This is a genomic window from Ruegeria sp. H8 (genome assembly GCF_056532905.1).
Window position 1 is genome coordinate 565603 of sequence record NZ_JBQFNY010000001.1, and the last position, 54876, is coordinate 620478.

Annotated in this window: 64 protein-coding genes (2 of these 64 cut by a window edge); 46 read left to right on the plus strand and 18 right to left on the minus strand. The window is 58.0% G+C overall.

What is annotated here, in order from left to right:
• Positions 1-617, plus strand: the 3' portion of a protein-coding gene (locus ACR0A2_RS02715; RefSeq protein WP_480833968.1) for a TRAP transporter permease. Its footprint begins 1993 nt before the window's first position; only the last 617 of its 2610 coding nucleotides appear in the window; its start codon lies off the left edge, out of view; its stop codon occupies positions 615-617.
• Entirely contained in the window at positions 614-1045 is a 432-nt protein-coding gene (locus ACR0A2_RS02720) for a universal stress protein (protein ID WP_152458067.1), read from the plus strand. Before ACR0A2_RS02715 ends, ACR0A2_RS02720 begins: the two co-directional genes overlap by 4 nt.
• A gap of 78 nt (positions 1046-1123) precedes the next feature.
• Here ACR0A2_RS02720 and ACR0A2_RS02725 read toward each other — a convergent pair whose 3' ends face one another.
• Genes ACR0A2_RS02725 through ACR0A2_RS02735 form a run of 3 tightly spaced genes read right to left on the minus strand, consistent with a single transcriptional unit; the run spans position 1124 to position 5212 of the window.
• Positions 1124-2164: a lipocalin-like domain-containing protein gene (locus ACR0A2_RS02725; protein WP_480833969.1), complete on the minus strand. Its 1041-nt coding sequence runs from the start codon at positions 2162-2164 to the stop codon at positions 1124-1126.
• Entirely contained in the window at positions 2154-4568 is a 2415-nt protein-coding gene (locus ACR0A2_RS02730; RefSeq protein ID WP_480833970.1) for an ABC transporter permease, read from the minus strand. Before ACR0A2_RS02730 ends, ACR0A2_RS02725 begins: the two co-directional genes overlap by 11 nt.
• The gene (locus ACR0A2_RS02735) at positions 4565-5212 is read right to left on the minus strand and encodes an ABC transporter ATP-binding protein (RefSeq protein ID WP_171639451.1); all 648 of its coding nucleotides are present in this window, start codon (positions 5210-5212) and stop codon (positions 4565-4567) included. Before ACR0A2_RS02735 ends, ACR0A2_RS02730 begins: the two co-directional genes overlap by 4 nt.
• A gap of 164 nt (positions 5213-5376) precedes the next feature.
• Between ACR0A2_RS02735 and ACR0A2_RS02740 the strand changes: the two genes are divergently transcribed.
• Positions 5377-5820, plus strand: coding sequence for an ion channel (locus ACR0A2_RS02740; RefSeq protein ID WP_480833971.1), 444 nt, complete (start codon positions 5377-5379; stop codon positions 5818-5820).
• Here ACR0A2_RS02740 and cls read toward each other — a convergent pair.
• From cls to ACR0A2_RS02755, 3 genes are all read right to left on the minus strand, one after another.
• Entirely contained in the window at positions 5817-7229 is a 1413-nt protein-coding gene (cls, locus tag ACR0A2_RS02745; protein ID WP_480833972.1) for a cardiolipin synthase, read from the minus strand. The genes ACR0A2_RS02740 and cls overlap by 4 nt on opposite strands.
• 23 nt (positions 7230-7252) lie before the next feature.
• Positions 7253-8227, minus strand: a complete 975-nt coding sequence (locus ACR0A2_RS02750) for an HAD family hydrolase (RefSeq protein WP_480833973.1) — start codon at positions 8225-8227, stop codon at positions 7253-7255.
• Positions 8228-8301: 74 nt separating this feature from the next.
• Complete coding sequence (locus tag ACR0A2_RS02755; protein ID WP_254441632.1) at positions 8302-9912, minus strand: arylsulfatase; 1611 nt, start codon at positions 9910-9912, stop codon at positions 8302-8304.
• 198 nt (positions 9913-10110) lie between these two features.
• On the opposite strand from ACR0A2_RS02755, the gene ACR0A2_RS02760 reads away from it, so the two are divergent.
• Complete coding sequence (locus tag ACR0A2_RS02760; protein ID WP_171204803.1) at positions 10111-10791, plus strand: Crp/Fnr family transcriptional regulator; 681 nt, start codon at positions 10111-10113, stop codon at positions 10789-10791.
• Positions 10792-10794: 3 nt separating this feature from the next.
• Here ACR0A2_RS02760 and ACR0A2_RS02765 read toward each other — a convergent pair whose 3' ends face one another.
• The 8 genes from ACR0A2_RS02765 to ACR0A2_RS02800 form a co-directional block, all read right to left on the minus strand.
• The gene (locus ACR0A2_RS02765) at positions 10795-12024 is read right to left on the minus strand and encodes a hypothetical protein (RefSeq protein ID WP_480833974.1); all 1230 of its coding nucleotides are present in this window, start codon (positions 12022-12024) and stop codon (positions 10795-10797) included.
• The gene (locus ACR0A2_RS02770; RefSeq protein WP_480833975.1) at positions 12021-13517 is read right to left on the minus strand and encodes a VWA domain-containing protein; all 1497 of its coding nucleotides are present in this window, start codon (positions 13515-13517) and stop codon (positions 12021-12023) included. Before ACR0A2_RS02770 ends, ACR0A2_RS02765 begins: the two co-directional genes overlap by 4 nt.
• Before the next feature lie 2 nt (positions 13518-13519).
• Complete coding sequence (locus ACR0A2_RS02775; protein ID WP_171231595.1) at positions 13520-14503, minus strand: VWA domain-containing protein; 984 nt, start codon at positions 14501-14503, stop codon at positions 13520-13522.
• Positions 14503-14976 (minus strand): DUF4381 domain-containing protein, encoded by a 474-nt coding sequence (locus tag ACR0A2_RS02780; RefSeq protein WP_480833976.1) that lies wholly within the window; start codon positions 14974-14976, stop codon positions 14503-14505. The genes ACR0A2_RS02775 and ACR0A2_RS02780 overlap by 1 nt, the downstream gene beginning before the upstream one ends.
• Entirely contained in the window at positions 14973-15920 is a 948-nt protein-coding gene (locus ACR0A2_RS02785) for a DUF58 domain-containing protein (protein WP_480833977.1), read from the minus strand. Before ACR0A2_RS02785 ends, ACR0A2_RS02780 begins: the two co-directional genes overlap by 4 nt.
• 17 nt (positions 15921-15937) lie before the next feature.
• Complete coding sequence (locus tag ACR0A2_RS02790; RefSeq protein ID WP_480833978.1) at positions 15938-16915, minus strand: AAA family ATPase; 978 nt, start codon at positions 16913-16915, stop codon at positions 15938-15940.
• A gap of 116 nt (positions 16916-17031) precedes the next feature.
• Positions 17032-18144, minus strand: coding sequence for an acetoin utilization protein AcuC (locus tag ACR0A2_RS02795; protein WP_480833979.1), 1113 nt, complete (start codon positions 18142-18144; stop codon positions 17032-17034).
• 3 nt (positions 18145-18147) lie between these two features.
• A complete protein-coding gene (locus tag ACR0A2_RS02800; protein ID WP_480833980.1) occupies positions 18148-19296 on the minus strand; it encodes an AI-2E family transporter in 1149 nt (382 codons plus the stop codon).
• Between the two features lie 107 nt (positions 19297-19403).
• On the opposite strand from ACR0A2_RS02800, the gene ACR0A2_RS02805 reads away from it, so the two are divergent.
• The 3 genes from ACR0A2_RS02805 (at position 19404) to ACR0A2_RS02815 (ending at position 22447) form a co-directional block, all read left to right on the plus strand.
• Complete coding sequence (locus ACR0A2_RS02805) at positions 19404-20270, plus strand: YihY/virulence factor BrkB family protein (RefSeq protein WP_480833981.1); 867 nt, start codon at positions 19404-19406, stop codon at positions 20268-20270.
• Positions 20267-22168 carry a cytochrome c3 family protein gene (locus tag ACR0A2_RS02810; RefSeq protein ID WP_480833982.1) on the plus strand — a complete coding sequence of 634 codons (1902 nt, stop codon included), beginning with the start codon at positions 20267-20269 and terminating at the stop codon, positions 22166-22168. Before ACR0A2_RS02805 ends, ACR0A2_RS02810 begins: the two co-directional genes overlap by 4 nt.
• 87 nt (positions 22169-22255) lie before the next feature.
• Complete coding sequence (locus ACR0A2_RS02815) at positions 22256-22447, plus strand: hypothetical protein (RefSeq protein ID WP_171168034.1); 192 nt, start codon at positions 22256-22258, stop codon at positions 22445-22447.
• Here the strand turns inward: ACR0A2_RS02815 and ACR0A2_RS02820 are convergent.
• Positions 22444-23166, minus strand: coding sequence for an RlmE family RNA methyltransferase (locus ACR0A2_RS02820; RefSeq protein WP_171328326.1), 723 nt, complete (start codon positions 23164-23166; stop codon positions 22444-22446). The two genes, ACR0A2_RS02815 and ACR0A2_RS02820, sit on opposite strands and share 4 nt — an antisense overlap.
• Entirely contained in the window at positions 23166-24278 is a 1113-nt protein-coding gene (locus ACR0A2_RS02825; protein WP_171115826.1) for a Ppx/GppA phosphatase family protein, read from the minus strand. Before ACR0A2_RS02825 ends, ACR0A2_RS02820 begins: the two co-directional genes overlap by 1 nt.
• A gap of 180 nt (positions 24279-24458) precedes the next feature.
• On the opposite strand from ACR0A2_RS02825, the gene ACR0A2_RS02830 reads away from it, so the two are divergent.
• The 28 genes from ACR0A2_RS02830 to ACR0A2_RS02965 all read left to right on the plus strand — a co-directional run bounded on the left by ACR0A2_RS02830 (position 24459) and on the right by ACR0A2_RS02965 (position 43302).
• Entirely contained in the window at positions 24459-26345 is a 1887-nt protein-coding gene (locus tag ACR0A2_RS02830) for a PhoX family protein (RefSeq protein WP_480833983.1), read from the plus strand.
• 248 nt (positions 26346-26593) lie between these two features.
• Positions 26594-26890 (plus strand): virulence factor, encoded by a 297-nt coding sequence (locus ACR0A2_RS02835; RefSeq protein WP_117868895.1) that lies wholly within the window; start codon positions 26594-26596, stop codon positions 26888-26890.
• Positions 26891-26915: 25 nt separating this feature from the next.
• The gene (locus ACR0A2_RS02840; RefSeq protein ID WP_171639464.1) at positions 26916-27842 is read left to right on the plus strand and encodes a methylenetetrahydrofolate reductase; all 927 of its coding nucleotides are present in this window, start codon (positions 26916-26918) and stop codon (positions 27840-27842) included.
• 9 nt (positions 27843-27851) lie between these two features.
• Complete coding sequence (locus ACR0A2_RS02845) at positions 27852-28913, plus strand: methyltetrahydrofolate cobalamin methyltransferase (protein WP_480833985.1); 1062 nt, start codon at positions 27852-27854, stop codon at positions 28911-28913.
• 126 nt (positions 28914-29039) lie between these two features.
• On the plus strand, positions 29040-29867 hold the full coding sequence (locus ACR0A2_RS02850) for a polyphosphate kinase 2 family protein (RefSeq protein ID WP_152458042.1): 828 nt from the start codon (positions 29040-29042) through the stop codon (positions 29865-29867).
• Positions 29868-30130: 263 nt separating this feature from the next.
• Positions 30131-31183, plus strand: coding sequence for a tyrosine-type recombinase/integrase (locus ACR0A2_RS02855; protein ID WP_480833986.1), 1053 nt, complete (start codon positions 30131-30133; stop codon positions 31181-31183).
• The gene (locus tag ACR0A2_RS02860) at positions 31180-31578 is read left to right on the plus strand and encodes a hypothetical protein (RefSeq protein WP_480833987.1); all 399 of its coding nucleotides are present in this window, start codon (positions 31180-31182) and stop codon (positions 31576-31578) included. The genes ACR0A2_RS02855 and ACR0A2_RS02860 overlap by 4 nt, the downstream gene beginning before the upstream one ends.
• An 83-nt stretch (positions 31579-31661) precedes the next feature.
• Positions 31662-31967, plus strand: a complete 306-nt coding sequence (locus ACR0A2_RS02865; RefSeq protein WP_480833988.1) for a hypothetical protein — start codon at positions 31662-31664, stop codon at positions 31965-31967.
• An 86-nt stretch (positions 31968-32053) separates the two neighbouring features.
• Positions 32054-32344, plus strand: a complete 291-nt coding sequence (locus tag ACR0A2_RS02870) for a hypothetical protein (RefSeq protein WP_480833990.1) — start codon at positions 32054-32056, stop codon at positions 32342-32344.
• Positions 32345-32428: 84 nt separating this feature from the next.
• Positions 32429-32695, plus strand: a complete 267-nt coding sequence (locus tag ACR0A2_RS02875) for a hypothetical protein (RefSeq protein WP_480833991.1) — start codon at positions 32429-32431, stop codon at positions 32693-32695.
• Positions 32692-32916: a hypothetical protein gene (locus ACR0A2_RS02880; protein ID WP_480833993.1), complete on the plus strand. Its 225-nt coding sequence runs from the start codon at positions 32692-32694 to the stop codon at positions 32914-32916. Before ACR0A2_RS02875 ends, ACR0A2_RS02880 begins: the two co-directional genes overlap by 4 nt.
• Positions 32917-32953: 37 nt before the next feature.
• The gene (locus ACR0A2_RS02885; protein WP_480833994.1) at positions 32954-36040 is read left to right on the plus strand and encodes a PriCT-2 domain-containing protein; all 3087 of its coding nucleotides are present in this window, start codon (positions 32954-32956) and stop codon (positions 36038-36040) included.
• 636 nt (positions 36041-36676) lie between these two features.
• A complete protein-coding gene (locus ACR0A2_RS02890) occupies positions 36677-37171 on the plus strand; it encodes a hypothetical protein (RefSeq protein ID WP_480833995.1) in 495 nt (164 codons plus the stop codon).
• On the plus strand, positions 37158-37487 hold the full coding sequence (locus ACR0A2_RS02895; RefSeq protein ID WP_480833996.1) for a hypothetical protein: 330 nt from the start codon (positions 37158-37160) through the stop codon (positions 37485-37487). The genes ACR0A2_RS02890 and ACR0A2_RS02895 overlap by 14 nt, the downstream gene beginning before the upstream one ends.
• Before the next feature lie 32 nt (positions 37488-37519).
• Complete coding sequence (locus ACR0A2_RS02900) at positions 37520-37768, plus strand: hypothetical protein (protein WP_480833997.1); 249 nt, start codon at positions 37520-37522, stop codon at positions 37766-37768.
• Complete coding sequence (locus tag ACR0A2_RS02905) at positions 37755-38030, plus strand: hypothetical protein (protein WP_480833998.1); 276 nt, start codon at positions 37755-37757, stop codon at positions 38028-38030. Before ACR0A2_RS02900 ends, ACR0A2_RS02905 begins: the two co-directional genes overlap by 14 nt.
• A 189-nt stretch (positions 38031-38219) precedes the next feature.
• Positions 38220-38783 (plus strand): hypothetical protein, encoded by a 564-nt coding sequence (locus ACR0A2_RS02910; RefSeq protein WP_480833999.1) that lies wholly within the window; start codon positions 38220-38222, stop codon positions 38781-38783.
• Positions 38780-39184, plus strand: a complete 405-nt coding sequence (locus tag ACR0A2_RS02915) for a hypothetical protein (protein ID WP_480834000.1) — start codon at positions 38780-38782, stop codon at positions 39182-39184. Before ACR0A2_RS02910 ends, ACR0A2_RS02915 begins: the two co-directional genes overlap by 4 nt.
• Positions 39181-39420, plus strand: a complete 240-nt coding sequence (locus ACR0A2_RS02920; protein WP_480834001.1) for a hypothetical protein — start codon at positions 39181-39183, stop codon at positions 39418-39420. The genes ACR0A2_RS02915 and ACR0A2_RS02920 overlap by 4 nt, the downstream gene beginning before the upstream one ends.
• 1 nt (position 39421) lies before the next feature.
• Entirely contained in the window at positions 39422-40825 is a 1404-nt protein-coding gene (locus tag ACR0A2_RS02925) for a phage major capsid protein (RefSeq protein WP_480834002.1), read from the plus strand.
• Positions 40822-41058, plus strand: coding sequence for a hypothetical protein (locus ACR0A2_RS02930; RefSeq protein ID WP_480834003.1), 237 nt, complete (start codon positions 40822-40824; stop codon positions 41056-41058). Before ACR0A2_RS02925 ends, ACR0A2_RS02930 begins: the two co-directional genes overlap by 4 nt.
• A gap of 108 nt (positions 41059-41166) precedes the next feature.
• Entirely contained in the window at positions 41167-41349 is a 183-nt protein-coding gene (locus ACR0A2_RS02935) for a hypothetical protein (RefSeq protein WP_480834004.1), read from the plus strand.
• Positions 41346-41564: a hypothetical protein gene (locus ACR0A2_RS02940; RefSeq protein WP_480834005.1), complete on the plus strand. Its 219-nt coding sequence runs from the start codon at positions 41346-41348 to the stop codon at positions 41562-41564. The genes ACR0A2_RS02935 and ACR0A2_RS02940 overlap by 4 nt, the downstream gene beginning before the upstream one ends.
• Positions 41565-41580: 16 nt before the next feature.
• Positions 41581-41751, plus strand: coding sequence for a hypothetical protein (locus ACR0A2_RS02945; RefSeq protein WP_480834006.1), 171 nt, complete (start codon positions 41581-41583; stop codon positions 41749-41751).
• A complete protein-coding gene (locus tag ACR0A2_RS02950) occupies positions 41748-41984 on the plus strand; it encodes a hypothetical protein (RefSeq protein ID WP_480834007.1) in 237 nt (78 codons plus the stop codon). Before ACR0A2_RS02945 ends, ACR0A2_RS02950 begins: the two co-directional genes overlap by 4 nt.
• Before the next feature lie 217 nt (positions 41985-42201).
• Positions 42202-42861, plus strand: coding sequence for a hypothetical protein (locus ACR0A2_RS02955; protein WP_480834008.1), 660 nt, complete (start codon positions 42202-42204; stop codon positions 42859-42861).
• Entirely contained in the window at positions 42858-43145 is a 288-nt protein-coding gene (locus ACR0A2_RS02960; RefSeq protein ID WP_480834009.1) for a hypothetical protein, read from the plus strand. Before ACR0A2_RS02955 ends, ACR0A2_RS02960 begins: the two co-directional genes overlap by 4 nt.
• Positions 43135-43302, plus strand: coding sequence for a hypothetical protein (locus ACR0A2_RS02965; RefSeq protein WP_480834010.1), 168 nt, complete (start codon positions 43135-43137; stop codon positions 43300-43302). Before ACR0A2_RS02960 ends, ACR0A2_RS02965 begins: the two co-directional genes overlap by 11 nt.
• 272 nt (positions 43303-43574) lie before the next feature.
• Here ACR0A2_RS02965 and ACR0A2_RS02970 read toward each other — a convergent pair whose 3' ends face one another.
• The gene (locus tag ACR0A2_RS02970) at positions 43575-44597 is read right to left on the minus strand and encodes a LacI family DNA-binding transcriptional regulator (RefSeq protein WP_171231604.1); all 1023 of its coding nucleotides are present in this window, start codon (positions 44595-44597) and stop codon (positions 43575-43577) included.
• A gap of 134 nt (positions 44598-44731) precedes the next feature.
• On the opposite strand from ACR0A2_RS02970, the gene ACR0A2_RS02975 reads away from it, so the two are divergent.
• The 11 genes from ACR0A2_RS02975 (at position 44732) to ACR0A2_RS03025 (ending at position 53748) form a co-directional block, all read left to right on the plus strand.
• Complete coding sequence (locus ACR0A2_RS02975; RefSeq protein ID WP_171115836.1) at positions 44732-44917, plus strand: hypothetical protein; 186 nt, start codon at positions 44732-44734, stop codon at positions 44915-44917.
• Positions 44918-44940: 23 nt separating this feature from the next.
• Positions 44941-46086 (plus strand): TRAP transporter substrate-binding protein, encoded by a 1146-nt coding sequence (locus ACR0A2_RS02980; protein WP_171632341.1) that lies wholly within the window; start codon positions 44941-44943, stop codon positions 46084-46086.
• 111 nt (positions 46087-46197) lie between these two features.
• Positions 46198-46710 carry a TRAP transporter small permease gene (locus ACR0A2_RS02985; protein ID WP_171115839.1) on the plus strand — a complete coding sequence of 171 codons (513 nt, stop codon included), beginning with the start codon at positions 46198-46200 and terminating at the stop codon, positions 46708-46710.
• Between the two features lie 11 nt (positions 46711-46721).
• A complete protein-coding gene (locus ACR0A2_RS02990) occupies positions 46722-48050 on the plus strand; it encodes a TRAP transporter large permease (protein ID WP_152458037.1) in 1329 nt (442 codons plus the stop codon).
• A 12-nt stretch (positions 48051-48062) separates the two neighbouring features.
• Positions 48063-49370, plus strand: coding sequence for a histidinol dehydrogenase (gene hisD, locus ACR0A2_RS02995; protein WP_480834011.1), 1308 nt, complete (start codon positions 48063-48065; stop codon positions 49368-49370).
• Positions 49363-50124: an SDR family NAD(P)-dependent oxidoreductase gene (locus tag ACR0A2_RS03000; protein WP_480834012.1), complete on the plus strand. Its 762-nt coding sequence runs from the start codon at positions 49363-49365 to the stop codon at positions 50122-50124. Before hisD ends, ACR0A2_RS03000 begins: the two co-directional genes overlap by 8 nt.
• A complete protein-coding gene (locus tag ACR0A2_RS03005; RefSeq protein WP_480834013.1) occupies positions 50121-51101 on the plus strand; it encodes an alcohol dehydrogenase catalytic domain-containing protein in 981 nt (326 codons plus the stop codon). Before ACR0A2_RS03000 ends, ACR0A2_RS03005 begins: the two co-directional genes overlap by 4 nt.
• A 23-nt stretch (positions 51102-51124) precedes the next feature.
• Entirely contained in the window at positions 51125-51535 is a 411-nt protein-coding gene (locus ACR0A2_RS03010) for a universal stress protein (RefSeq protein ID WP_480834014.1), read from the plus strand.
• 49 nt (positions 51536-51584) lie between these two features.
• Positions 51585-52091 (plus strand): sulfopyruvate decarboxylase subunit alpha, encoded by a 507-nt coding sequence (gene comD / locus ACR0A2_RS03015; protein WP_152458032.1) that lies wholly within the window; start codon positions 51585-51587, stop codon positions 52089-52091.
• Complete coding sequence (comE, locus tag ACR0A2_RS03020; protein WP_171228302.1) at positions 52088-52642, plus strand: sulfopyruvate decarboxylase subunit beta; 555 nt, start codon at positions 52088-52090, stop codon at positions 52640-52642. The genes comD and comE overlap by 4 nt, the downstream gene beginning before the upstream one ends.
• Positions 52642-53748: an alpha-hydroxy acid oxidase gene (locus ACR0A2_RS03025; protein ID WP_480834015.1), complete on the plus strand. Its 1107-nt coding sequence runs from the start codon at positions 52642-52644 to the stop codon at positions 53746-53748. Before comE ends, ACR0A2_RS03025 begins: the two co-directional genes overlap by 1 nt.
• Before the next feature lie 52 nt (positions 53749-53800).
• Here ACR0A2_RS03025 and ACR0A2_RS03030 read toward each other — a convergent pair whose 3' ends face one another.
• On the minus strand, positions 53801-54876 hold the 3' portion of the coding sequence (locus tag ACR0A2_RS03030) for an ASKHA domain-containing protein (RefSeq protein ID WP_480834464.1). It continues 970 nt past the right edge of the window; the window shows 1076 of its 2046 coding nt (coding positions 971-2046); its start codon lies beyond the right edge, outside the window; the stop codon is at positions 53801-53803.

Here is a 54876-nt window from a genome sequence, read left to right on the forward strand (position 1 = left end):
CCGATCTTCTGCTGATCGATGTGACATGGGTCGAAGGGATCATAGTGGCGGTTTTCGCGACGATAGCGATCCTTGTCTTCACGGCAGGCACCATGGGGTATTTCCTGACCCACAGCCGGATCTATGAAAGTATCGCGCTGATCGCCGTGGCCTTCGCCCTGTTCAGGCCGGATTTCTTCATGGATCGCATCGCGCCTCCATACACTTCGGTCGAGCCTGCGGCGTTTGTCGAAACCATTGGCCAGACTCCACCGGGGACCGAGGTTCGCATGGTGATCAGCGGGCCGGATTTTGATACCGGCAAGATGGTTGACACCACGATTGTGGTGCCAGTCGGATCCGAAGAGGGCGGTGAAGCGCGCGTCGATGCCATGGGGCTGCTGTTGCTGGAAGAGGATGGCCTTGTCAAACTTGACGAGCCGATGTTTGGATCACCGGTTGCCGAAGATCTGGCCAACTTTGACTATTACGGTGACGAGGCTGTGCGTCTGAGCTCGGTCAGCCTGCCGTCCAGCCAGCCTCCGAAGCAACTGGTCTATATCCCGGCGCTGATCCTGCTGGGTCTGATCGCTTTCCTGCAACGCGGCCGTGCCGCCAGACAAGAGGTGCTCGTATGACACGTTCCGTTCTGTGTGCCGTTGATATCAGCAATGGCGAGATTGATGCACCGGTGCTGCAAAAAGCAGCCGCGCTGGCGGATATGGAAGGGGCGCAACTTGACGTGGTGACAGTGCTGCCCGATTTCGGGGAAAGCTGGGTGTCGGGGTTTTTCGAATCCGATTTTCACGACAAGGCGTTGGAGGAAGCGCAGGCCAAACTGACGGCGCTTTGCGTATCGGCCCTGGGGGCCGAGCGCAACGAAACCATCCGCCATGTGGTTGCGACAGGCACAGCCTATCAGGAGATCTTGAAGACGGCCGAAAATGCCGGCTCTGATTTGATCGTAATCGGAGCCCACAAGCCGGATTTCAAGGATTACCTGCTGGGCCCGAATGCGGCACGCGTGGTGCGACATTCCAACGTCTCGGTTTACGTGGTGCGCTGACGCGAAAAGCAGATGCCGTGCACAGTGGCGCCGGAGCCCCGACGGTCGCCTGCCGCCGTTCGGGCTCCCGCAGCCAGGTCAGTAGCCCGTCATCTCGAGATACCCGACGCCCTCGTGGCTGCCGGTAACCGTGACCGGACCTTCCCAATATTCAAAACGTGTCCCCATCCAGGCGTCCGGTGTCAGGGCGGAAACCTTGACGTCGATGCCTCGGTCCGCAAGCACGACGCGCCATTGCGTCGGGACGTCGCGACCTGCCACCTGATCGGTCGCAAGCGGCTCGAGTCTGACGGATCCGTCGGGGATGGCATCGGTGCTGCCGTCTGAATTGATCCATGTGGCCGAAGTGAAATCGCGGCGACCTCCGCGCAGGCGAAAGGCCATCAGCTTGTCCCCGTCCTCGAAGCTGAGCGAGAACCAATCCCAGCCGGTTTGATCCTCGGCCAGGGGTTGCGAAGACCATTCCCGGTCCAGCCAGCCCTGACCGGTGACGCGCATATCGCCATCCGGCAGGTGCAGTACGCCTTCGACTGAATAGAAGGGTTGCGAATAGTAATAGCTGGCTTGTCCGTCGGCAGATTTGACGGAATAGCCCGCTTGGCCATGAAACACCAACGGGCCTTGTGCGCTCAGCGCAAGATCGTACCCGAAATCAGCCCCGTTTGCGGTCAGGGTCAGGGTGTCCATATCCGGTCCGGCCATGCGCCATTCGTCGATCCAGGCCTCGAACGGTTGCACCGCAACACCTGCCTGCCCAATCCCCCCACGCGACAGGCGTTCGGCAAAATAGTGGGTGTCAGGCGTGGTGACAGCCGCATGGCCCATCCAGATCTGCGGGCTTTGCCATCCATCTGTTTCAAACGGTTTCAGGGCCGACCGGAAAAGGGTCCATTGGATGCCATAGTCACGCCCGTCCTCGCCTTTGAGGTTGGCCGTCAGATACCACCATTCGATCCGATAAGCGGGATGAGGTCCGTGGTCTTTGGGAAAGTCGAATTCAAAGCCCGCCTGCGGAACCTCGAATCCTTCCGCCGACCCTCCAAGACCTGCATAGCCCTGCGCCCAAAGAGGCGATGGGTACAAAAACACGAGAACGGCCAAAAGGGCATTAACGTTCATTGGCGAACACCTTCAGCAAATCGGCAGGGGGCAGACGCAACATGCGCAGCGCGGGCAGGGCCGCTGCAACCAGGGCGGCCAGCAGGGTCAACAGGAACAGCCACAACCAATCCCAGGGAAACACGAACATCGGCAACCGCCAGCCAAAGGCTTGCACATTGATCACTGCCAACAGAACCCAGGCGAGGATCAGACCAAGCGGCAACGCCAGACACGCGGTCAGAGCCGCGAGCAGCACGCTGCGCAAAAGCTCCAGCCGCGCCAGTTGCGCCCGGTTCAGTCCCAGCGCCCATACCGGAGCAATCTGAGGCAGGCGCTGGGTCCACAGGGTCAGCAGGCTGGTGAGTATGGCAAATCCCGCTACGCCGAGGGTCAGAACATTGAGCGCCGATGTCACGACAAAGGTCTTTTCGAAGATTGCCAATGATTGCGCCTTCATGGCGGCCTGCTGGACCACGGCCTGACGCGGAAGGGCAAACCGCTCGCGCAAGGCTTGCGCCATTTCAGTCGCCTGCTCGGGGTTCAAACGGATGCCAAACCGTCGAGTTTCGGCCCCTGGCGCGATCCGGTCAAGTTGGCTCATCGACACAATGGCTTGTCCGGTTGGGTTTCCATAATCCGAATAAACCCCGGCGATGGTCAGCGTATGATTCTGGGCCAATGTCAGTGTATCTCCGGGCCAGAGGTTCGCGCGCCGTGCCAGTTGTTCGTTGATCAGAACCGCGTCTCCGGCCATGACGTCGTCCCATACGGTCGAGTTTGCCGATATCAACGGCCAGTGCTGTCGATAGACCGGATCATCAATGACCCCGTACAGAAACAGGGGGCCCGTCTCGTGCGACAGTTCAATGTTGCGAATTGGAAGGATGGCGTCGACCTGTGGCCGCAGCCAATCCGTGATCTCGCGCCCCTGTTCTTCGTCACGGACGGTCAGATAGAGCTCTGAAGTCAGGCGCTGGTCGAGCCAGCCGACAAAGGTCAGCCGGAAACTTGAAACCATTGTGCCCACACCGATATTTGCCGCAAGCGCAAGCAACAGGGCCATCAGGGCAAGCGACAGCCCGGGCAATTGTGCACGCATGTCGGCCCAGACCCACTGCGCGACGGCGCCACGGGATCTGTTGCCAAAGACGGAAAGCGCAAAGGTCAGAAGCGCCGGCAACAAAAGCGCTGCACCCGTCAGCAATCCGGCTAACAGCACGAAACCGGCAACCAGACCACCGATGCCGAGATAGGTGATGACACCGCCGGCGATCAGGGCCAAGCCGAGCAAACCTGTCACAAGGCGTGTGCCAGCATTGCCCTGCCAGGCTTGCACACCGGGCCCCGCCAGCAGGGGCATACGAGACAATCGCCACAGCGCATGGCCACTGGCAAACAAGGTGCCGCAGACAGCCATCGCCATCCCGGCAAACACCCAATGGGGGTGCAATGTCAGCTGTCCGGTCACGGGCGCACCATACAGGCCGCGAAGGGTTGCTGCGACATCGGGCAACAACGCTCCGGCCAGAAAGAACCCAAGAAGCAGACCCAAGGTTCCACCGATCAGGGCCAGCCCCGTCAGTTCGGTCAGGATCAGGAAGACCAGCCGCCGCATCGAAACGCCCAGTGCACGCAGGGTGCGGATCATGCCTCGGCGTTGGGCAAAAGCCAGCCCGACGGTGCCGTTCACGATGAACAGGCCAACGGCAAAGGACAACAGGCCAAAAGCCGACAGGTTCAGGTGAAAACTGTCAGTCAGCCGAGCAGTATCGACTTGCGAGGATGGGCTGGCGCGCTCCAGTTCGGGCGCGACTTCGGCCAAAGGTGGCCGATCACGCGGCTGATCCGGCAACACAATGAGGCGCGAGATGAAACCGGTTTGGTTCAGCAGGGCTTCGGCTGTGCCGATATCCGTCAGAATAACGTCCGGTGGCAACGCCGCGGTGATTGAAAACGGCGGAAGGTTGTTCTGGTCGTGCAACAGCGGCTCCAGCTCTGCCGCGACCAGAAGCCGCCCCGGAGCGGTCAGCATGTCCGCCGGCTCAGTCGGCGCGGTGCTTTGGTCGGTTTCGCTTATGGCGGGCAGGGCCGGGTAGGCGACCATGTCCACACCTATCAGGCGCAATGTGCGGCCCTGAATACGATAGGGGCCCTCCAGGACGGCCGCCACCTGCCAGCCAGCACGACGCAGATCGACGTAACGAGAAACCGGGATCAGACCGGAAGGATCGCGCAGCTCGTCGAACTGCCCAAGGGCAAGCTGCGCGTTGGCCCGGGCATAGCTGGCGCGCGCTTCGGCATTGATGGCCTGAACCGCGGACCAGAGACCGGTGGCCAACGCGATGCCTGTCAAAAGCGTCGCCAGTTGCAACCAGTGCACCCGCCAGTGGGACATCAAAGCCTGAATGACGGCGCGTGTCATTGGATACGACCACCGCAGAGCTGGACGGTTCGATCCAAGCGGGCTGCAATCTGTTGGGAATGCGTGACCAACAGAAGGGCTGCGCCGGTATCAGCCACCAAGGCCAACATCAGATCCAGAACCCTTGCGCTGGCGGTTTCATCCAGATTGCCCGTGGGCTCATCCGCCAGCAGCAGTTTCGGACGCGCTGCCATGGCACGACCAATCGCCACCCGCTGCTGTTGCCCGCCGGACAGGTTTTCGGGATATCTGTCCAAAAGATCGGACAGGCCCAAGCGTTCGGTCAGATGCGCGGTCCAATCGGCATCCTCGGCGGCGGCAAGGCGGGCGTGAAAGGAAAGGTTCTGCGCAACGGTCAGCGAAGGGATCAGATTGAACTGCTGAAACACCAACGAAAGCTGACTGCGCCGCAATTCGGCCCTCCCGGCATCGTCCAGATTGGACAGAGGCGTTCGGTTCAAGATGATTTCACCGCTGTCGAAACAGTCAAGCGCTGCGGCAAGGTTCAGCAGAGTGCTTTTGCCACTGCCGCTTTCGCCGGTCAGGGCCAGTGTCTGCCCTTCATCCAATGTCAGCGACACGTCGCGCAGAACCGGGCGCCCGCCGGGATAGGTTTTCTGAACACGGTCGATGGTCAACAGCATGATCTGGCCTTTTTTCTTCCAAGGATGTGCGATGGAATTCCAAACTGTCCAGTGCGGACCCGCACTCGGTTCCATTCGCCGCAGGCGTTCCTCACGATCGCCGGGGTTGTGCCCTGCACCTCAAAGGGCCATTCTGCCCGGACGGTAAACTGTCGTAAATCGGGATGAAAAACATGACGTTGCTGCATCAGATCGTTTGGGGCAGTACATTTCTGGCGCTCTGCTTCTTGGTCGAGATTCTCTTGCTGACCTGGTGTACCGTCACGATCATCAAGTGGGATGAAAAATGGTCCGCCAAGGGGGTGTTCTTTGGAACGGCAGCACCAATCGCGGTATCTTTGGCCTTTATCGTCGCCACGCACACGATTCAGGTCTGGATTTGGGCCATCGTCTGGGTGTTGCTTGAGGTTTTGCCGGATTGGAACTCGGCCATCTATTTCTCATTGGTGACGTTCACGACCCTGGGATATGGCGATATCGTTTTGGGCGAAGGGTTGCGCATCTTTGGGTCTTTTGCTGCGGTTGCTGGTCTTCTGGCCTTTGGTCTGTCGACCGCTTATCTGGTGGCGATGATGACGCGCGTCTTTCAAGAGAAGTTCTTTACCTAGAGGATAGGCGCAAACAACCGCGCCAATGGGGCGCCGAACCGGATATGCGCGGGTTGCTGGGCCAGACTGCGCGTCAATTCATAGCTTGCCTCGAAATCCGCGCGTAGCATGCGATCGACAGCCAGGGCTGCGCGGGCATCGAAGAACAGGGCCATCGCCTCGAAGTTCAGCCGGAAGGACCGGTTGTCCAGATTGGTCGTGCCGACCGCAGCCAGCGTGTCGTCAACCACGAAAACCTTCTGGTGCATGAAACCGTCCGTGTATCGAAACACGCGCACGCCGCAATCGCGGATTTCGTCGAAATAGGCAAAAGCAGCCAGCCACGGCAGCCGATGATCAATCATATCCGGGACAAGGATGCGCACGTCAACACCGCGCATCGCTGCATGTTGCAGGGCGGTCATGACGTCGATGTCGGGCACAAAATAGGGCGAGGCAATCCACAGTCTTTCTTTCGCCTCGGCGATGGCCGAAAAGAACATCATGGCGCCGGTTTCGGTTTCGTCTCCGGGTCCGGTGGCCACCAACAGGGCATTCATGTCTTGCTCGGCCTCGCTGCCTGCCCAGTCGAGGTCGTCAATCAGGTCTTCATCGCGCGCCCAGTGCCAGTCTTCGGTAAAGATGAGTTGCAACTGCCGGACGATGTGGCCGGTCATCTTGATATGCGTGTCGCGCCAATGGCCGAAATGCGGGTCTTCGCCCAGATATTCAACACCCACGTTGTGACCGCCGATAAAGCCTGTTTCACCGTCGATGATGACGGTTTTGCGATGGTTCCGGTAATTCAGCTGAAACCTGAAATTCGGCCCGCGTTGCTCACGCGGGTCGGCCACGTCAATTCCAGCGTCGCGCATTGTGTCCAGATAGGTGTTTGCCAATCCATAGCTGCCGACGGCATCGGTCATGAAACGGACATGGACCCCGCGTTTCGCAGCTTCTATCAGCTTGGTCTGAAGCTGTCGGCCCAACGCATCGTCTCTGACGATATAGAATTGGATCAGGATATAGTTCCTGGCCTCGTCTATCGCCTGAAAAATGGCGTCAAACGTTGCCTGACCGTCGATCAGAAGCTGAGCGCCATTGCCACTGGATACCGGAAGATGAGCCAGAAATTCGAATGGTCGTGGATTGACCGACATCGTGGATGGGTCAGGTCTGGAGTAGTCAGCAAAGGTCTTGATGCCTTCGACGACCCGTTCGCTTTGTTGGCGCGAGATGCGGTAGCCGCGAAACCTGTGATGCCCCAGAAACAGGTACATCGGAACCGCAAAGATTGGCGCCGATACCAAAAAGACCACCCAGCCAACGGCTCCTTGCGGTGTGCGCGCGGTTTGCGCCGCGCGCACCGAAAACACAACTGCAGTTGCGTACAACGCAAAAACGAAGATGGATACAAGCAATGTCCACATGGGCGTTAAGTCTTTCGGGTCGTTCAGTTTCCTCCAGTGTAGACCCGCGACCAGTCTTTCGCCATATCGACGATGATCCAGCCTTTGTCCGGCCCCTGATCCAGACCGTCAACCAACCGCCCAATCGGACTTTCCCGATCATAGGCCCATTCACGTTCGGCATCCGTATGGTGGATCAGAACACCCAGCCGTGGTCCGCTACCCGAGGTTGTCCAATCCAGCATGGCGAAATCGCCGTCCGAGTTTCCTCCGGCCAGAATGGGGCGTTTGCCGATCGTGCGTTCGATGTTGATGGGTTTGCCTTCCTTGTCGTCGATGAAGGCAATCCCGGGGGCCTTGATGACAGTCGGAACGCCATCGACATCTTCGAATGTCGAGTTTCCATATGTGCCCAGAACCTGTTCCGGCGGAATGCCATAGGCCTGTTCCGCGAAGACCCGCATGAAGTGAATGCCGCCGCCCGAGACAATATAGGTCTTGAACCCTTCGTCCCGAAGATAGCGCAACAGCTCGACCATGGGCTGATAGGTCATCTGGTCATAGGGCAATCCGATGTCCGGGTGTCGGGCCTCGGCCAGCCATTCCGCGACTTGGGCCTGAAACGCCTCGACAGTCGTTCCGGAATGTGACGCGTTGACAACTTCGATCAACGCATCGTGGCCCCCTTGAAGAACCGTCGCAAGATCACCTTCGGCAGCGGCTTTCAAAGCGGGTGTGGACAGGATCGAAGGATCTTGTTCAGCCAGTTCAGAAAGCCGATCCATGGCAAAGATAAACTGAAAATAAACCGGCTGTTCGGCCCAGAGTGTGCCGTCATTGTCAAATACCGCGATCCGATCTGAAGCCGTCACATAGTCAGGTCCTTCCGCGTCGGTAACACTGGACACGAATTCAAGGATCGCCTCTTTTGCCGCTGTGGCGTTCCAACTGGGCAGCGGATCAGCGAGCAGGGATACGGGAACACAGGTCAGAAAGGCACCTAAAAGAACGTGTTTCATGAAGATCTCGATAACTGTTGTGTTTAAAAAAGGCCGCCCTGCGCAGGGCGGCCTACAGCGTGGCGTCGCCGGACCTAGTTGTTGGTCGGCGTTGTCAGCTTCTCCATGACCTGATCCAGGTTGAAGCTGGCTGCTTTCTGTCGTGGCGGGAACTCCTGGAACGTACTGAGGAAATTGCCAACGTATTGCTGGGCGGGCACAAGGAAATAGGCCCGGTCCAACAGCCAATCGTAATAGGTGTTGGACGTGCGGTACGCGCGTTCATACGGATCGCGGCGCAGGTTAACGATCAGCGGGATGCGCAGTTCGGTCCATGGCTCGATCCAGGCACGCAACGTGGCCCAGGCTTTCTGCTCGAGGAAGATGAGCTTCCAGTCTTCGAAGCGCAGCGCCGTGAGGTCACCATCATCCGAGAAATAGAAGATTTCTTTCCGGGGGCTTGCCGCAGTCTCACCAGTCAGCAGCGGCAGAATATTGTAGCCATCAAGGTGCACCTTATAGTCGCGACCCATGCCCGATGAGCTGTAGCCGGTCTTCAGTTTTTCCTTGATGTCCGGATCGCCGGCCACAGCGAGGTAAGTGGGCAGCCAGTCCATGTGATGCACGATCTCGTTGGTGACTGATCCGGCCTCGATCTTGCCCGGCCAGCGTACCATTGACGGAACACGCCAACCACCTTCCCAGTTGGTATTCTTCTCGCCCCAGAACGGCGTCGCAGCTGCATCCGGCCAGGTGTTCATGTGCGGACCATTGTCAGTGGAATAGTGCACGATCGTGTTGTCAGCGATGCCAAGCTCGTCCAGCAGATCCAGCAGCTGACCTACATGCATGTCGTGTTCGATCATACCGGCGGTGTATTCATCAGCGACCCGCCCCGACAACTCATTGGCCTTGGCGCGCATCTCGTCTTTGACGTGGGTGCGGAAGTGCATGCGGGTACCGTTCCACCAGACATAGAAGGGCTGACCTTGCTCGTGCGCCCGCTTGATGAAGTCGATGGCCGCGGCCACGGTTTCGTCATCTACCGTTTCCATGCGCTTGCGGGTCAAGGGTCCGGTGTCTTCGATCGTGCCATCCGCTTTGGACTTGATGACGCCGCGCGGGCCATAGGCCTCGCGGAAGGTGCGCCCATCCGCCAGAACGCGATCACCCGGATAGTCTTCGTTTTCCGGCTCTTCTTCGGCATTCAGGTGGTAAAGATTGCCAAAAAACTCATCAAAACCGTGGTTTGTCGGAAGATGTTCGTCTTTGTCACCAAGGTGGTTTTTGCCGAATTGACCGGTCACATAGCCGTGGTCTTTAAGAAGCCCCGGGATAGTTGGGTCTTCAACCTGCATTCCAAGATCTGCCCCAGGCAGGCCGACTTTGGAAAGACCGGTGCGGAACACGGATTGCCCCATGATGTATGACGAACGGCCGGCGGTACAGGATTGTTCACCGTAGTAATCGGTAAAGATCATGCCTTCTTTGGCAACCCTGTCGATATTGGGTGTTTGATATCCCATGAGACCCATTGTATAGGCCGAGATGTTGGATTGACCGATATCGTCGCCCCATATCACAAGAATATTGGGCTTTTGATCTTGCGCCCAGGCGGGCACGGCAAGGGCGACAGTTACGGTCGCCACCGCGAACCGGCGCAGTGTTCTACGCCAATTATCTGCAATCATTCGTGGAGAAGACATGAAGTGCTCCTGATCAGTCGAGCCTTAATGACCCGGAAAATTGAAATTTAATTGAAGCCGCTAGCTTATAACTTGAAGCTGCAAGCAAGTTCTTGATTGCCCGAATAAAAACAATTTCTTGTTCGGGCAGTGAACACAGCTATTTTACGCGATGAAACGTATCGAAAACTTATCATATGATCACTTTGAAAGATACAAATGTTTGATTCTGATGACGATATGCGGATTCTGGCCAAGACCGACTGGTTTGGCACGCGCGATTCAAAGTTTCAGAGCGATCTTATGACGTGCGCAATTCAAAGAACCTTCGATTCCGGAGAAACCTTGTACCACCACGGTGACCGCGCCAACGGTATTCATGCGGTGCTCGCAGGCGCACTTCAGATCACGGCACCTGCCGATGATGGACAGGAATTCGTATTGCATCAGGATGGATCAGGATTCTGGATCGGGGATCTTGCGCTGTTTGCCGAAGCCAAACGCTTGGTCAGCGTCGTGGCAACGCAAAAGACCCGCACCTTGTATTTTCCCGGCTCGCGGGTGGAACGCCTGGTTCAGAAGAACCCGGAATACATCCGTGATTTCTATGCGTTGACGCATGAAAACATGAAGACTGCTCTGCGCATCATGGCCAATCTTGCGGTTACGGGGTCTGAAAAGCGCCTTGTGCTGCGTCTGCTGCATCTTGACGAAGGCGCCTTGAGTTCGGACGGATGGATTGTTGTGTCTCAGGAAGAACTTGCTGAAATGGTTGCGGTATCTCAGCCGACCTTGCATCGACATCTGCATCATCTGGCGGATCTGGGCCTTGTGGAATTGGGGTATGGCCGGCTGCGGTTGATCGACCGGCGCAAGCTGATCAGCAACTGTCAAAGTTGAAGTCTAAGGGTTGAGCGGGGGTAAAGAACCGCTCTTTCGTTCTGTTGCGCTTTTCAGTGCGCCTAGGTGTTGCATGGTCGCTTCCCAGTTTTCCTGGCCGTTGCCAGCCGTCGCTGAATACCGCGCCGCACCGATATTCATTAGGCTCTTCTCAAGATCCAAAGAACGCTCTGGATGCGCGCTTCGCGATTTCCAAAGATCCAATGCCTGATAAACCGCGGGCAAATCCCGTGATATTAAAGCGGATCGCAAGGCATCGACGGCATACTTCTCCGATGCCAGATATCTGCGGCGCCGTTCCGTTTTCCAGGTTGCATAGCGCGGGCGCAGAAATCTTCCCAATGTCCACAATGCGAATACAACAATGACAAGGTAAAGAACTGATTTGATGATGGTTTGCGCGTCAGGCGGCTGTCGCCTGGGTGGTGCCAGAGTCAGCTTGGTCGAGGGAAGTGATGCCGTTTCGATCTGACCGGTGTCCAGATTGAACCAGTCGATGGAAACGGCCGACAACTGTGTTTCGCCACCATCTTGGGCGATGTACACGGTTTCTTCGACCCGCTGCCCGGACAAGATGCCCCGGTCTTCTGTTTCCGAAAAGCGGGGCTCCTTGGGATAGGCGCGAAGCAATTGGCTTTGATCCTGCGGCGTCAGCGCCGGGATTGTCAGGGCCGTGGTGCCAGAGATCTGCGCGCTTATCTCGCGCGTGATGGAATCGCCGGCCTGCATATCGGTCGGACCGTCCAGCTTCTGATCAAGAGAGAAACCACTTGCGATGATCAGCGGGTCAAGACCTTGAGCGCCCTCTGGGATCTCTGCGCTCAACTGTATGGAAGGCAGCGCCACCGAAACCTGAACCGGGTCATTGGACTGCGGATCGGCAAATGTCACGACAACCTCTTGCGCATCATACGCAACAGGCCCTGTTGCCAGCGGATACAGGCGATAACTGCGCTGTACGCCGGACCACGTTTCTCCGTCCACCGTTTCGCTTATCGGGCCAGAAGCCCTCTCAGGCAGGCGAACAAGGATATTTTGTTGCTCCAATGATGGGAATACGGGCGGCTGCGGCATGAAGGTCGGAACCAGAACCTTGATGCGGACGATGGCGGGCTGGCCGACGATAACGGCCTCGTTCGGGACGTCCACTGATACCCTAGGTTGATAGGCTGAGTTTTCCTGTGCGGACACGGATAACGGCAACAACAGGATGAAGACAGCTAGGTATCTCATTCTGTTTGCTCCTGAATTTCCAAAAGGAAACGGTTTCTCAGAAAATCCTGCGTGTCGGTGTCGATCATACTGATCCACTGGTCGGCGGACAGTGACTGTGGCCCGTCCTTGGGGGCTTGAACCGTGGAGTCACTGCCACGTGCTGCATCGTTGTCAAACACCGTATCATCTGCACCGATGCCAGCCTCTTCCCCTGTGTCAGACTGTTCACGCGTCGTTTCGACATAGTCCAGGATGGCCTTGGACAGGTCGAGATTATGCTGGGCTTCGGGCCAGTCGGGGCGACGTTCCAAGGCGGTCTCGAACGCCGATATGGCTGGGCGATACTCGCGGTTTCTTATGCGGGCCATACCTTCGGCAAACGCAGCTTCCGGCGTGCCCAGTGTGGAAAACACGGACGACGCCTTTTCGTATTGACCATCCCTGAGATAGGCATATCCCCTGTGATATGGGTCTTCGAACATCTCGGCCGCGTCGCCAAATCGTTTTTGGTTCATCGCGATCTGGCCTTGTTGGTCGGGGGTGAAAAACCAGTCTCGCCATCCTTCTGCCCGCGCGCCGGATGAAGGCAACGCAATCAAAACCAGAACCGCCCAACGAATTACCCAGCCCTTGCGGAACCACAGCAGAGACAACACCGCAGCAGGCCAGGCCAGGATCCAGCCCTTGTCCTGCCAGTCCAGACGATCATCGTCATCCAGGGCGGCAGTATAGGCCGATTGAATGCGGCGCATCAGTTGATTGATGTCCCGGTCGTCGTCCGAAAACGCGACCACTGAGGCGTTTGGGATGTTGTCCAGCTGCGCGATACGACCACTATCCGGCAGCATGGTGAGAAAGAAAATATCAGAAGAAGAGGAGCTTAGCCCCATTACCTGAGATGGATCAAGGTCGTCCAATACAAACAGAATCGCCCCCGGGCTGTCGCTGTCGTCCAGAATGGACTGAGCCAACGCAAGCGCATCGGCTGCCGCATCGCCATCCTTCGGCATCACCGCAGGCGTCAACCCCTCAAGCAACGGACGAAGTATGTTCGCGTCTTCGGTCAAAGGCGCAACTCGGTGCGGCGTTCCTGCATAGGCGATCAAAGCGGTTCGTGCGCCGGCACGTTCGGTGATCAGGTCGGAAATCTTGAACCGTGCCCGATCCAGCCGCGATGGCGCAAGATCCGAGCTTTCCATACTGTCGGTGACTTTGAGAGCGATCACCAACGGGGCCGTGTCTGCGATCAACGGGTTGGGCGCGCGCGACCATGTCGGACCCGAGGCCGCCAATGTGACAAGCGCCGTAATGATCAGCGCAACATCAATGGGCTGGATGCGCCTGTTTTCTTCCTTGCCCATCAGCAAGGCCTCTGCAAGGTGCGGGGCGATCCCTGATGGCAGTTTGGTGTCTGCCATCGGTCTGGGTCTGATCCGCCACCACAACACAAGGATGGGGATGAGAAGCAGCAGGTAATAGCCTCGGATAAAATGGAAATCAGCCAGATCCATTGTCAGACGGCCCCCTGGTGTCGCTGTGAGAAATGGAACCAGGTCATGCTGACCATAATGACGATCAACGCGATGAGTAACGGAATATGGGCAAGACTTTGCTTGGGGCGATAGCTTTGCGTTTCCACCATTCTGGGGTTCAGTGAGTCAATGCGTGCGTAGGTCTGTTCAAGGGCCGTTGCATCGTCGGCAAAGAAATATTCTCCGCCCGTGCGATCGGCTATGTCCTTCAGTGCCTGAAGATCGACACGGTCTTCGCCCGTGGCATTCGGGTCTCCGACACCAATCGTATACACAACCACGTTCTTTTCCGCAGCAATGGCCGAGGCATTGACGGGTGTCATGCGACTGGACGTATCGGCGCCATCGCTGAGAACAATCATCATGCGCTGGTCAACCTCGCTGGATTCAAAAGTTCGAATGCCAAGCCCGATCGCATCGCCCAAAGCCGTGTTCGGACCCGCCATGCCAACTTGAGTTTGGTCCAGGAACCCGTTCAAACTGTTCAGATCTTCCGTGAAGGGCGCTTGAATGAACGCGCGTGTTCCAAAGATGATCAGCGCCATCCTGTCACCATCTCTTTCAGAGATGAACTGCTTGAGAACCTCTTTGACCGCCTCCAACCGTTGCATCGGGGCACCGGATCCGGTCTGGAAGTCGCGCTGATCCATCGAGCCAGAGATATCCAGCGCCAAAACCACATCGCGGGCAGATTTTTCCATCACCACAGGGTCGCCCAGACGTTCCGGACGCGCCAGCGCCAGAACCAGAAGTATCCAGATCAAGGCGGCGCTGGCTGTTTGCAGCCGGGCCCGGGTTCGGATCATTGACCCGGATTGCGGCTCGACGCCCGCCGCCTGGGCCACGCGGCGAAAAAACGGAATGCGAATGGACACGGTTGTTTCCCGCCGGGGCGGAGCAATGGCGTACACCAGCAGCGGCAGCGGCAAAAGCAGAAACACCCAGGGCGCAGAGAAGGAAAACATCATGTTCCCCGATTCCGTTTATGGGACTTGACCCAATGCCGAGCAAGCTGGGTCAAGGCGCGGTTTGGCGGCAGGTCCTTGTACGGCGCGTCGATCAGTGTTTGCCCAACCTCTGATAAAAAAGATTTTTCATCAGAGGTTTGTGAAAGGAAATTCAACCAGTCATCCCCGTGGATACCTGCAACCTGCTTGCGCGGATATGCGACCAACGCGGTGCGGCGAAGGATTTCGGCAACTTTTGCCGATGTGATATCCGGGTCTGCCAGCTCGGCCAGCGCATGGCGGCAATACGCGCTTGCCCGCCTTCGCCGGACGAAAAGAACACTGACCAGTACGGCAAGGCCAAGCAGTATGACGGCCAGCGCCAACCACCCCCATGTCTGCGGAAACATCGAAACAGGCGTGGGTTCCGGTGCCGGCTCGAGCATATTCAGCAGATCAACCAGAGATTTCCCTGTCGTGTCGATGCTCATTTCTGCCCCCTGCGATGTCCGAACAGATACAGTAACTGATCCAGGGCAGGTTCCGCGGTCGTCAATGGAACAACCGGAAAACCGTATCGACGGGACCATGTGTGCAGGTGGTCCAACCTGTCTTCCATGGATTTGCGAATTTTGCCGGACAATTCGGGGTCGGCGCTGTCGATTTCGATCTGGTCGCGCCCGTCCGAGACCGTGAGTTTCAGATCGGGCGCCAGCCCCTTGGCTGTCTTGTCAGCAATATTGAACACGATCATATCGTTTGAGACCGCAATACGGCGCAGCAGGGATTCCGATCTTTCGTCAAGCCCGTCGCAGTCGGAAAACAGGCAAACCAGCCCGTTGGTTTGGAGCATACGCGCGGCTTCCGACAACATGTCATTCAAAGTCACGGTTGGTTGCGGGTTCAAGGCAGCATGCAAGGCCGAATTGGCAGCCCCGATGGAAGACAGAAACCGCATGAGCGCCGCCGCGCGGCGCTGCGGCCTGTGTTCAGCAACGCTTGTGTCGTTGAATACCAGACCACCGACACGATCGCCCTGACCAAGAACGCGATGCGCGGTGATTGCGGCAGCTTCGGCTGCGATGACCGATTTCATGTAGACTTCGGTTCCGAAAAACATCGAAACGCGCTGATCGACCAGCAACAGGGCAGGGCGGTCTCGTTCCTCGGTATAGACCCTAACATGGGGCTCACCGGTTCGTGCCGTGACTTTCCAGTCAATTGTTCGGATGTCGTCGCCCGGTTGGTAGTTACGCAATTCCTCGAAATTCAGGCCGCGTCCGCGCAGGCGTGATGCGTGTCTGCCATTCAGGATCGAGCGGGCAGGCTGACGTGGTAAAAAGCTCAGGGCACGGGAATGCAGTTCCAGACGCAACAGGTGATCCGCATTGACGTGAATGCGGGGATCATCGGGATATGCTGAGGATCGCTGCACCCGGCCAACCCGAACCGTCAGGGCAGCGCGACGAGACGCAGGATTTCCGCGATCACGTCATCTGCCGTTTTGGCGTTCCCCTGCGCCTCGAAGCTCAGCGTGATGCGGTGCCGGAACACGTCATGTGCAATGGCTCGAATATCCGCAGGGTCCACATAGTCACGCTGGTTCATCCACGCATGCGCCCGACCGCATTTGTCCAGTGCCAATGAGGCACGCGGGCTGGCACCGATTTCGATCCAGCTGGCCAGTTCTTCGCTGAGCGCCGCAGGCGTCCGGGTCGCCTGAACCAGATCGGCCATATAGCGATCCATTGCATCCGAAACATGGATCTGCCCGATTTCCGAACGCGCTGCAAAAACGGCATCCTGCGGGATTGTCGGTGGTTGCTCGCTTGACGCGCCTTTCCCGGCGGCGATCTCTTCGCCCCGCACCAGCCGGATCACTTCAACCTCGTCCTCGACCGGCGGATAGGTGATCTGAACATGCATCAGGAACCGGTCCATCTGCGCTTCGGGCAGGGGATAGGTGCCTTCTTGTTCAATGGGGTTCTGGGTTGCCATCACGATGAACAGCGGTTCCATCTTGTGGGTGGTACCGGAAACCGTGACCTGCCGTTCTTCCATCGCTTCCAGCAAAGCGGCCTGCACCTTGGCCGGTGCCCTGTTGATTTCGTCAGCGAGGACGATATTGGCAAAGATCGGCCCGGGTTCGAACCGAAAGGTGCCGCCTTCGTCAGTTTGTTGAAACACCTCGGTTCCCGTCACGTCTGAAGGCAGCAGGTCAGGTGTAAACTGGATCCTGCTGAAGTCTGCATCCAAATTGCGCGCCATCGCCTTGACGGCACGTGTTTTGGCCAATCCGGGCAGACCTTCGATCAGAAGGTTTCCGTTGGCCAGCATCCCGATCAGCAGTCGGTCGATGACCTCGGTTTGCCCGATGATGGACTGGCCCATGCGGGTTTTGAGATCAAGTATCTGATTAAGTGCATTCATGGGTGGTGGTCCAATCGGTGCCAAGCTGGAAGAAACGAATTGATAACGGAACAGGGGGTAAGCCGGTCAGGAATATCCCGAAATATCGAAATACTAACAGGCTTTGGCGGACCGATCTACCGTGAATGCCTGGCGGTGAGGTGGCGCAAATCGTTCCTCAGTTCCTGTCGTATGGGCCCGGTGTTGGGCGCGTCTCGCAAACTGTCCAGCCAGTGGCGGTGAGGCGCCTGTCCTGCGGCCCTGCTCCAGGTCAGATCCCGCAGGATTTTCTGTGCACCGTCGTCAAGTGTGTCAGGAATTTCGAAATCGTTCAGCGTGGCCCAGACGCCGCTCCACAAGCGCCCTACGGACCAGGGATTGTATCCGCCGCCACCCAGAACCAGAAAGCGAGGCGAAAGAGGCTTCAGCGCCGCCACCGTTCGCCAATGCGCGTTGTTGGACAGGGTCAAACGCGAAAGCGGGTCTTCGGCCACGGCGTCGGCCCCGCATTGCAGGACAATGGCTTGTGGTTTGAACGCCTCGGTCGCTGGCAGGATCAATTGATCCAGAATGGCGGCGAATTCGTCGTCGTTCAGATTCCTTGGAACAGGCAGGTTGAAGGCCGCGCCACCGGCGTCTTCCTCAAGTTGGCCAGTGAAAGGCCATCGCCGCGCTTCATGGACCGAGATCATCCGAACTCTGTCCGACCCGTGAAATGCAAGTTCAACCCCATCGCAATGATGGGCGTCGATGTCGACATAGACCACGCGATCCAAGCCAGTGTTCAAAAGGGTCTGTATCGCCAGAACCGGATCGTTCAGATAGCAAAACCCGTTAGCCCGGTCCGCAAGGCCGTGATGCGTACCGCCCGCAGGGTTGAAAACGATCCCTCCATCCCGGATCAGTTCGGCGGCCAGCATGGAACCACCTGCGGCGGTTGCCGGCCGGCGATACATCTCGGCAAAGACCGGGTTCGACAGCGTCCCCAAACCGTATCTTTTCCGTGTTTCGTCCGTGACATGCTGGTCCGCTTCCGCCTTTTGCAGGGCGGCGATATAGTCCGGCGTATGAAACGTCTCCAGTACTCCGGGTTTTGCGCAGGGGCTGACGCGGTAGTTCTCGGAGGTCAACCATCCCAGTTCGCGACACAGATCGATGACAGTTGAAACCCGCGGGATGGCCAGCGGGTGCTTTGAACCGTAGGTCGAGTTGCGGTAGATATCCGATCCGATGAACAGGGGGCGCTTCATGGCCTAGCTTGCTGTGACCCGACTGTTATCCTCGCCCAACCTGCCATCCAGAGACATCAGTATAGCGACCGGCCGAAGTGCAGGGATGTGGCTGAAAACGATCAGGATGCATACGGTCAGAGGCACACTCAGAAACGCTCCGATCAGGCCCCAGACCGTTGTCCAGAAGGTCAGGGCCAGAATGACAAGAAAGGTCGACATGTTCAGGGATCGGCCAAGCATGGCCGGATCAAGGAAATTGCCGATCAGGAATTGGATCGTTCCACATCCCAGCACGATCACCAGGAAGGGAAGGATCGTTTCGAATTGAACAAGCGCGATCATGGCCGGAAAAAACACCGCTATGATCGAACCGATCGAGGGGATGAAGTTCAGGGCAAAGGTCAATACGGCCCAGGTTTCCGCGTATTCCAGACCAAGCGAGCGGAAAACCGTATAGCTGATCGTTGCCGTTATCAGGCTGATCAGGGTTTTGACGCCGACATAGCGCTGCAAGCTGACCGAAATCGCATCGAGCATGGTGGAAAACTCTGCTGCGGCGACAGGATTTCCGGCGGCCAGTTGGATCTTTTTCCGAAAGGCAAGCCGTTCGGCCATCAGAAAGGCGACATAAAGGCTGATCAGGAAGAACTGGTTCAACAATGAAGTGGCGCTGCCCAGCAACACGCGTGCGACATAGGACATGTCGATACTGACCAGATTGTCACGAATGAAGGTGGTCACGTCGTTGCCGACCAGCCCCGTTACACGCTCGACCGCACCGTCAAACTGGTTTTCATAGGTGCTGATGGATCGTGCAAACTGCGTCGCCTGACTACCCAGCACGTACATAATCATGAACAAACCCGCCAGAACGACGGTCACACCGGCAATATTGGCCATCCAGACCGGAGCGCGGGTCAGGGCTACGACGCGATCGCTTAGCGCGATGATCAGAACATTGACCAGCAGCGCCATGGCAAGCGGGATCAGGAAGTTCGCACCGGCATAGAGACCCAGTACGATCAGGGTCGCGATGATGCATGTATCCCGGACAACGGACAATCGAAGCTTGGGTCTAACCGTGATGTCTTTTTGATCCGGGGTCATTCGGTATCCTGTGTCCGGCACAAGCAGTGCCCATTTCCCATCCTGCGTGACCCAATCCTGCACGCGAGGTCTTGTTTATGCAATGCGTTCAGGCGTTTGTTGACCCTCATTCTACAAATAGATTTTCACGACGGGTTCTGTGTTCTATTTCGGCAGGTTAGGGTTGCAGCATGTCCACTGCCGCGAATCCCCTGTTTGGCCGACCTGTTCAGGCACTTTGGCTGTCGATCCGCCGGTTCAGCAGAAAGAACGGTTTCGTCATGAGCAGCCACGTGGCCATGTCGCTGATGATGGCGCTGTTTCCCTTTGTGCTGTTCACCGTGGCGCTGGCAGGGGCGTTATCTCAAGGCTATGTCACCGATGAGTTAATTGACCTGATTTTCGGAGCGTGGCCCAAGGACGTCGCAGATCCGATCGTGGCCGAACTGCGGGCCGTTCTGGCAGGATCCGGCTCGGGTGTCATCACCTTGGGCGGGCTTCTGGCGATTTACTTTGCCTCCAACGGCGTGGCTGCCGTACGTGCAGCCATGAACCAGGCCTACCATGACGAAGACAGTTGGCCGTTCTGGAAAACCCGGCTGCTTTGTCTGGTGTTGGTCATTCTGGGCGGGTCGGCCATTCTGATCATTGCCGCGGTCGAGGTGGTTTTGCCGGTCTATACAAAACTGGTGGCTGAACACACGGAAGTAGCCGTGGCCAACTGGTTTTCCGTGGATCGCCTGCGCTGGACGTTCACCGTGGCGGTTCCTGCGGGCACCGTTCTTCTGGCGCATCTTGTGCTGCCGACTCGCAGGCACAGCCTGATGCAAATTTTGCCTGGCGTCTTGTTGACTTTGGTCTTGTGGGCGGCTGGTGGGTGGGCGTTTTCAATTTATATCAGCCAGTTCGCCACCTACAGCGCTACCTATGCTGGATTGGCGGGGGCCATGGCGGCATTGATTTTCCTGTATCTCTATTCGGCGATCCTGATCTTGGGCGCCGAATACAACGGTGCATTGATTGATCTGCAAAAAGCCGCCCAAGGAGATACGGCATGAGATTTGCCCTAATACTGGCCTGCCTTGCAATTGCTGGTGAAGTTCAGGCGCAGACGGCAGAGTATGTGGGTTCAGACCAGTGTACCGACTGTCATCAGCAAGAAGCCGAAGCCTGGGCCGCGTCACACCATGCGCTGGCCTGGACAGACCCCGCTGACGGCGCTGTTGTGGCGGATTTCAACGGTACCCGGTTCGATCATGACGGCATGTCCGTCCAATTCAAAAATGAGGCGGGTAGGTTCACCGCCCGCGTAACGGAAAAAGACGGTGCAACGACGGAATATGACGTACATTCCGTCGTTGGAATCGAACCCTTGCAGCAATACCTTTTCGAGACCGAACCGGGCCGTTTGCAAAGTTTCGACGTGGTTTGGGACACCGAGCAAAAGCGCTGGTATCACCTGTACCCTGATCAGGACCTGCCGCCTGATGACGGGTTGCATTGGACCGGTCCTTACAAGAATTGGAACGCGCGCTGCGCCGAATGTCATGCCACGGGTTTTGAGAAGAACTACGACCCTCAAACCAGAAGCTACACGTCACAACAGGTCGAAATCGGGGTCGGGTGCGAGGCCTGCCATGGGCCGGGGTCCGCACATATCGACTGGGTCCGGGAAAAGGGTTCTTCAGATGGCCTCGCCAATGCCGGCTTTCTGTTGAGTTGGGGCAAGGGGCGGACCGAAGAAGAAATACAGCAATGCGCCGGATGTCATTCCCGGCGCGAGGCGCATGGCAACGGAAACCCGGTTCCGGGAACCCCGTATCATGATGCCTATAATCTGGCCGTGCTGCGCCCCGGGTCCTATCATCCCGACGGGCAAATTCTGGATGAGGTCTACGTCTACGGCTCGTTCCTGCAATCCCGGATGTACGCACAGGGCGTCGGATGCATGAACTGCCACGAACCGCACAGCGCAGAATTGAAAGCCGCAGGAAACGGGGTTTGCACACAGTGCCATTCGCCTGCCGGAAATCCGGAATTCGCGACCCTTGCCGCAAAGGACTATGACACGCCTGCGCATCACAATCACCCGGAAGACAGCGAAGGCGCCCAGTGCAAAAGCTGCCACATGATCGAGCGGACCTACATGGGTGTCGACGGCCGACGCGATCACAGCTTTCGCATACCGCGACCGGATCTTGGGCTGGGCGTTGATGCTTGCACCGACTGCCATCAAGACCAGGATCAGGCCTGGGCCGCAAGCCAGATAGAGGGCTGGTTTCCTGGATCGCCAAATCGACGCCCGCATTATGGGACAGTTTTCAAGGCTGCGGCCGAAGGGCAGATCGACACGCCCGAAGGTTTGCTTGCCGTCGCAATGGATGCGTCGCAGCCCGGGATCGTCAGAGCGACCGCCGCTTATCTGTTGCAACCGTTTGGGTCGCCAGAGATCGCCGCCGACACAGCGCCGCTTTTGCAGGACGTTGACCCGCTGATACGAGCAAATGCAGCGGTGCTGCAACGTCAGGCCAGCCCGGCAGATCAGGTGCGCAGGCTCGAGCCGTTGCTGTCTGATCCTCTGCGAAACGTGCGCATCGCCGCCGCCAAAGAGTTCCTGGGCATACCGCCGCAGGGCTTGACGGCCGAGCAGCGGGCCAAGCTTGGGCAGGGCATGTCGGAATGGCAGCAGGTCATTTCGAACAGGTTGGACGCCCCGGAAACCCATCTTGTTCTGGGGGGTATGGCATTGACGCTTCGCAACGCGCAGGCGGCGGAACAGGCGTTCAGAGAGGTCGTGACGCTGGACCCGCAAAGGGCAGAGGCATGGCCGATGCTGGTTCAATTGGCGCAGATCAATCGTGGCCCGGAAGCTGCGCGCATAGTGTTGCAAGAGGCGCTGGACAGGCTGCCGGATGATCCGAACCTGCTGCAATTGTCGCAACAGTTTGGGCGCTGACCCGGCACATCCGTGCCCGAATTCTTTCATCTTGACGGCAGAATTCCTTGTTAAATCCAAGAACAGGGTACTGATCCGAGGTGAGCCATGTCCAGAGAAGCAACAATGCGGAAGATGCCGGGTTCAAGCTCGGTTTCACTAGCCCAGCGCATCGAAGACCTGCGTAACCGGGAACCATCATACGTGACGCACGGAGATACGCTGATGTTGCAGGGAATGGCTGCCACGTCCTTGCGTGAACAGCGTCTGAGCGGAAATCTTATCCGGCTGGATGATTAAGAGCCGCCTCGAAACCCGGTTGCGACAACGAATTTTTCTGAACTGTCCGAGCGTGACGCCGGCGGTTTGACATGCGCGACTTTCTGAAACTTCTGTTTCAACAGCTTTTGCAGGTCGCCCTCTGCACCACCGGCCAGAACTTTGGCGACAAAGGTGCCGCCTTCCTCCAGAACGTCGAAGGCGAAGTGGGCGGCGGTTTCGCACAGTGCCATGATGCGCAGGTGATCGGTCTGCTTGTGCCCCGAGGATGCCGCCGCCATATCCGACATCACGACGTCTGCCTTGCCGCCCAGCCAGTCTTTGACCTTCTGATCGGCGTCATCTTCCATGAAGTCCAGAACGTGGATTTCGGCTCCGGCAATTGGTTCGACCTCTTGCAGGTCGATGCCCAGCACGGTTCCGATCCGTTTGCCTGACTTTTCGCCCAGCGCGTTCACGCGTTTGACCGCCACCTGACACCAGCCGCCGGGCGCACAGCCCAGATCCACAACCCGCGCCCCAGGCACGAGAAAGCGGAATTTGTCGTCCAGTTCCAAAATCTTGTAAGCTGCGCGCCCCCGATAGCCTTCGGATTGCGCACGCTTGACATAGGGATCGTTCAGTTGCCGCTCGAGCCAGCGGGTCGAGCTGAGCTTGCGCCCGCGTGCTGTCTTGACCTTGACCTTCAGGTCGCGTTGCCCGCGGCCCGAGTTGTTTTTTCCACTTGGTGTTTTCGCCATCAGAACGGTCCGTCTTCCAATACACCGTCCGCGCTCATCTGTGCGTAAAGCAGACCTTCGCGCAGCCCCCGGTCCGCCACCGAAAGGCGGTCAGTGGGCCAGCAACGGAGCAATGCCTGCAATATAGCCGAGCCGGACATGATCAGGGCTTGCCGGTCTTCACCAATGCGAGGGTCCCGGCGCCGCCCATGAGGGCCGAGTTCTAAATACCCGCGTATGACTTTGTCAATCTGATCGCTGGTCATGCGCAGCCCGTCCACTTTGGTCCGGTCATAGCGCTTGAGGCCCAGGTGCGAGGCCGCAACAGTCGTGACTGTGCCGCTGGTGCCGACGATCTGAAACCCTTCGCGCGCCTGTTCGTCCTTGTAGGGGGCAAAGTCGGCAAGGTTTTCCTCAAAAAACCAACTCATCAACGCAAAACGGGCCGCGTCATCCTCGACATCATTGAACTGGTCCCGCAGCGTGGCGACGCCCAAGGGTACGCTGATCCAGTCAACGACCTTGGCCGCTGGAAAAGGGCTGTCGACAGTGTGAAACCCGTGATGCAGCCGCATGATGGCCGCAGGTCGGTCGCGGCGTGGAACGGACGAGATGTCGATCCAGACCAATTCGGTCGAGCCGCCTCCGATATCGACGACCAGCAACTGCTCGGTCTTGGTCGAAACCAGCGGGGCACAGGAAATCACCGCCAGACGGGCTTCTTCCTCGGGCTGAATGATCTCGAGCGTCAGGCCGGTTTCGCGCTTCACCTGCCGGATGAACTCGCGCGAGTTCTTGGCGCGGCGGCACGCCTCGGTCGCGATCAGACGCATCCGTTTGACCTTGTTGCGTTTCAGCTTTTGCTGACAGATTCGCAAAGCCTGAACGGTACGCGACATCGACGCCCGCGACAGTCGTCCGGTGCGTTCCAGACCCGCGCCCAACTGCACGGATTTGGAGAAACTGTCGACCACATGGAACCCACTTCCCTTGGGCTGGGCTATCAACATGCGGCAACTATTTGTCCCCAGATCCAGTGCCGCATAAAGAGCATCCGGATCGGGTCTTGCCGGCGCGGGGCTTTCGACCGCTTTCGGGAACGCGCCCGCACCTTTGGGACGCTTGGGCGCCATCGTTACGCCCTCCGATTTTCGAGTTACCCTGACCCTAGGCGGGGGATCGCCGACGTGCAAGTGATTTCAAATTTGAAATTAACGCGCGTGTCACATGCCGTTCATACTGAGGTGCGATGGGCATCCACGGAACCCTCAGCAGGATTCTTTTCGAGCTTACAGCCAGATATGGAGATTGCCATGAAAGACGATCACACCCTTTCCTTTGATGAATACGATGAAATCATAAGCCCGCGCCCCGAAGAATGTGACTTCGACCGCGTTGTCGAACGCGCGATGTCGCGTCGCGGATTTATGGGGGGCGTTCTGGCGATGGGCAGTTTCGCAGCCGTTGGCGGCTCGGTTCTGCCGACAGGTGCGCGCGCAGCGGCGGACCGTTTCGCGTTCGAGGCGATTCCGGTTTCGACGACAGACGACGTGAGTGTGCCTTCGGGCTACAAGGCCGAGGTCATGGTGCGCTGGGGCGATCCGCTTTGGTCGGACGTTCCGGAATTCGATCATGCCACCCGGGGCACGGCTGCCAGTCAGGAACGCGCCTTTGGTGACAATACCGATGGTCAGGACATTTTCTTACATGACGGTCACGTTCTGCTGGTTGTAAACAACGAATATACCAATCGTGATATCCTGTGGGGCAACAATCCGGACGCCAAGCCAGTATCTGATGACGACATCGCAAAGGGCATGATGGCGCATGGTGTCACGATCGTGGAAATCGCGAACACCGATGGCAAGTGGGGCATCGTGAAAGACAGCCCCTATAACCGCCGCGTTACACCGCAGACCGAAATGTCCATTACGGGTCCGGCCGCCGGTCATGAATTGATGAAGACCGCCGCCGATCCGTCCGGCACGACGTGCAAGGGAACATGGAACAATTGCGGAAATGGCGTGACGCCGTGGGGCACTTACCTGGCTTGTGAAGAAAACTTCAATGGCTACTTCTCGGCCGAAGACGAAAACCACGAGGTCAATGCTGATCTGAAACGTTATGGCGTATCGTCAAAAGACTGGGGTTACGGTTGGGCCAAAATTGATGACCGGTTCGACGTCTCGAAAAACCCAAACGAACCGAACCGCGCGGGATTTGTGGTTGAGATCGACCCGACCGATCCAACCTCGACTCCGCGAAAGCTGACCGCTCTGGGACGCTTCAAGCACGAAAACGCCGAAGTCATAGTGAACAATGACGGTCGCGTGGTCGTTTACATGGGCGACGATGAACGCGGCGAGTTTCTTTACCGTTTTGTCTCGGAAGGTGTCTATGCCGCCGGGGTGGACACGAACGCGCTGCTTGAGAATGGAACGCTTTCCGTGGCCAAGTTCAACGATGACGGCACCGGAGAGTGGTTGGAGTTGACGCCGGAAAGCACCGGCATGGCCTCGCAGGCCGAGATCAGCATCCACACCCGTCAGGCTGGTTCGGCGGTTGGAGCAACCACCATGGACCGTCCCGAGTGGGTTGCGGCAAATCCGAACGCACCCGAGGTTTACTGTTGCCTGACCAACAACAAGAACCGTGGCGTCAAGCCGAATGCAGGGGGCGACGACACCTCGGCCAACGGCCCGAACCCGCGGGAGAAGAACAACTACGGTCAGATCGTTCGCTGGCGCCCGGATGGCGGCGATCATGCTGCGGCTGGCTTCGGCTGGGATCTGTACGTTCTGGCAGGCAATCCCACTGTCCACCAAGACGCCTATGCCGGATCCGAGAACGTGAACGCCGACAATATGTTCAACTCACCCGATGGATTGAAGTTCGACAGCAACGGCTTGCTGTGGATCCAGACCGATGGCAATTATGGCAACGAAGGTGACTTCGCCGGGCAGGGCAACAACCAGATGCTGGCAGGCGACCCTGTCACCGGCGAAATCCGCCGTTTTCTGGTTGGCCCCAACGAATGCGAGGTCACCGGTCTCAGCTGGTCGCCGGACCGTCGTACGATGTTTGTCGGCATTCAGCACCCGGGCGAAGATGGCAACAGCCATTGGCCTGAAGGCGGGGACTCGGTGCCACGCTCGGCCATTATCGCCATTACGCGCGAAGATGGCGGTTTGGTCGGCTAAGGCCATTTGACCCATCAATTCTTGCCTCGGACGGTTTTTCCCGTCCGGGGTTTTTCTTTTTCATGCAGCGCTTTCATAGAGACGATGAGAATTTTGATATGCGCGTTTTCCCGGAAACTGGGTAAAAGCCACATACACAGCAGTGGGCGCAAAACGTCGTTTGGAAAGCGTCGTGTGTCGAAAATCGACCGACCCAGGCCTACATTGAAGTTTAGAACCGGCCCATCGGGTTAGGAGGAATCACAGCAATGCCTGACGTCACCATCGTGTATTGGCGCGACATTCCCGCTCAGGTCATCGTCGGCAAAGGCCGTCGTGGCGCAAAGCGGCAGTTGGAAGAACGGTTTGAACAAGCAATCGACCGTGCCGCAATGAAGGTGAACGCCAAGGACAGTGATGCCTATCTGGCCGAATGGCGCAAAGCCGAACCTTTCGCGGTCGAAGGCGATCCTGCCGAGATTGCCGAAGCCGAGGCTGTGCGTCTGGAAACGGAATACGATCAGGACCGCGTCAAAGCGCTGATCGCAAATGACGGTTGGGCATGAGCCCCAGACTTTATGGGAGGCCGAAATGGCTTTGCTGAACTTCAAGAAACGTGATGCGGTCGAAAGCGGCCCAGTAAATCCGACCGTCGAAGCCTTTTTGCAAGGCTATTCGATCGAGGTCATGCCGCGTACCGCCGAAAAGGTCGACGATTTCCGCGCGCTGCTGCCCGAGGGGACACGCGTTTACATCGCCCATATCGAGGGCACGCCCATCGAAGACATGGTCAAGACGGCCAAGCGAATTGCGGCGGAAGGTTACCCTGTCATGCCGCATTTTCCGGCACGCATCATCAAGGATGCGGCGACGTTGGAAAACTGGATTTCCATGTATCAGGGCGAAGCGGGTGTTGAACAGGCGTTGTTGCTGGCGGGCGGTGTCGCCAACCCGCACGGCGAGTTCGACAGCTCGATGCAGCTGCTGGAAAGTGGTCTGTTTGACAAGGCGGGCTTCAAGCGCTTGCACGTGGCGGGCCACCCCGAAGGCAACAAGGACATCGACCCCGACGGTTCGACCAAGAACGTCGATGACGCGTTGCGCTGGAAGCAGAAGTTCAACGAGACCACGGATGCCGAAATGGCGCTGGCAACACAGTTCGCCTTTGATGCCAAGCCGATCATCGCCTGGGCCGACAGCCTGAAAGAAGCGGGCATCGATCTGCCGATACATATCGGAATCGCGGGCCCGGCCAAGCTGCAAACCCTGATCAAATTCGCCATCGCGTGTGGCGTTGGGCCGTCTCTGAAGGTTCTGCAAAAGCGCGCCATGGATGTCTCCAAGCTGTTGCTGCCCTACGAGCCGACCGATGTCGTGACCGAACTGGCCAACCACAAGGCGGCCAGCCCGGATTTCAACATCACCAACGTGCACTTCTTCCCGCTGGGCGGGATCAAGACCAACGCCAACTGGGCGATCAATAACGGCGGCGCTTCGGCAAAGCCTGTAAACTCCTAAGGAACGGACATGACCCGAACAGTCGTAGAATCAAAAACAAAAACAGCCGTCCTGGGCTTTGACGAACCGTTCTGCGTGATCGGTGAGCGGATCAACCCGACCGGCCGTAAGAAACTGGCCGCCGAGCTGGAAGCGGGCGACTTTTCGACCGTTGAAAAGGACGCCTTGGCTCAGGTGGCGGCTGGCGCGACCGTTCTGGATATCAATGCAGGTGTTGTCTACAACTCGAACCCCAACCCGAACGAGACCGAACCACCGCTGATGCGAAAGATCGTCGAGCTGGTGCAGGGTTTGGTTGACGTGCCGCTGTGTATCGACTCGTCGGTTCCGGGCGCGCTGGAAGCCGGTCTTGAGGCGGCTGAAGGTCGTCCGCTGCTGAATTCGGTCACCGGCGAAGAAGAGCGTCTGGAACTGGTTCTGCCGCTGGTCAAAAAGTACAACGTACCGGTCGTGGCTATCTCGAACGATGACACTGGCATTTCGGAAGACCCCGATGTGCGCTTTGACGTCGCCAAGAAGATCGTCGAGCGCGCTGCCGATTTCGGCATCCCTGCACATGACATCGTGGTTGACCCGCTGGTCATGCCCATCGGTGCGATGGCGACCGCCGGTCTGCAAGTGTTCGCGCTGGTCCGTCGTCTGCGCGAAGAACTGGGTGTGAACACCACCTGCGGTGCGTCCAACATCTCGTTCGGTCTGCCGAACCGTCACGGCATCAACAACGCGTTCCTGCCGATGGCGATGGGTGCGGGCATGACCTCGGCCATCATGAACCCGGTGGCGTTGCCCGTGACGCAGAAGAAGATCGCCGAGAAAAAAGAGGCCGTGGCGGCAGCCGGTATCATCCTGCCTGAAGGCATGGACGATGAAACCTTCGTGCAGATGTTCGGTCTGGGATCGACGAAGCCGCGCGCCGGCAAGGAAATGGAAGCCATCCGCGCGGCAAACCTGCTTACCAACAACGACCCACATGGCGGTGAGTGGATCCGGTTCAACAAAGCACCGGACGAAGCGGGTGCCGCAGGACCCGTAGGTGGCCGTCGCGGTGGTGGCCGTCGGCGCCGCGCCTGATCTGAACGACACAGACTGCAAAGGCCGGGCTCAGCGACCGGCCTTTTGCATTTGACCCTGATCAATGTCGAATTTGCAGAAGGTTTCAGAATAACCCGATCCAGGATGCATTGATCAGGTGGCAGCATGAGTAAACATCACCCCCCAAAACTCTCGGATGCGGATCTGACCAGGAAACTGAACAAAAAGGTCTACTTCGATCAGCTGATCGAATTGCAGACACGATTGGCCAGAATTCAGCAAGCTTATCTGTTTCACGGGCTCAAGGGCGTGTTGGTTTTCGAAGGATGGGACGCTGCCGGAAAAGGGGGGACCATTCGCCGGATCAGTCAGGCCCTGGACCCGCGCAGCTTCAAGGTCTGGCCGATCGGTGCGCCCCGGAACTACTATCTCAACCGGCATTATCTGTTGCGTTTCTGGGAACGCCTGCCGCCTTCGGGTGCGATCTCCGCCTTCGACCGCAGCTGGTATGGCCGGGTTTTGGTTGAGCGGATCGAAAAGCTGACTCCGGAAACACGCTGGCGGGCCGCGTATCAGGAAATCAATGATTTCGAACGAATGCTTGTCGATGACGGGACTCGAATCGTGAAACTGTTCTTCCACATTTCACAGGAAGAGCAGATGCGCCGATTTACTGAGCGGCTGACCAACCCGATGAAACGCTGGAAGCTGACTTATGAAGATTTCAGAAACCGCGAAAAATGGGATGTCGCAGAGGTGGCCGTGGATGAAATGCTGGCACGGACGTCTACAGAAGTTGCCCCTTGGCACGTGATCCCGTCCAACAACAAGAAATATGCGAGGATCACGGCCATGAAGGCCATTGTCGAGGCGTTTTCGGAAGGGGTTGATCTGAACCCCCAGCATCTGGATCGCCGTACCTTGGAAGCGGCAGGCAAGACCTTGGCAGTCGACCAGTCCCTGATCGACAGCCTGCGAGCCCGAACCGAGTAAGAACCCGAAAAAGGTTGGTTGCGATCCGGGTTGAACGTCTGGATGTTCTGGTGTTATTTCATCTGACAAGGCGGGTATGATGTAATGGTAGCCTGTCAGCTTCCCAAGCTGAATTATGGGTCGAAAAGCCGGGGTTCACAGCACCATTTACACCCATAAAAACAAGGGGTTTAGTCCAACTTAGTCCAAAAGGCTGGTCAAACGTGTTCAATTCGGTTTATGAACACTTTTGAACAAATGTTTGAACAAGTGGACCCGTAACGATGGCACGTGTAGACCTATCCGACCCAACCAAGCGTGACGCGCTGAAGCCGCGCACCAGCTACTATTCGCACCCTCTGGGCTCGAAGCGGTACGTCCTGATGCGTGTGGGCAAGCGGGGCCGTACGTGGGGCGCACGGGTACCCGGTCGGCCCGATAAGGGTCTGGGTCCGGTTGACGCCCTGACGTTCGATCAGGTGGCCGATCTGGTGCGCAAGATGGAAGTGGATGAGGCCGACAAGCCGACAGCCCTGCACACCATCGGTGAAGCACTCGACAGCTATTACAAGCGGGCCGGGTTAACGAAGAACACCGGCAGTGTTGCCACGATCCGAAGCCACATCAATCTGATGGGTGATCTGCGCACCAAGCGGATCGCGGATGTGAAACTGGCCGTGCTCAACAAATGGCGCGACGATCTGATTACCCCGGATCGCGGGATCGCCACCGTCAACAAAGCGGTCGGCACCCTGAAGGCCGCGCTGAACGCGCACGGCGTCGATGGTGATTGGTCGAAGCTGAAGAAGCTGAAAGAGCCCAAAACCAAACCGGCTGCGATCCTGACCCGCAAGGATGTGGACGTGATCCTGTCCCGGCTTGCGAACACGGACCCGGATTTTCACGATTTCGTTCGCGCACTCTGGCTGACCGGGGCTCGACCGGGCGAAATTGTGAACGCCCGCAAGGACGCGATCCGGGGAAACACCCTGACGTTGGACGGGAAGACCGGTATCCGGCACATCACGTTGACGCCCGGTGTCGCTGCGTTTTTCAACGCACGGGCCGCAGGAGCGGTCACACACCTACTCGAAACCGATGGCCGACCCTTCACGTCCGAAAAGATCAGAACCCGCTGGGACCGGCTGGAACTGGACGCCACGCCCTACGCGCTGCGTCACGGTTTCATCACCAGTGCGATCTATGCGGGCGTTCCGGTTTTTCCGTTGGCCAAACACTGCGGAACGTCAGTCGAAATGATTGAACGGACATACGGTCACGTTCTGGCGGAAATGCAGGCCGAAGCCTTCGGGGCTTTGGAAGCGGTGCTGATGTGATCAGCGAAGACGACATTGACGCGGAAATGGTACGCCGTGGCCTGATGCGGCCCGTTGCCGGTGGTTTCGAAGGCGACACTACCCGGCACTGGTTGACACCCACCACAACGCCAGAAATCCACCGCCTAGAGCGTGAAGCGATCCGGCGCGAACTTGAGGGTGCGCAGAACCGAAGCAAGGCGTCTCGGGCCGGTTCGGCACGTTGGACCGAAGAGTCCGGCGTGGTGGTGCTTGCGATCCGTCAGGCGGCTGTAGAACACGGCAGATCGTTGCGGTCGAAGGCCGACGCGTCACGGATACTGAAAGACCGTGTGAACGCCATCCTAGAGGGGCAGGGGATCGCGCCCCGGTCGGAACGAACCCTGAGAAAACACATACCGGACGATCTTTTTTAAATTAGCTGGCCGATAGCATTTAGCATCGGCCAATTTTTTGTGATCAATAGATAGGCACCGCAACTTTTGAGGGGGTGCCGAAAATGTTCGATCCTGAAATTCTTACCAAGCAGCTAAACGAAGCTGTGAAACAGGCGGTACAGGCCGAAGCACACAAGCTGCAAGGTCAGATCGCCGTTAACGACGCAATCGTGTCGATCCTGCGCAAACCTGTCCTGAATCATCCCGGCGATATTCAGACCATTTTGGGTCTGGGTCGCAGCACCGTGTTCAAGCTGGTGGGTGATGACAAGACGTTTCCGCCGATTTCGACCGTGGGTCGTCGCCAGTTTGTTTCCACCGAAAAGTTCATGGCGTGGCTGGAAAGCAAAGAACAGAAAGCCGCGTAAAAACGAGCTGAAGACAGCTCGTAACTGACTGTTTTTGCTCACTAATCCGCCAGTCATACCCTGGCCTCAACCAAAGGAACTGACAGATGACATTGAGTCTGATTGACCGCGCCTTGGTCGCGGACGCGAAGCACCGCGAAGAAATGGAAGTCGCCGCAAAGCGTCCAATTCGAAACGGTGGTGGTGAATTTAACCAGATCGAAGCGGTCTCGAAAGTCTCGGGATTGCTGAACCAAGCGGTCTTTGAAGGCCGTGGGAACTATGCGCACGAATGCGCCTTGTTGCTGGTCGTGCTCACCAACGACCCGGATCGCATCCCGTCGCTGCTGACGGACGATCACCGCACCATACTGAAGGATGCGGGTGTAACCGCCTAAAGCAAACGCCCCGACCATTGGGGGCCGGGGCGATCTTAACCGGGGGCCAACGTGCCAGTTTCCCCCAAAGTCTTTGGAATGGATATGAGTCATACACAATCAATCGAATGGTGTGAAGACCGCGACGTTGGCTTTATGGGCCGCAAGGTCCGTATCACCGTGCGTGAGACGATCCCGCAAGTGTCATGGAAAGCCACCGTCGAAGAACTGGTTGAAATACCTGGAACTTCATATTTGCGCCTGAGTGGTCGCAAGTTGAGCGAAGGCGGGCCGACACGTGAGACCGTCAAGGCGTTTGCCCCGCTGCTGGTTGCCCGGTTGCTGGCTGATGTAGAGGGGCAGGCGGCATGAATAAATTCACTCTGAACAATGAAGGGAAGCTGACGGTCGGCAACGAAACACTGGCGACCGGGATCACCGACAAGGCTGATGTTTATCCGATCATAGCGAAACGGATGTGTCTGGCCCGCGATCACGTTCAGTTTCTTCTAAACGGAAAAATCGAAACGGTCGGCACGGTGCGGATGATGCTGCGCGAAGCCGAAGCAATGGGAAAGCAGTTTGCAACCTGATTGAATACCGTTCCCGCATGTAACAACCGGTGTCGTCATGGCCGACGGTGTTGCGGAACGGAAAACCCCCGGCCTGTCACGGGCCGGGGGCGAACTGACAGACTCTGTCACCGTCAACGAAAGAGCCATGCTTATGAATATCCCCAAAACAGTTACAAACGCAACTAATGGTCACCTGTCAGCAGCGATCAATGCCGGTTTCAATCGTGTAGTGCCGTTGATCCCGGTCGATGCCGAACTGTTTCCCGGTGGCTATGATGCCGACGGGTCGTATATCCCCCCGGCTGATGTGAAAGCCGACAGCAAGGGCAAAGTGCCGGGTCGGTTGATGGGTGGCGGAACATGGAACACCCGGCCAGATTGGAACACCTACGTTCCGACACAGGAAGATGTGGTTGCGTATGATGCTGCCGGGGCGTCCTGTGGCTTGCTGGGTGGGGATGAATGGGTCGGGATCGACATTGATACTCTGGACCCCGAACTGGCCGCTGTGCTGCGAAATGTGATGTTGTCCCGGTATCCGCAAATGATGATGCGCGTCGGGCAATGGCCGAAAATCCTGATCCCGTTCAAAGTGACCGGGGAACCCATTAAGGCGATGCGGGTCCATCTGGTGAAAGAGGGACACGACAGGCAAATGATCGAAATTCTGGGCAAGGGTCGCCAGATGGTCCTGTCGGGTACTCACCCGAAGACAGGGCAACCCTACCAGTGGTTTCAATATCCCGGCGTTCCCGGTGCCGATGCCTATTCGGTGTTACCCGCTGCGCTTGCCTGCGGTACGTTGGATCAGGACGGTGCGCTTGATCTGCTGGATGCTCTGATCGAAGCTGCCGGGGCTCTGGGTTGGGAACGCGGTCGATCCAGCACATCCAGCCGCCACGGTACCGAAGCGGGCGATCTGAAGGATTACCCGGTCAATCCCGATCTGGCCGCGCGGATCATGGCTCTGTTGCCCAACCGGGGCGATTGGGATGATTGGACACAGATCGGCTTGGCGTTGAAGTGGGAACTTGGGGATGCGGGATGGCCCGTTTTCAATGAATGGTCTTCCCGGTTCGAACCGTCTCGGGCCGATCAAAAGTATGACTCGAAATACACGTGGTCGATGTGGCGCGGGTTCAAACCCTACGGTGGTGCGAATTGGGGCAAGATCATCACCGAAATGGAACGGCAAGGTCTGGTTCTGCCCGCTGATCTGGAAGCCGAACATCAAGCCGACAAAGCCCGTCGCAAAGGTCAGATGCACTTAGCCAAGGCCGGGATGCCTGCAATGCCGCCCGGTGTCCCTGCGGGCGTTACCGGGCCGGTGCTGCCCGGTGTGCCGTGTATCAACCCAACCCCGGAACAGATGCAGCAAATGGCACTGGAAGTGGATTCGTGTAACGTGATGGATCGCAACGTCGTGGTCTTTGCCGCGATCTACAAACAGGCCGATGATCCCCGGTGGCCGAAGCTGTTGGAACGTGCAGCCGAAGGCAAATGTCTGACCGTGTTCAAGGAAGCGGTGTCATCTGTGCTCAAGAAGCAGAAGATGGAACGTTTGCGCGACAACGAAGCCAAGTCCGACATGCCGCGTACATTCTTCGATGTTTCCGATCCCAACACCTACCTGTCGATTGCCGAAGGGTTGGAACGTCGGGCCGGGGACGTAAACCTTGCATTCAACTTCGGTGGCAACCCGGTTGTGATGAAGACGCAGGAGTCCGCATTTGGCCGGATCGCAAAGCGTGGCCCGATGGGTGACAAGCTGCTGAACCCTGACGGATCGCCGCAGACAGAACCCGCGTTCATGACACAGGCGAAAGTCATCAGATCACCAGACCTGCGTCGGATCGCAAGCAAGCTGGGATATTACGTCTACCACGACAGAGACGGAAACGAGATTCCATCTGATGTACCGGGATCGCTGATCCAGCACTTCGACGCCGTGGCGGGGGATACCTTCAAGCCTATGACCGGGATCGTGCAACACCCGATCATATGGAACGGCCAGCTATTGTTCGGGGATGGTGTGTTTCACCCCGCAACGGGCCTGTACCTTCAGACCGGATCGCTGACAGTGATGCAATGGGACGATCCGGTCGCAGCGTATAAATTCCTGGTAAATGACTGGTTGGGCGACTTTTCTTTCGAGACGCCCTTGGATGCAGCGAAGGCTGTGATGATGACCGCGACGATGTTGATCACCAAGACCGATCTGATGAACCAAGCGGGACCGCCGATCTTCATGGAAACCGCAGCATTCCCCGGATCGGGCAAAACCCTGCGCGTATCTGTTGCCCATGCCGCCATCACCGGATCGCCTGCGGCTACCGTCATCTACCCGGATCGACCAGAGGAACGCGAAAAGGTGTTCACCACCGCGATCATGGAAGGCCACACACATCTTGCTTTCGACAACCTCAAGACCGGGATGACAATTGGCAACTCGCATAACGAACTGGCGACCGTGACCACAAGCCCGGTTTATTCCGGTCGCATTCTCGGGGTGTCGAAATCATTCACGGGTCTGGCGGGGCTGATGAGTACCTTCACCGGCAATAACCTGATTGCCGAAGGCGATATGTTGAGTCGTGTGGTGGAAATCCGACACAGCCCGAACCCGGATAAGAACTTGGCAGAGCGGCAATTCCGGCACCCTGATCTGCTGGGTTGGACCATCGACCATCGTCCGTACATTCTCGGGGCTCTGGCCTGTATCCTGTCGCAGCGTGTGGACACAAACCCGCCCGGTCGTTTCCCGATGTGGTCCAAGCTGGTCGCGGAACCTGTCATCGCCGTAAGCGGTGCAAAAGGCTTTTACGATCCTTGGATTGAAGCTGGCGAAGTCGATTTTGCCAGTGCCGGATCGTCCGATTTCGGGGAACTGATGCGCCTGCTGGAACCGTTCATAGCTGGTCGTTGGACAACAGCGGTGGCAATCACAGCGTATATCAACGCAGCACCAACGGTACGAAATCGTGTGTTCAACACGGACACTGACGTTACTGACAAGCGTGTCTCTAACTACCTACAGACGCACCGTGACTACTCACGGGACGGAAAACGGCTCAAAGGCGTGAAAATGAGGGTCGAAGGATCAAACAACCGTAAACCGGTCTGGAACTTCCAAATCATATAGAAATCTACATATTGTGACCAAGTGTGACCAAGTGTGACCATTGTTCCACCCCAAGTTCAGTCGGGAAAAAAAAGTTGAGAGTCATTAATGCTTTTAAACTTTTTTTTTCTCAGGTGATAACCGACCGAAACAATGGTCACAGTTGGTCACACTTGGTCACGCTAGAAATCCAGCTATAGGCATAAGCGGGACATAGACGGGACATAGACGGGACGTAGGCGAACCAATACGCCTAGTATTTTCCATATATGTATTGGTGTGTGAGCGACACCACCACCACAGCAGCAGCAGCCAACACGATCACGCTACGCATTGGAACATAGGCGTATGTCTATAGGTGTTGCGGTGCGTGGTGTGCCTGACGTTCGATCATCAGTTCATCGTCACACGTGTTGACGTGCTGACCGATGCCGTGACGATGCGTGTGCTTGGCGACGGTTCTGTCACTTCAGGGGGCGGCGTTCCGTAACGCAAGACTTGGACCACTCCACCGCGCCGGGGATGCTTGAATCCACGTGAACCGAGTTGCAGCCTATTTGGTTGCGTTACGCAACTGTTGTGAATGTAACTATTTGGGCTAAAATAACTGTCAATTCACGTCGATTCACACCGAAACAGACAGGATTACAGCCGATCATGCCGCGCGGTAGAAAAGCAGCCTCAGACAGCCAAGAACAGCAATTACGGGACGCACGTGCGCCCGATCTGAGCGTTGCGGTCGCACCGTTGGACATTCCCGGTGCCGATCTACTCGGTGACAAAGGTCAGCACTACTACACCCAGATTTTTCGGACCCGGCACGAATGGGCGGTGGCTGATCTGATCCTGATCGTCACCGCAGCCGCTGCGATGGAAAAGCTGTGGTATCTCGCAATCGAATTGCAGACAGAGCCGACATTCCAGATGACCAAGACCGGGTTCAAGGTCACACATCCCGGCTACAAACTTCAGGGCGAATTGCGTCGAACGGTGGCAACGTCACTTCGCGATGCGGGTGTCCGACAGCGTGACGGACACAGCGATTCCGACGCGAACAATCCGAAGCCTGCACAGTACCAACCCGGCACCGCATCACCCACCAGTACCAGCACCAGCTTCGATGATTGGATGGGCAGCAATGAACTACATTAGCGGGGCCGACATTCAACGCGCCACCGGGGGAAATATCCCACCGGTTTCTGAAGCTGACCCGGATCGGCGCATGATGGTTTTTCTGTGGATCAAGGACTGTCTGCGAAATGCGGGTCTGGTCGATCAGGTCAACAGTTCTGAAATTTTCAACGTCTGGCCGCTGGATTGGATGCACGAAGCCGACCGCGATCTGGCGAAGTTCAACACCCGTTGCCGCCAGTTAGGTTGGCCGTGTGGTCTGGAAGGACTGAAGCGCAAAGTTGCCAACCCCGACCAATGGCCACACCAATCCAGCCAGACCTATGACAAAGCGTAAACGACCACCAAAACACATTCGGGAGTCCAGCCATGCCAACGCAATCACCAGACGGAATGACAATCGGCCAGTTCAATCAGGCAAAGTACGATCTGGCACAGGCGTTGGGCAATCAATGCGAGACGTGCGGTCAGATCGGGCAACGTGTGGGGATCGGATACCACGCACCGATGGATGAGCCCTTTGATCCTGATGCTTTGCTCTGTCGCTGTGGTTCGTGCCGGTCACTTGGTCGCATCGAACCGATCAAGATACGGTTGGCCCAATATGACGCCGCTTGAACGCTACGCAGCAGCAGAAAACGCCGCATTGAAGGAAGTGATGGCCGATAATCGCGGTGTTGAGGGCCTGAAGACCAGTCAGGTGGTCAAGGGTATCAGCGTTGAGAACGGTGGCCGGATCGAACGACGGGCATCCCGTCTGTGCTCGGGATGCGGCAACATCCTGCCGCAATCGGGCCGCTGGAATTGGCGTGGTAACGTGTGCTGTTCTGCGGCTTGTCTGGACGATGTACAGCGATGGGCAAGGTGGACCAAACTTTGACGATCCGTCTTCGTAACGCTACGAAAACGACCGCCACCTGGTAACTACATCTGGTAGATCGGGGCTCGGCCTATAGAAGATCTTTTATATGCAAGCTATTGAAAAAAATTAAGTTTCGGTACGACTCAAAATCTAGACTCACACCACATCTTGCGGTCATGCTGTCCGCATCCAGAAGGGAACGACAGCATGATCACACGCCGCACCGCACCAGCAGCCGCCCGCAAGTTGATCAAGCGCGTCCCGCATCTTCGTTCTACAATCAATCGCCTGTCACGCGCCGAAGAACGTGGATCAAAATCTGCGGCTGAAGAACGTCGGGCTCTTACCCAGAAGTTCGAAGCCGACAACCGCGCAGTAACGGACGCCATCGCTCAGACCCGCGCCTTCGCGGCTGATACGGATCGCGCGGCCCTGATCCTTCGGACCCGAGACACACACCCCCACCAGAGCCCGGTTGCCCGTCTGGCGTCTCTGGCGTGCCGCCTTGGCGTTCATGGCGCAACACTGGATCAACTGGCCACCGCGTGCCGAGAAACCGCCACACGCGCCGAAGGATGCGCCGATACCGCTGAAGACAGGATGGACGCGCACACGGATGAACTGCGATCCGCCAGCCTGCTGATGTTGCTTTCGGATCGTCTGCCCGGTGTCGGTTTCGACATGAAGTCACCGAAGATCAAAGCGATCCGCGATGAATATCTGGTTGCATCCGGCGCTGCTGCAAAACAACGAAAAGGAAAGAGCGTATGAGCAACCCTTTCGACGCACCACCGCAGACCCGTGCCGGTGACAAACTCTATATCGACGGTGTGCCGCTGGATGCCAAAGGCTCGACCGGTGGTGATCATGTCCTGCACTATGATCCGGTAACCAAATCCGGGTCGCCTAACATGCAGGCGTTCGCCGCTGCCCTGATGGCACAGGTCCGCGCGGAACAAGCCAAGCATGTAGACGCCACCGCCGAAGCCATGGCCAACCTTGTCGCGCCCTACGAAAAGCGGATCGCACAGCTTGAGGCCGATCTAGCGCACGCCCGGTCGGAAGTGACGGACGCCATCGGCAAAGCCCTGCATCAGTTCAATGACGACACCGACGATGCCACCGCAATCGTCAAGAAAGCGATGCGTGAAAACCCGGAGTTGTACCGATGAATAAGCTGATCGACGTTCACACCGTCCGCCACGATCTGCCAAAGCAAATCCGCAGAACCCGCGCCAAGATGCAGGCCGAATTGCTGGTCGAAGGTCACAGCACCGAAGAAGCCAAGGCGATCTGCGAACGCACACACCGCCGTGTTTACAAGGCTTGGATCAAGCAGTTCGCGGACCATCACCCACACCTAGAAGATTGCGCCCGTCGGGTGCTGAAACGCGAAGGAGTTTTGTAAGATGCCCCGCGATTATGCCGACCACCCGAAACTGAAAGGTCTGACCGGGAAGCACCGCAAGACCGCCGTTGAACATCTTGAACAGATGGATGCCAAGCTGGCCTATGAGGCCGTTGCCGCCGAACTGGAAGAAGCGCACCAAATCCGGCAAGAGTTGCCCGCGATCAAGGGTGAACTGGCCGCGCTGCGCAAACGGTTGGACCAACCGCAGAAGCTGGAAGCCACGCTGAAACAGCCGTACAAGCCCAAAGGCACGGTCAAACGCCTGTCAGCCACTGACAGCCTTGGTACAGCCCTTGTGGCTGAGTTTCTCCGCTTCGTGGATCAGAAAGACGTGGATGCCACGCTGCAAGACTTCTACCCCGGCGACGAAGGCCGCATTGCCCGCAAGCTGGTCCGCGCCCAACTGGTCAAAAGCGCATCCAACCCGGCGACCGGCACCGACATTGGTTGGGCCGCTGACCTGACGACCAGTGATGTTGTTTCGTGGGTATCCGCCATCAAGGCGGTATCTGTTTACGGCGCGATGTTTGCCGCTGGTGGTCGTCCGATCCCGATGGGTGACAATGAAAGCGTGATTTACCCGATGCGGTCTGAAGCGGGCATGGGTTCGATGGCCCAAAGTTTCGTCGCGCCGGGTGCGTCGATCCCAGTCAAAGAAGGTAGCTTTTCGGCACAATCCTTCAGCCGTAAAAAGGCGGCAATAATCACCGTCGCGAGTAAAGAACTGGCCAAGGTTTCCGCCTTCGATCTGCGTCAGATTTTGCTTGAAATGGTGATGGAAGACAGCGGCAAGATGTTGGATAGCGTCCTGCTTGATCCGACCCTGAACGCGGTTGCAGGTATCCGCCCCGCATCGCCTTGGTTTGGCGCGGCCAATCAGGCATCGGGCGGCACCGATCTTCAATCAATCATCAGCGATCTGTCGTGGCTGATCAGCAGCATCGACCGACCCGCCAAGCCGTTGCTGATCATGGACCCGTCAAGGGAACTGAGACTCCGCAGTTGGCGGGACAGCATGGGGTGGGTTTTCGCGCCCGAAATGGACAGCAAAGGCACGATTCTAGGGGTACCATTTGTCAGTTCGATCAACTGCCCCACCGCGCAGGTTTACATTGCCGACTGTGCGGATTTCCTGTCGTGGTTGCCGAATCCAGAGGTGGCAATGTCGGAACATGCCACGGTCGTGATGGCCGATGACTCGGCACCCGCACCGCAGATGCTGGACGAAAACGCAGTCAACGATTTTGGCGGGTCAATCCACGTCAGTGACGCAGCGGGGGCGGGTGCTGTAACCCGTTCGATGCTGCAAACCTATTCGGTTGCGCTGCGTGTCATCCAACCTGTTGAGTTTGGAATGCTGCGTGCCAATCGTACCGCTTACCTTAGCGGGGTATCGTGGTGAGACAGATCAGCCTGACCCAGATGCGCCATTCGACCGAAACGTCCGTGTATGTGGATGGCGTGACAAGCACCGCCACAACGCCCGACCAGATCGGTGCGATACTCGCCAAGGCGGGCGTGAAGCATTCCGATCAGGTCTACTGGTCCAACCCATCGGGCAAGGTGGACAGGCTACTTGCAGCGCAATTCTTGCCGCCTGTGAGCGTGAAGCCGAAGCGGGGTAAACGCAAATGAGCAATTATCCTGACTGCGGCTATCCCGACTGCGGTTATCCCGATTGCGGATACCCAAACTGCCAAGGGTTCACACCACCACCAGCAGCAGCAAAGGAAGGGAAAGCCAATGGCACGCGCCGTTCTAAGAAATAAGTTCGGGATCGCACAGGGCGTGACCGTTGAGACGGACGATTACGACATTGATCTGCCCGTCAGCGGATCGCCCGTCACGCAATTGGGCATGAGCCATCCGAACGGGCCAGCGGTCTGGTCGGGCCTTTTTGTGCTGCAATCGGACCTGACGCCATGACCCGGATACTAAACCGCTTTGGCGTCTATCAGCGTGACATGGAATTGCCTGATGGTCTGAGTTACCGCCGCGTCGGTAGCACCCAGATTTACCAGATCGGCAAATGGATCAGCAATTACCAACAGCGTGGTGGCGACTGGTGGCCGTTTTTTGTCCACGCATCCGATCTGCCCGAAGCCGTGCGCAAGCGCAAAACCAAGATACCTGGAAACTGACAAAATGCCGTTTGATATGAGCAAACAGCCACGCAAGCCCCGCAAACCTCGCAAGCCAAAGATCGACCGCGACAAGGCCGCACTTGCCATTCAGAAGCGTTTGAACAGGCCGTTGTCGTGGGAAGAATACACGGCCATCTGGAACGCCCTGACTCGCGAAATGGGAAAGACGGACCTGATCGAATGAGAAGCCAACGCGACACCGTACAGGTCGCCATGGCTACCGCCGCGAAGTCGTGGCCCGATCTTCGCAATGTCGAAACGGATCGCCTGATCGGTCGGGCCGAGTCCTGCACGGCTGCTGGGCTCTATCTGGCCGCGCGTGTGATGCGTAACGAAATCGAAAAGCGCAATGATGCCCTGATCGAAAAGGCGGTCAACATGGCCCACGCAGCCGCCAAGGCGAGACTACAACGATAGTCCAGATGGCTTTTTATTCCTTCGCGCTACCGCATCAGCGCGTCGGCCATCGGATTAGCCCGCACCGATCAGGTCCGATTGGTGCGGGCCTTCTTTTACCTGAAACGCCTTTAGGAAAATCTTTATAGTTGTTAAGACTTGATCTTAACTTAGCTTAAGACTATTTACCGTCATGTCACTAGAATCAAAGGGAACTGACATGGCAATAAAACCAAATATGGAAACTGAGAAGTTTTACCGTGATCTTGGTCACAAGGCCAAGCGGGCGGCACAACTTGTCGAAAAACACTCGGAAGCAGCACGAAGGCAGTGGATCAAGATCGGTGAATATGCGGTACAGGTCCGCGATAGTTCACCGCCACGATCCGGCATGCTGGACCGGTGGCGGTCGCAGTATCTGGATGGCAAGGTCCACAAGGTCGAACTGTCCGATGCGATCTGGTGCTATGAACATCCCGAGGCGGTCGCTCTGGTCCGCAATGAGATTTCCAACCCGCAGGGTATCCGCCGCGAATGGCGCGATATTGCCGGACGGTCCGCGCGTGACTTCGTGCTGGCCGGAAAGAATGATCTGGGCGAACTGGCAGCATCGCTGGGTGTCGGTCGGACCGAAGCCGCCAAGTTTGTCGGAAGGGCGCACGACACCATCCGACGGACCGAAGAATCCGCAGCCAAACGCCAGATGACCAAGCGGGCAGAAGAACGCACACGGGCGATAGAAGGCAGCACAGGGATCGCCTTTGACGATCCGATCCCCGGTGGTCCCGCTCTGACCGGCAACGCAGCGATCCGGCAAGCCTTAGCCCAACTGGACGCATTCGATGTGAAGGCGGCACGTCAAACCCTGCTGGATGCTTTGTCGGAGTCGGGCGAATGATTTCCTTTACCCGCAAGATCGGGCTCAACCGGGGCCGCGCCCGATTATGGATCGAAGGCAAGCACCTGCAAGCCGCTGGACTGCCGCACGGTACCCGGTGGACCCTGACCACCACCGACACCGGCTTGACGATCAGTGCCGACCCTGAAGGCAAGCGCAAGATCGCGGGCCGACCAGATCGCCCTGTCATCGACGTTACGGGTGCAAGTCTCGGGCCGGTCGGGCAGGCGGATACCGTAACGTGTGAATACGAACCGAAGGGTGGGGTGATCCATGTCCGATAACGTCGTCTATCTGCCCGGTTGTGAGCCCGAGACAGAGCAAGAGCCCGTGACGATCCGTGTCGTGCTGGACGTTCCACAAACACACCACAACGGTCTGTGGATGCTGCCGGTGTGGTTTCTTGTCGGCTTCATTCCGGTGGCTTTGCTGCTGTGGTGACCGGTTTCAGTCCAACATAGTCCAATTAAATCTGAACATCTTTTTGAACAAATAGCTGTGAACCCCAACGAAATAAGGCGAATCATCCCATATTTGCCCAGCTTCCCAAGCTGAACGCGCGGGTTCGATTCCCGCTACCCGCTCCAAAACCGGACTGTAAGGCGCTGTTATTTCATCAAAAAAGGTGGCGCTGCGTGGCTTTGCCACCACCTTCACGGGCCTGACTGGCACGTGTTTCCAAGGATCTGCTCAACGGGCTTGGAAAGCCGGTACTAGCTGTTGAGGCCAAGCAAGGACTCTCTGCCAACGATGTGCGTCGGCAGTTCAACAGATTTGCCCGGTGCGTTGGATTCGATCATCTGAATCAACGCCTGAGCAGCCTTGCGTCCCATGTCACGATGAGGAACATGGACAGTTGTCAGCGCAGGGGCGACAATGCGCGCAAGCTCGATATCATCAAAGCCGGTGATCGATACATCTTCGGGCACCCGCAGTCCCATCTGCTGAGCTTGCCGTACCGCACCGACGGCCAGAACGTCGTTGCCGCACAACACCGCGGTCGGCGGGTTGTCATTCGACATGAGATGCTTGAACGCATCGGCGCCGTTTTCAATCTCGTACGAGGTTTCGATCACCGAAAGGTCGTCTTGCGACAGTCCATGTCGGGACATCGCGTCTTTTATCCCTTGGATCCTCAAACGCGCACGATCGTTGCCCTTGCTGATGCCTGAAATCGTTGCCAACCGCGTATGGCCTAATTCGATGATCTTGCTTGTCAAAGCCTCCATCGCCCGTCTGTTATCAAACCCGACGGACGGTATCGGTTCGTCTGGCAGGAAGGACCACGCGACAAGGGCCGGCACTTTGCGCCTTTCGAGATAGTCGTAGATTTGCACGTCCCGGTCATGCCCGATCAGCAACAGCCCGTCGGCGCCCCGTGCAACCAGCGTTCGGATCTGTTCTTCTTCTGCGGCCGGTTGGTAGGCCGAGCTGGAGACCAGCAAGGTGTAGCCCTGTTTGTGGATCTCTTCTTGGAACGCCTGCAACCCCCTTGCAAAGATTGCATTTTCCATCGTCGGAATTATCGCGCCGATCGTGAAAGAACGCCGTGCAGCCATCACTCGGGCTGCAAAGTTCGGCGTGTAGCCAAGGGTGTCTACGGCAGACAGAACACGTTTCCGCGTTGCCTCGACCACCTGTTGCGGGGTGTTCAGGCACCGTGACACGGTGGCAGTTGAAACGCCTGCTGCCTTGGCAACGTCATCCAGCGTCGGTGCGGACCGATGTTTTGACATTCTCGAACTCTCAATTCCGGTTCGCCTAAGTTAGTCGCATTTTTTCAAGGATGAAAGCGTTTATGTAAGCGCTTGCATTTATTATGTAAGCGCTTACAAAGGTATTTGAGCCGATTCTGAAGGGAGTCCCGGAAATGTATCTCGCTGCATCAGTCATCGTTTTTGCGATCTATTTCGCAAATGTCGCTTTGGGTGCTTTTGCGAGCAGCGCGTTTCTTGGTGACGTTGGAGAGATGTTGGTTCTGTTCGCGGCTTCGATCCTGTTCGTTGTCGCAATTCTGAAAAAGGAAGCTGACCGGGACGCACAAGACGGCAGCTGAACTTTTGCTTGGGAGGGCAATTGATGAAAACCGACAAGACCGAACTGGCATCGGCCGAGCGCCGCAATTTTCTGAAACTGAGCGCCAGTGGCGCGTTTACGGCCGCATTGGTCGCTGGGGCAGGGGGCGTTTTGTGGTCTTCCGAGGCCGCTGCGCAGACCGCGAAGGAAGAAAGCGAGCGTGAAAAGGCCGCAGATCACGTGATGACCGTGGCCACGGCCTATGTGCTTGGCGCGTCGCGCAGCTATCCGATCATGCAGCTGGACCTGAAAGAAAACATTCAGAACGCCACCAACGGCAAGGTCTATGTCAAACTGGCCCCCGGCGGTCAGCTTGGTGCAGGCGGCGCGCTGGTGCAGAAAGTGCAGGGCGGCACCATTCAGGCCGCGCAGCATTCGCTGTCGAATTTCGCGCCGTTCGCGTCGACAGTCGACCTGATCAACATGCCGTACCTGTGCGGCTCGAACCAGCGTTTCACCAACCTCGTCCATTCGGACACATGGAAAAGTGAGGTTCACCCCAAGGTCGAAGCGGCAGGGTTCAAGGCTCTGTTCTATGTGAACATCGACCCGCGCGTCGTTGCAGTTCGTCAGGGCGGCAATGCCGTGCTCACCCCCGGTGACATGAGCGGGATCAAGTTCCGCGTGCCGGGATCCAAGATGCTGCAACAATATTACCGGATGGTCGGCGCCAACCCGACGCCCGTTGCCTGGGGCGAGACCCCCTCGGCCATCAAGCAGGGCGTTGCGGATGCGCTCGATCCTTCGGTTGGCGCGCTCTATGTCTTCGGTTTCAAGGACATCCTCAGCCATGTGACCTTCACGCAGGCGGTGCCGGACAGCCAAGTTTATTCCTGTAATCTGGAATGGTTCAACTCGATGCCGGCTGATGTGCAGGAAGGCATCATGTGGGGTTCGGAAATGACCAGCCATCAGAACCTGTCCAAGGTTCCGTCGGCCCGCGCCTATGCCATGGCCGAGCTGAACAAGGCCGGGGTGCAGTTCCACTCGCTCAGTGACGACCAACTGGCGGAATGGCAGGATGCCGGCGGGTATCAGAACGCCGATTGGGATCCGTTCAAGACGGAACTGGCTGGATCGATGGAAAACTTCGAAAAGCTGGTCGAAGCCGCCGGTACGCAGGGCAAATACTACGTCCACGACGCCTAAGGCCCAAACCGTGGGCGCCTGACGGGCGTCCACGAACTTTACTCTCAGTCAGCCCGACGACAACCCGCCACGTCAGGCGCGGGTCAGGCTGTCCCTGCGCCGGAGGATCAGATGACCATTCTTCAAAACATAGACCGAAACGCAGAGCGCTGGTTGCTGCTGGTGTTCTACGTGATGCTGGTGATTACCATGGCCATCGAAGTGCTGCGGCGCGAGATTTTTGCTTATTCGTCGATCTGGGGCGAGGAAATCGTTCGGTATTCCTTCATCTACCTGGCCTGGATCGGTGCCGCGGCTGCGGTGAAAGAGCGGGCGCATATCCGGATCGATGTGATCATGCATTACATCGGACCACGCCCCAAGGCGGTGCTGTATATTTTCGGCGATCTAGTGATGTTCGGCGTGGCGATCATCGCGCTCTACTGGTCGTATGAGGCGGTTCATGTCTCGGCCAAGTTCGGCTCGGTCACGGATGGGCTTCGGGTCTCGAAAGTCTGGTTCCTTATGGCGGTGCCCGCCGGATTCGCCCTGATGATATGGCGGCTGATCCAATCTTTCCTGCGTGACGTGAAATCACTTCGTGACGGCACCCCCGTCTTCGAAGGCGACAAGCTGTTTGACTGAGGAGAACACGAATGCTTTGGAATTCCCTCAATCAAACCGTTGAACTGGGCTGGGATTTTTACCTGCCGGTGATCCTGTTCGTGGGCCTGATCGCCTTGGCCGTGCCCGTTTGGGCCGCCATCGGCACAGCCGCGATCGTGATGCTGATCATGTCCGGGGATCTGCCACTCAGCCTGGTCGGTGAAAGCCTGTTCACAGGTATCGACGCATTCGCCCTGACCGCTGTGCCCTTGTTCATCCTGACCGGAGACGTTCTGGTGCGGACCGGTCTGTCGCGCAAATTCCTGGACGTAGCCGAGGCGCTGACATGCTTTGCCAAGGGCGGGTTCGGGTCGGCCACGGTACTGGTCTGCGGCATGTTCGCCGCGATTTCAGGGTCGGATGCCGCCGGAGCGGCTGCGGTAGGTCGGATGACCATCAACCGGCTGGTGGAGAGCGGATATCCGCGCCCCTATGCCTGTGCTCTGGTTGCGGCCGGTGCCTGTACCGGCATCCTGATTCCGCCCTCGATCGCCTATATCATCATCGGCCTCGTGCTGGGTATTTCCGCTTCGACCCTGTTTCTTGCAGCCTTGATCCCGGGTCTGGCCATCCTGGTGTCGATCCTGATCACCAACATCATCATGAACCGCCTTTATGCCTATGAGGGTGGCGGCATGATGACCATGGGGGAATGGCTGGCCAATCTGGGCAAGGCGCTGAAATCGGGCTGGTACGCGTTCATCGTGCCGGGGATCATCTTCTACGGCATCTTCTCGGGTCGCCTGACCCCGACCGAAGCCGGCGCAACGGCCGTTGTCGTCACCATAATCATGGGTTTCATCCTGCGCACACTGACGCTGGCAGACTTTCCATCGATGTTGGTCAGTTCGGCCAAGGTGAACGGAGTCATCCTGCCGATCATCGCATTCTCGGCACCTTTGGCCGAAGCACTTGCGATCATGGGGGTCCCGCAGGGGTTCGTGGCCTCGGTCACGTCGCTGACCGATGATCCCTATCTGTTGATCTTGCTGATGATCGGCATCCTGATCGCAGCGGGCTGCGTCATGGAGACAACGCCGAACATCGTGATCCTGGCGCCGATCCTGAAACCGCTGGCCGACAATATCGGCATGAACGAGATTCAGTTCTGCATCATGATGATCACCGCGTTGGGTGTGGGCTTTATCACGCCGCCGCTGGGACTGAACCTGTTCGTCGTATCTGGCATTACCGGTGAGTCCATTCTGAAGATTGCCGCCCGGGCCGTTCCTTTCGTACTGACCATGCTCATTGTGGTGATCCTGATCGCCTACGTGCCTGCTGTGTCGACCACCCTGCTTCCTGAAATCTACCAATAGGACCTGCTGAACATGCCTCGTGAATATTTGAAAAAGGCGACTCTCACCGCTCAATCGCATGCCTCTGAGGTGCATGATACGGTCAAGACCATCCTTGCCGACATCGAGGCCGGCGGCGATGCCAAGGCGCTGGAATATGCCCTCAAGTTCGACAAGTTCGAAGGAAATGTCCTGATGACGCAGGACGAGATTGATGCGGCCATCGCACAGGTGCCGGAAAAACTGAAGGCCGATATCCGCTTTGCCCACGACAATGTCCGTCGCTTTGCCGAGACGCAGAAGGCTACCGTGTCGGACGTACAGATGGAGATCGTTCCCGGTTTTGTTGCGGGGCAAAAGGCGATCCCGGTGGATGCAGCAGGATGCTATGTTCCCGGTGGGCGCTACAGCCATATCGCCAGCGCGATTATGACGGTGACAACGGCCAAGGTCGCCGGATGCCGTCATATCACGGCCTGTTCTCCGCCCCGTCCGGGCGAGGGCGTGGCGCCAGCGATTGTCTATGCCGCGCATATCTGCGGAGCCGACAGCATTCTGGCCATGGGCGGTGTACAGGGCGTGGCCGCCATGACTTATGGTTTGTTCGGTTTGCCGCGCGCCAATATCCTTGTGGGGCCGGGAAACCAGTTCGTGGCCGAGGCCAAACGCATCCTGTACGGCAAGGTTGGTATCGACATGATTGCGGGTCCGACCGACAGCCTGATCCTTGCCGACAGTTCCGCGGACGCCCACGTGGTGGCAACCGATCTGGTCAGTCAGGCCGAGCACGGGTACAATTCGCCCGTCTGGCTGGTGACGGATGATCGCGACCTTGCGCAGAAAGTCATGGAGCTGGTTCCGGTTTTGATCGACGATCTGCCAGAGCTGAACCGGGAAAACGCCTCGGCCGCGTGGCGCGACTATGCCGAAGTCATTGTTTGTTCCGACCGCGAAGAGATGGCCGCCTGTTCCGATGAATATGCGCCCGAGCACCTGACGGTTCAGGCCGAGGATCTGGATTGGTGGCTGGATCGCCTGACCTGCTATGGTTCGCTGTTCCTGGGTGAGGAAACCACCGTGTCCTACGGGGACAAGGCAACCGGAACGAACCATGTTCTGCCGACTTCGGGTGCGGCCAGTTACACCGGAGGTTTGAGTGTTCACAAATACATGAAGATCGTCACCTGGCAGCGGGCCACACGTGAAGGATCGAAATCGATCGCCGAAGCCACTGCACGGATTTCCCGACTGGAAGGTATGGAAGGTCACGCCCGTGCAGCCGATGTGCGTCTGGCCAAGTATTTCCCGGATGAGCAGTTCGATCTGACCGCCGATGGATGACCCGCGCACATTGTTTGACCTGACGGGCCGGGTGGCCTGCATCACCGGCGCCAGTTCGGGGCTGGGACGGCAGGTGGCGCGGACACTTGCCGCGGCCGGCGCGCGCGTTGTCGGCGTGGCGCGGCGCGGCGACGCGTTGGCGCAGATGCAGGCCGAAATCGGCGAAGATGCAGAAGCCGTCATTGCTGATGTTGCGGATCGTGCCGGAATCGGCGGGCTGGTGCAGGTGATCAATTCCAAGTTTGGCGCACCGGATATTCTGGTGCACGCGGCCGGGGTCAACACGCGTGAGGCCGCCGACGAGGTGACACCTGATGGCTGGGATGCCACGCTTGCCCTGAACCTCAGCGCGCCGTTTTTCCTCAGCCAGGCGATGGTGCCCGAAATGAAAAGGAAGGGGTGGGGGCGCATCGTCAGTTTCGCCTCGCTGCAAACGACGCGGGCCTTTCCGGGTGGAATTGCCTATGGGGCCACCAAGGCGGGGATCGCGCAATTGACCCGTGCCATGGCCGAAGCCTGGTCGCCCTTTGGAATTACCGCCAACGCGATCGGTCCGGGGTTCTTTCCCACCGAGCTGACCCAGGCCGTGTTTGACGACCCCCAGCGCGCGGAACGCAACGCCGCTCAAACCTGCATAGGGCGCAATGGGCGGATGCAGGATATCGACGGGCCGATCCTGTTTTTGTGCTCGAACGCATCCGGCTATGTCACCGGGCAGGTTCTTATGGTTGACGGAGGGTTCACAGCCAAATGAAGGCACTGGTTTACCAAGGTGTTGAACAGATGGTGTTCGGTGATGTGCCGGATGCCGAGGCCGGTCCGTCCGAGCATTTGATCCGGATCGAGGCGGTTGGCATCTGCGGCTCGGACATGCACGCCTATCTGGGCCATGATGCCCGCCGTCCGGCTCCGCTGATCCTGGGGCACGAGGCGGCCGGTGTGATTGTTGACGGGATACGAGCCGGTGATCGTGTCACGATCAATCCGCTGGTAAGCTGCGGGCAATGCGCGGCCTGCCTTGCCGGTCGGGAAAACCTGTGCCCGGATCGCCAGATCATCTCGATGCCTCCGCGCGAAGGGGCGTTTGCTCAATACGTCACCATGCCTGCCAGCAATCTTGTTGAGGTCCCGGAGGATGTTTCGTTTGCCAAAGCCGCGCTGGCGGAGCCGCTGGCCGTCAGCTGGCATACGGTCCGGTTGGGGATCGAGGCTCTGCATCCTGCGATGGACCGTCGCGCACTGGTGATCGGCGGCGGGGCCATCGGCCTTGCGGCGGCATTGGCCTTGCGGGCAATGGGTGTTGACGATGTGACCATCGCGGAACCAAACCAGCTGCGTCGCAACTATCTGGCGAAAATCGAAAGCTTTGCGCTGGTGGAGTCAGCCAAAGGGACTTACCCGTTGGTCATAGATGCCGTGGGGTACGCTGCGACGCGGTCGGCTGCCTCGGCCATGGCCGAACCGGGCGGCGTGATCGCGCATGTGGGTTTGGGTGAGGATACCGGTGGTCTGGATGTTCGCCGGATGACCTTGCAGGAAATCACCTTCATAGGGACTTACACATACACCGCCAAGGACTTTCGCCAGACGGCTCAGGCGATCTTTGACGGGCGGCTGGGGGCTCTGGACTGGATGGAAGAACGCGCTCTGGCCGACGGCGCGCAAGCGTTTTGCGATATCCGGTCTGGCGCCGTGGCCGCACCGAAGATTATCCTGAGACCCTGGGGATAGAACTGACAGAACTGGAGACCTTCATGTACACAAAAATACTGGTCCCGTTAGCTTTGGATCACGGCATATCGCAACACACGCTGGAAATCGCACGGGCCTTGTCAGGAGAGGGCGCAGAAATAATTGCGCTGCATGTTTACGAGATGCCTCAGGGATCGGTCAGCGCCTATCTGGACAAATCGGTTGTCGCCGAAGGGTTTGAACGGGCCCGTTTGCAACTGTTGCAAAAAGTCGAAGGGCTTGAAGGGGTGACGGCCGAAATCGTCAAAGGCCACACCTCGCGATCCATCATCGACTATGCCAGCAGCAAGGATGTCGACTGTATCGTAATCGGCTCGCACAAGCCGGACCTGAGCGACTACTTCCTGGGATCGACCGCTTCGCGCGTCGTCCGCCATGCCCCCTGTGCCGTACACGTGCACCGAAGGGCCTGAATTCCTCAATCGCGCGTCTAGCGCCCCAAACAGGACCAAAAGCCGGATCATGAACATAGACAAAAAGATCACCGACGATCTGGTGGCCAACGATATCTCGTTTGTCACCACTGTCCCGTGCAAGCAATTGGCAGGTGTCATCGCGGAAATCGACGAGCGCGAGGGCATCTATCACATCCCGTCCAACAAGGAAGACGAAGGGATGGGCCTGTGTGCAGGGGCGTGGATGGGCGGCAAGCGGCCCGCGATCATCATGCAGAACACGGCCATTGGCGTGACGATCAATACGCTGGCGACGCTGATCCAGTATTACCGGATGCCGCTGCCGATGCTGATATCGTACCGGGGGGAATTGCGCGAACCCATTGCCTGCCAGGTTGAAATGGCGGTTCACACCAAGGCGCTACTGGCTCAGTTGAACATCCCCACCTACCACTTCCACCATCAGGCCGACGTAGAAGAGCTCGACGCGATCCTGAAATACACCTTCATGTGCAACAAGCCGGTCGCCATCCTGACCGACGCCAATTTCTGGGGAGGCTATGGCGACCAATGATCCGTTCTGAAATTCTGAAGGAAATCGCCCCGATCCTGCGTGATCAACTGGTTGTCTGCAACATCGGCATCCCCAGCCAGGAACTGCATGCCATCGACGACCAGCCCACCAACTTCTACATGCTTGGCACCATGGGGCTTGCGTCCTCGATCGGTCTGGGGCTGGCGCTGTCGCAGCCGAAGCCGGTGATCGTGATCGACGGCGATGGCTCGATCCTGACCAATCTGGGCACCCTGCCAACGATCGCCAACAACGTGGCGGACAATTACATCCTGCTGATCGTGGACAACGGTTCGTACGGCTCGACCGGCGATCAGCCGACCTATGCGGGGCAAAAGACCTCGCTGGCAAAGATGGCCGAGGCCGCCGGGTGTGAGCGCGTGATCGAATGTGCCGCCGAAGACACCGGGCGCGTACTGCAAGAGGCGCTGGATGCCAAACAGATGACCATCATCGTCAGCAAGTGCGAAAGCGGCAATGCCAAGATGCCGCCGATCACGATGGATCCGGTGGTCATCCGCGACCGCTTCATGAAGGCCGTTCAGGCCTGATGGGTGCAAGCGCCATCCACAGCGCCGAGGACGCCCGCCGCCTGGCGCGGCGGCGTCTTCCGTGGATGGTGTTCGACTATATTGATGGTGCAGCCGGGGCCGAGATGGGTGCCGGTCGCAATCGGTCCGCTTTGGATGCAATGACCTTGCGCCCGCGTATCCTGCGCGACGTCAGTGAAAGATCTCTGGCAACTTCGCTGTTCGACCGGCCCGCGAAACGCCCGTTTGGTATCGCGCCGATGGGCATGTGCAATTTGTCCGCGCCGGGGGCCGACTTGATGCTGGCCCGCATCGCTGCACGCCACGAGGTGCCGCTTGGGGTTTCGACTGTGGCCTCGACCGCGATGGAGGATCTGATCGTCGAAGCGGAAGGCCATGCCTGGTTCCAGCTGTATTTCAGCGGCGATGGCAGCGGCACATTCAAGCTGGTCGATCGCGCCAAGGCAGCGGGGTACGAGACACTGGTGCTGACCGTGGATGTGCCCGAGGTTGGCCGACGCCCGCGCGAGTTGCGTCATGGGTTCAAAATGCCATTCAAAATGGGGCCAAAGCAGGTGATGGATTTTGCCCTGCACCCCCGGTGGTCCTTGCCGGTCCTGCTGAAAGGCAAGCCGGAAATGGCGAATTTCCGGATGGATGGCTACGATTTCGACCGCACCGAAAGCCGCGCCAAGGCCACGTGGGAGACATTGGCCCGTCTGCGCGACCAGTGGGCCGGCAATCTGGTGGTCAAAGGCGTATTGGACGCAGACGACGCGCAAAGGCTCAAGTCAGCGGGCGTGGACGCAATTCAGGTCTCAAGCCATGGTGCACGCCAGTTGGAAAGTGCGCCCGCACCAATTACGGTGCTGCCCCAGATACGCAAGGCCGTCGGTCCGGATTTTCCGCTTTTCTACGACAGCGGGCTGCGTTCTGGTGAAGACGTTCTCAAGGCGCTTGCGAACGGGGCGGACTTTGCCTTTTTCGGCCGTATCCTTCAGTTTGCAATTGCGGCCGAAGGCGAAGAGGGTCTGGCGCAGCTATGGTCGATACTCAGCGAAGAAATCAGCATCGCCATGGCCCAGCTGGGCGTCACGTCACTGGACGAGGTCCGACGCAACGCCTGATGTGGGTGACGGCAACGACCCGAGGTTTCCCACGGGTCACTGAACTGTCGGTTTAACCGCGGCGCCTGCGACGCCGACCGCCACCTGCTTCGGTTTCGCCGCCGGTGTTGAAGCTTGGGTTGGGCAAAGTGACAACCTGGGCCAGTTCCGGGAACGGATCCGTCTTGTGCGGGATCGCATTGGCGGCCACGAAGTGATCCTGAAACTTCGGCTCAATGGCGGTTTCGATCTTGGTGATCTCGCGCACGACGCGCTCGATCTCGGCGCGCGATCCGATATTGCACAGCGCGATACGTGCGCCGGTGCCTGCGGCGTTGCCCGCGCTCGAGACTTTCTCCAGTGGCGCGTCGGGTATCATTCCCAGCACCATGGCGTGTTTGGTCGAGATATGCGCGCCGAACGCACCGGCCAGAACCACGCGATCCACCTTTTCGACATTCATTTCGTCCATCAGCAGGCGTGCACCTGCGTACAATGCTGATTTCGCAAGCTGGATGGCACGGATGTCACCCTGCGTGACCGTGATGCGGGGGCCACCCTCGGCGCTGGCATCGTGGATCAGATAGGCATGTGTGCGACCCTCGGGCACGCAGCGGGCAGTGCCGGTCTGTTCCGCCGATCCGATCAGGCCGCCTTCGTCCAGCAGGCCTGCGATACGCATCTCGGCCACTGCCTCGATGATACCGGATCCGCAGATGCCTGTGATCCCGGTCGTAGCAATCTCCTGATCAAAGCCGTCTTCGTCGGACCATTTATCGGACCCGATGACGCGGAACCGGGGTTCCTTGGTGACAGGGTCGATCTCGATTCTCTCGATCGCCCCGGGTGCGGCGCGCTGGCCTGAACTGATCTGAGCGCCTTCAAAGGCAGGCCCGGTGGGCGAGGAGCAGGCGAGCACGCGGCTGGTATTGCCAAGCAGGATTTCGGCGTTGGTGCCCACGTCGACGATAAGAACCAGATCCTGCGACTTTCCGGGTTCTTCGGACAGGGCCACCGCCGCGCAATCCGCGCCCACATGGCCCGCGATACAGGGCAGGATATAGACCTGCGCGCGTGGGTTCATGGTTGTCAGATCCATGTCGCGGGCGGGCAGGGACATGCTTTCCGACGTTGCCAGCGCAAACGGGG

Excerpts from the sequence above, each read along its gene's own strand:
- ACR0A2_RS02720 (WP_152458067.1), top strand. The coding sequence starts at position 614 with ATGACACGTTCCGTTCTGTGTGCCGTTGATATCAGCAATGGCGAGATT.
- ACR0A2_RS02725 (WP_480833969.1), bottom strand. The coding sequence starts at position 2,164 with ATGAACGTTAATGCCCTTTTGGCCGTTCTCGTGTTTTTGTACCCATCG.
- ACR0A2_RS02730 (WP_480833970.1), bottom strand. The coding sequence starts at position 4,568 with ATGACACGCGCCGTCATTCAGGCTTTGATGTCCCACTGGCGGGTGCAC.
- ACR0A2_RS02735 (WP_171639451.1), bottom strand. The coding sequence starts at position 5,212 with ATGCTGTTGACCATCGACCGTGTTCAGAAAACCTATCCCGGCGGGCGC.
- ACR0A2_RS02740 (WP_480833971.1), top strand. The coding sequence starts at position 5,377 with ATGAAAAACATGACGTTGCTGCATCAGATCGTTTGGGGCAGTACATTT.
- cls (WP_480833972.1), bottom strand. The coding sequence starts at position 7,229 with ATGTGGACATTGCTTGTATCCATCTTCGTTTTTGCGTTGTACGCAACT.
- ACR0A2_RS02750 (WP_480833973.1), bottom strand. The coding sequence starts at position 8,227 with ATGAAACACGTTCTTTTAGGTGCCTTTCTGACCTGTGTTCCCGTATCC.
- ACR0A2_RS02755 (WP_254441632.1), bottom strand. The coding sequence starts at position 9,912 with ATGTCTTCTCCACGAATGATTGCAGATAATTGGCGTAGAACACTGCGC.
- ACR0A2_RS02760 (WP_171204803.1), top strand. The coding sequence starts at position 10,111 with ATGTTTGATTCTGATGACGATATGCGGATTCTGGCCAAGACCGACTGG.
- ACR0A2_RS02765 (WP_480833974.1), bottom strand. The coding sequence starts at position 12,024 with ATGAGATACCTAGCTGTCTTCATCCTGTTGTTGCCGTTATCCGTGTCC.
- ACR0A2_RS02770 (WP_480833975.1), bottom strand. The coding sequence starts at position 13,517 with ATGGATCTGGCTGATTTCCATTTTATCCGAGGCTATTACCTGCTGCTT.
- ACR0A2_RS02775 (WP_171231595.1), bottom strand. The coding sequence starts at position 14,503 with ATGTTTTCCTTCTCTGCGCCCTGGGTGTTTCTGCTTTTGCCGCTGCCG.
- ACR0A2_RS02780 (WP_480833976.1), bottom strand. The coding sequence starts at position 14,976 with ATGAGCATCGACACGACAGGGAAATCTCTGGTTGATCTGCTGAATATG.
- ACR0A2_RS02790 (WP_480833978.1), bottom strand. The coding sequence starts at position 16,915 with ATGAATGCACTTAATCAGATACTTGATCTCAAAACCCGCATGGGCCAG.
- ACR0A2_RS02795 (WP_480833979.1), bottom strand. The coding sequence starts at position 18,144 with ATGAAGCGCCCCCTGTTCATCGGATCGGATATCTACCGCAACTCGACC.
- ACR0A2_RS02805 (WP_480833981.1), top strand. The coding sequence starts at position 19,404 with ATGTCCACTGCCGCGAATCCCCTGTTTGGCCGACCTGTTCAGGCACTT.
- ACR0A2_RS02810 (WP_480833982.1), top strand. The coding sequence starts at position 20,267 with ATGAGATTTGCCCTAATACTGGCCTGCCTTGCAATTGCTGGTGAAGTT.
- ACR0A2_RS02815 (WP_171168034.1), top strand. The coding sequence starts at position 22,256 with ATGTCCAGAGAAGCAACAATGCGGAAGATGCCGGGTTCAAGCTCGGTT.
- ACR0A2_RS02820 (WP_171328326.1), bottom strand. The coding sequence starts at position 23,166 with ATGGCGAAAACACCAAGTGGAAAAAACAACTCGGGCCGCGGGCAACGC.
- ACR0A2_RS02825 (WP_171115826.1), bottom strand. The coding sequence starts at position 24,278 with ATGGCGCCCAAGCGTCCCAAAGGTGCGGGCGCGTTCCCGAAAGCGGTC.
- ACR0A2_RS02830 (WP_480833983.1), top strand. The coding sequence starts at position 24,459 with ATGAAAGACGATCACACCCTTTCCTTTGATGAATACGATGAAATCATA.
- ACR0A2_RS02835 (WP_117868895.1), top strand. The coding sequence starts at position 26,594 with ATGCCTGACGTCACCATCGTGTATTGGCGCGACATTCCCGCTCAGGTC.
- ACR0A2_RS02840 (WP_171639464.1), top strand. The coding sequence starts at position 26,916 with ATGGCTTTGCTGAACTTCAAGAAACGTGATGCGGTCGAAAGCGGCCCA.
- ACR0A2_RS02845 (WP_480833985.1), top strand. The coding sequence starts at position 27,852 with ATGACCCGAACAGTCGTAGAATCAAAAACAAAAACAGCCGTCCTGGGC.
- ACR0A2_RS02850 (WP_152458042.1), top strand. The coding sequence starts at position 29,040 with ATGAGTAAACATCACCCCCCAAAACTCTCGGATGCGGATCTGACCAGG.
- ACR0A2_RS02855 (WP_480833986.1), top strand. The coding sequence starts at position 30,131 with ATGGCACGTGTAGACCTATCCGACCCAACCAAGCGTGACGCGCTGAAG.
- ACR0A2_RS02865 (WP_480833988.1), top strand. The coding sequence starts at position 31,662 with ATGTTCGATCCTGAAATTCTTACCAAGCAGCTAAACGAAGCTGTGAAA.
- ACR0A2_RS02870 (WP_480833990.1), top strand. The coding sequence starts at position 32,054 with ATGACATTGAGTCTGATTGACCGCGCCTTGGTCGCGGACGCGAAGCAC.
- ACR0A2_RS02875 (WP_480833991.1), top strand. The coding sequence starts at position 32,429 with ATGAGTCATACACAATCAATCGAATGGTGTGAAGACCGCGACGTTGGC.
- ACR0A2_RS02880 (WP_480833993.1), top strand. The coding sequence starts at position 32,692 with ATGAATAAATTCACTCTGAACAATGAAGGGAAGCTGACGGTCGGCAAC.
- ACR0A2_RS02885 (WP_480833994.1), top strand. The coding sequence starts at position 32,954 with ATGGCCGACGGTGTTGCGGAACGGAAAACCCCCGGCCTGTCACGGGCC.
- ACR0A2_RS02890 (WP_480833995.1), top strand. The coding sequence starts at position 36,677 with ATGCCGCGCGGTAGAAAAGCAGCCTCAGACAGCCAAGAACAGCAATTA.
- ACR0A2_RS02895 (WP_480833996.1), top strand. The coding sequence starts at position 37,158 with ATGAACTACATTAGCGGGGCCGACATTCAACGCGCCACCGGGGGAAAT.
- ACR0A2_RS02900 (WP_480833997.1), top strand. The coding sequence starts at position 37,520 with ATGCCAACGCAATCACCAGACGGAATGACAATCGGCCAGTTCAATCAG.
- ACR0A2_RS02905 (WP_480833998.1), top strand. The coding sequence starts at position 37,755 with ATGACGCCGCTTGAACGCTACGCAGCAGCAGAAAACGCCGCATTGAAG.
- ACR0A2_RS02910 (WP_480833999.1), top strand. The coding sequence starts at position 38,220 with ATGATCACACGCCGCACCGCACCAGCAGCCGCCCGCAAGTTGATCAAG.
- ACR0A2_RS02915 (WP_480834000.1), top strand. The coding sequence starts at position 38,780 with ATGAGCAACCCTTTCGACGCACCACCGCAGACCCGTGCCGGTGACAAA.
- ACR0A2_RS02920 (WP_480834001.1), top strand. The coding sequence starts at position 39,181 with ATGAATAAGCTGATCGACGTTCACACCGTCCGCCACGATCTGCCAAAG.
- ACR0A2_RS02925 (WP_480834002.1), top strand. The coding sequence starts at position 39,422 with ATGCCCCGCGATTATGCCGACCACCCGAAACTGAAAGGTCTGACCGGG.
- ACR0A2_RS02935 (WP_480834004.1), top strand. The coding sequence starts at position 41,167 with ATGGCACGCGCCGTTCTAAGAAATAAGTTCGGGATCGCACAGGGCGTG.
- ACR0A2_RS02940 (WP_480834005.1), top strand. The coding sequence starts at position 41,346 with ATGACCCGGATACTAAACCGCTTTGGCGTCTATCAGCGTGACATGGAA.
- ACR0A2_RS02945 (WP_480834006.1), top strand. The coding sequence starts at position 41,581 with ATGAGCAAACAGCCACGCAAGCCCCGCAAACCTCGCAAGCCAAAGATC.
- ACR0A2_RS02950 (WP_480834007.1), top strand. The coding sequence starts at position 41,748 with ATGAGAAGCCAACGCGACACCGTACAGGTCGCCATGGCTACCGCCGCG.
- ACR0A2_RS02955 (WP_480834008.1), top strand. The coding sequence starts at position 42,202 with ATGGAAACTGAGAAGTTTTACCGTGATCTTGGTCACAAGGCCAAGCGG.
- ACR0A2_RS02960 (WP_480834009.1), top strand. The coding sequence starts at position 42,858 with ATGATTTCCTTTACCCGCAAGATCGGGCTCAACCGGGGCCGCGCCCGA.
- ACR0A2_RS02965 (WP_480834010.1), top strand. The coding sequence starts at position 43,135 with ATGTCCGATAACGTCGTCTATCTGCCCGGTTGTGAGCCCGAGACAGAG.
- ACR0A2_RS02970 (WP_171231604.1), bottom strand. The coding sequence starts at position 44,597 with ATGTCAAAACATCGGTCCGCACCGACGCTGGATGACGTTGCCAAGGCA.
- ACR0A2_RS02975 (WP_171115836.1), top strand. The coding sequence starts at position 44,732 with ATGTATCTCGCTGCATCAGTCATCGTTTTTGCGATCTATTTCGCAAAT.
- ACR0A2_RS02980 (WP_171632341.1), top strand. The coding sequence starts at position 44,941 with ATGAAAACCGACAAGACCGAACTGGCATCGGCCGAGCGCCGCAATTTT.
- ACR0A2_RS02985 (WP_171115839.1), top strand. The coding sequence starts at position 46,198 with ATGACCATTCTTCAAAACATAGACCGAAACGCAGAGCGCTGGTTGCTG.
- ACR0A2_RS02990 (WP_152458037.1), top strand. The coding sequence starts at position 46,722 with ATGCTTTGGAATTCCCTCAATCAAACCGTTGAACTGGGCTGGGATTTT.
- hisD (WP_480834011.1), top strand. The coding sequence starts at position 48,063 with ATGCCTCGTGAATATTTGAAAAAGGCGACTCTCACCGCTCAATCGCAT.
- ACR0A2_RS03000 (WP_480834012.1), top strand. The coding sequence starts at position 49,363 with ATGGATGACCCGCGCACATTGTTTGACCTGACGGGCCGGGTGGCCTGC.
- ACR0A2_RS03005 (WP_480834013.1), top strand. The coding sequence starts at position 50,121 with ATGAAGGCACTGGTTTACCAAGGTGTTGAACAGATGGTGTTCGGTGAT.
- ACR0A2_RS03010 (WP_480834014.1), top strand. The coding sequence starts at position 51,125 with ATGTACACAAAAATACTGGTCCCGTTAGCTTTGGATCACGGCATATCG.
- comD (WP_152458032.1), top strand. The coding sequence starts at position 51,585 with ATGAACATAGACAAAAAGATCACCGACGATCTGGTGGCCAACGATATC.
- comE (WP_171228302.1), top strand. The coding sequence starts at position 52,088 with ATGATCCGTTCTGAAATTCTGAAGGAAATCGCCCCGATCCTGCGTGAT.
- ACR0A2_RS03025 (WP_480834015.1), top strand. The coding sequence starts at position 52,642 with ATGGGTGCAAGCGCCATCCACAGCGCCGAGGACGCCCGCCGCCTGGCG.